49 protein-coding genes and 2 tRNA genes (1 of these 51 running past the window's edge) are annotated in these 57,671 nt (G+C 32.8%); 28 read left to right on the forward strand and 23 right to left on the reverse strand.

The window, feature by feature from the left end; all coding sequences use genetic code 11:
- Nucleotides 1-241: 241 nt before the first annotated feature.
- The 8 genes from V8G56_RS13425 to V8G56_RS13460 all read left to right on the forward strand — a co-directional run bounded on the left by V8G56_RS13425 (nt 242) and on the right by V8G56_RS13460 (nt 7,226).
- A complete protein-coding gene (locus V8G56_RS13425) occupies nt 242-1,000 on the forward strand; it encodes a DUF6090 family protein (protein ID WP_395438977.1) in 759 nt (252 codons plus the stop codon).
- The gene (locus tag V8G56_RS13430) at nt 997-2,277 is read left to right on the forward strand and encodes a DUF6090 family protein (RefSeq protein ID WP_395438978.1); all 1,281 of its coding nucleotides are present in this window, start codon (nt 997-999) and stop codon (nt 2,275-2,277) included. Before V8G56_RS13425 ends, V8G56_RS13430 begins: the two co-directional genes overlap by 4 nt.
- Before the next feature lie 123 nt (nt 2,278-2,400).
- Complete coding sequence (locus V8G56_RS13435; RefSeq protein WP_395438979.1) at nt 2,401-3,213, forward strand: DUF6090 family protein; 813 nt, start codon at nt 2,401-2,403, stop codon at nt 3,211-3,213.
- 43 nt (nt 3,214-3,256) lie between these two features.
- Nucleotides 3,257-3,715, forward strand: coding sequence for a DUF4440 domain-containing protein (locus V8G56_RS13440; protein ID WP_395438980.1), 459 nt, complete (start codon nt 3,257-3,259; stop codon nt 3,713-3,715).
- Nucleotides 3,716-3,877: 162 nt separating this feature from the next.
- Nucleotides 3,878-4,684: a DUF6090 family protein gene (locus V8G56_RS13445; RefSeq protein ID WP_395438981.1), complete on the forward strand. Its 807-nt coding sequence runs from the start codon at nt 3,878-3,880 to the stop codon at nt 4,682-4,684.
- On the forward strand, nt 4,677-5,405 hold the full coding sequence (locus V8G56_RS13450) for a DUF6090 family protein (protein WP_395438982.1): 729 nt from the start codon (nt 4,677-4,679) through the stop codon (nt 5,403-5,405). The genes V8G56_RS13445 and V8G56_RS13450 overlap by 8 nt, the downstream gene beginning before the upstream one ends.
- A gap of 217 nt (nt 5,406-5,622) precedes the next feature.
- The gene (locus tag V8G56_RS13455) at nt 5,623-6,120 is read left to right on the forward strand and encodes a hypothetical protein (RefSeq protein ID WP_395438983.1); all 498 of its coding nucleotides are present in this window, start codon (nt 5,623-5,625) and stop codon (nt 6,118-6,120) included.
- 326 nt (nt 6,121-6,446) lie between these two features.
- Nucleotides 6,447-7,226 (forward strand): hypothetical protein, encoded by a 780-nt coding sequence (locus tag V8G56_RS13460; protein ID WP_395438984.1) that lies wholly within the window; start codon nt 6,447-6,449, stop codon nt 7,224-7,226.
- Nucleotides 7,227-8,080: 854 nt separating this feature from the next.
- On the opposite strand, the gene V8G56_RS13465 is transcribed toward V8G56_RS13460, so the two are convergent.
- The 9 genes from V8G56_RS13465 to V8G56_RS13505 all read right to left on the reverse strand — a co-directional run bounded on the left by V8G56_RS13465 (nt 8,081) and on the right by V8G56_RS13505 (nt 25,660).
- Nucleotides 8,081-9,838 carry a discoidin domain-containing protein gene (locus V8G56_RS13465; RefSeq protein ID WP_395438985.1) on the reverse strand — a complete coding sequence of 586 codons (1,758 nt, stop codon included), beginning with the start codon at nt 9,836-9,838 and terminating at the stop codon, nt 8,081-8,083.
- A 22-nt stretch (nt 9,839-9,860) separates the two neighbouring features.
- Nucleotides 9,861-12,179 (reverse strand): beta-glucosidase BglX, encoded by a 2,319-nt coding sequence (bglX, locus tag V8G56_RS13470; RefSeq protein WP_395438986.1) that lies wholly within the window; start codon nt 12,177-12,179, stop codon nt 9,861-9,863.
- Between the two features lie 38 nt (nt 12,180-12,217).
- Nucleotides 12,218-13,591 carry a glucoamylase family protein gene (locus V8G56_RS13475; RefSeq protein ID WP_395438987.1) on the reverse strand — a complete coding sequence of 458 codons (1,374 nt, stop codon included), beginning with the start codon at nt 13,589-13,591 and terminating at the stop codon, nt 12,218-12,220.
- A 2-nt stretch (nt 13,592-13,593) separates the two neighbouring features.
- Complete coding sequence (locus V8G56_RS13480; RefSeq protein WP_395438988.1) at nt 13,594-14,958, reverse strand: glucoamylase family protein; 1,365 nt, start codon at nt 14,956-14,958, stop codon at nt 13,594-13,596.
- A gap of 129 nt (nt 14,959-15,087) precedes the next feature.
- The gene (locus V8G56_RS13485) at nt 15,088-17,475 is read right to left on the reverse strand and encodes a LamG domain-containing protein (protein ID WP_395438989.1); all 2,388 of its coding nucleotides are present in this window, start codon (nt 17,473-17,475) and stop codon (nt 15,088-15,090) included.
- 24 nt (nt 17,476-17,499) lie between these two features.
- Nucleotides 17,500-19,005 carry a RagB/SusD family nutrient uptake outer membrane protein gene (locus tag V8G56_RS13490; RefSeq protein ID WP_395438990.1) on the reverse strand — a complete coding sequence of 502 codons (1,506 nt, stop codon included), beginning with the start codon at nt 19,003-19,005 and terminating at the stop codon, nt 17,500-17,502.
- Between the two features lie 22 nt (nt 19,006-19,027).
- The gene (locus V8G56_RS13495) at nt 19,028-22,030 is read right to left on the reverse strand and encodes a SusC/RagA family TonB-linked outer membrane protein (RefSeq protein ID WP_395438991.1); all 3,003 of its coding nucleotides are present in this window, start codon (nt 22,028-22,030) and stop codon (nt 19,028-19,030) included.
- A gap of 229 nt (nt 22,031-22,259) precedes the next feature.
- Nucleotides 22,260-25,046, reverse strand: coding sequence for a helix-turn-helix and ligand-binding sensor domain-containing protein (locus V8G56_RS13500; protein WP_395438992.1), 2,787 nt, complete (start codon nt 25,044-25,046; stop codon nt 22,260-22,262).
- 540 nt (nt 25,047-25,586) lie between these two features.
- Nucleotides 25,587-25,660, reverse strand: a tRNA-Arg gene (locus V8G56_RS13505).
- Between the two features lie 84 nt (nt 25,661-25,744).
- On the opposite strand from V8G56_RS13505, the gene V8G56_RS13510 reads away from it, so the two are divergent.
- The 6 genes from V8G56_RS13510 (at nt 25,745) to V8G56_RS13535 (ending at nt 29,909) form a co-directional block, all read left to right on the forward strand.
- Nucleotides 25,745-26,380, forward strand: a complete 636-nt coding sequence (locus tag V8G56_RS13510; protein ID WP_395438993.1) for a Crp/Fnr family transcriptional regulator — start codon at nt 25,745-25,747, stop codon at nt 26,378-26,380.
- A gap of 57 nt (nt 26,381-26,437) precedes the next feature.
- Nucleotides 26,438-26,995 (forward strand): YeeE/YedE family protein, encoded by a 558-nt coding sequence (locus tag V8G56_RS13515; protein WP_395438994.1) that lies wholly within the window; start codon nt 26,438-26,440, stop codon nt 26,993-26,995.
- Between the two features lie 3 nt (nt 26,996-26,998).
- Nucleotides 26,999-27,412: a DUF6691 family protein gene (locus V8G56_RS13520; protein ID WP_395438995.1), complete on the forward strand. Its 414-nt coding sequence runs from the start codon at nt 26,999-27,001 to the stop codon at nt 27,410-27,412.
- A 1-nt stretch (nt 27,413) separates the two neighbouring features.
- Nucleotides 27,414-28,211 (forward strand): sulfite exporter TauE/SafE family protein, encoded by a 798-nt coding sequence (locus V8G56_RS13525; protein WP_395438996.1) that lies wholly within the window; start codon nt 27,414-27,416, stop codon nt 28,209-28,211.
- A gap of 63 nt (nt 28,212-28,274) precedes the next feature.
- Nucleotides 28,275-29,690: an MBL fold metallo-hydrolase gene (locus tag V8G56_RS13530; RefSeq protein ID WP_395438997.1), complete on the forward strand. Its 1,416-nt coding sequence runs from the start codon at nt 28,275-28,277 to the stop codon at nt 29,688-29,690.
- A 15-nt stretch (nt 29,691-29,705) separates the two neighbouring features.
- Nucleotides 29,706-29,909 carry a YgaP family membrane protein gene (locus V8G56_RS13535; RefSeq protein WP_395438998.1) on the forward strand — a complete coding sequence of 68 codons (204 nt, stop codon included), beginning with the start codon at nt 29,706-29,708 and terminating at the stop codon, nt 29,907-29,909.
- A 19-nt stretch (nt 29,910-29,928) separates the two neighbouring features.
- Here the strand turns inward: V8G56_RS13535 and V8G56_RS13540 are convergent, their stop codons facing one another.
- The 7 genes from V8G56_RS13540 to V8G56_RS13570 all read right to left on the reverse strand — a co-directional run bounded on the left by V8G56_RS13540 (nt 29,929) and on the right by V8G56_RS13570 (nt 35,245).
- Nucleotides 29,929-30,204 carry an ATP-dependent Clp protease adaptor ClpS gene (locus V8G56_RS13540; RefSeq protein ID WP_395438999.1) on the reverse strand — a complete coding sequence of 92 codons (276 nt, stop codon included), beginning with the start codon at nt 30,202-30,204 and terminating at the stop codon, nt 29,929-29,931.
- Between the two features lie 16 nt (nt 30,205-30,220).
- The gene (gene prmA / locus V8G56_RS13545; RefSeq protein WP_395439273.1) at nt 30,221-31,057 is read right to left on the reverse strand and encodes a 50S ribosomal protein L11 methyltransferase; all 837 of its coding nucleotides are present in this window, start codon (nt 31,055-31,057) and stop codon (nt 30,221-30,223) included.
- A 151-nt stretch (nt 31,058-31,208) separates the two neighbouring features.
- A complete protein-coding gene (gene tpiA / locus V8G56_RS13550) occupies nt 31,209-31,958 on the reverse strand; it encodes a triose-phosphate isomerase (RefSeq protein ID WP_395439000.1) in 750 nt (249 codons plus the stop codon).
- Nucleotides 31,955-32,443 (reverse strand): TlpA family protein disulfide reductase, encoded by a 489-nt coding sequence (locus V8G56_RS13555; RefSeq protein ID WP_395439001.1) that lies wholly within the window; start codon nt 32,441-32,443, stop codon nt 31,955-31,957. Before V8G56_RS13555 ends, tpiA begins: the two co-directional genes overlap by 4 nt.
- A gap of 31 nt (nt 32,444-32,474) precedes the next feature.
- Nucleotides 32,475-33,551 carry an ABC transporter permease gene (locus V8G56_RS13560; protein ID WP_395439274.1) on the reverse strand — a complete coding sequence of 359 codons (1,077 nt, stop codon included), beginning with the start codon at nt 33,549-33,551 and terminating at the stop codon, nt 32,475-32,477.
- A 23-nt stretch (nt 33,552-33,574) separates the two neighbouring features.
- A complete protein-coding gene (locus tag V8G56_RS13565; RefSeq protein WP_395439002.1) occupies nt 33,575-34,669 on the reverse strand; it encodes a BT_3928 family protein in 1,095 nt (364 codons plus the stop codon).
- Between the two features lie 30 nt (nt 34,670-34,699).
- Complete coding sequence (locus V8G56_RS13570) at nt 34,700-35,245, reverse strand: DUF1599 domain-containing protein (RefSeq protein WP_395439003.1); 546 nt, start codon at nt 35,243-35,245, stop codon at nt 34,700-34,702.
- Between the two features lie 164 nt (nt 35,246-35,409).
- Here V8G56_RS13570 and folP point away from each other — a divergent pair, with 164 nt between their 5' ends.
- Genes folP through V8G56_RS13585 form a run of 3 tightly spaced genes read left to right on the forward strand, consistent with a single transcriptional unit; the run spans nt 35,410 to nt 37,753 of the window.
- Nucleotides 35,410-36,243 (forward strand): dihydropteroate synthase, encoded by an 834-nt coding sequence (gene folP / locus V8G56_RS13575; protein ID WP_395439004.1) that lies wholly within the window; start codon nt 35,410-35,412, stop codon nt 36,241-36,243.
- Nucleotides 36,243-36,932: a hypothetical protein gene (locus tag V8G56_RS13580; RefSeq protein ID WP_395439005.1), complete on the forward strand. Its 690-nt coding sequence runs from the start codon at nt 36,243-36,245 to the stop codon at nt 36,930-36,932. The genes folP and V8G56_RS13580 overlap by 1 nt, the downstream gene beginning before the upstream one ends.
- Before the next feature lie 35 nt (nt 36,933-36,967).
- Nucleotides 36,968-37,753, forward strand: a complete 786-nt coding sequence (locus V8G56_RS13585) for a diadenylate cyclase (RefSeq protein WP_395439006.1) — start codon at nt 36,968-36,970, stop codon at nt 37,751-37,753.
- Between the two features lie 25 nt (nt 37,754-37,778).
- On the opposite strand, the gene V8G56_RS13590 is transcribed toward V8G56_RS13585, so the two are convergent.
- A complete protein-coding gene (locus tag V8G56_RS13590) occupies nt 37,779-39,545 on the reverse strand; it encodes an ABC transporter ATP-binding protein (protein WP_395439007.1) in 1,767 nt (588 codons plus the stop codon).
- On the reverse strand, nt 39,546-40,289 hold the full coding sequence (gene truA, locus V8G56_RS13595; protein WP_395439008.1) for a tRNA pseudouridine(38-40) synthase TruA: 744 nt from the start codon (nt 40,287-40,289) through the stop codon (nt 39,546-39,548).
- Nucleotides 40,290-40,363: 74 nt separating this feature from the next.
- Between truA and V8G56_RS13600 the strand changes: the two genes are divergently transcribed.
- Nucleotides 40,364-40,861 carry a metallophosphoesterase family protein gene (locus V8G56_RS13600; RefSeq protein WP_395439009.1) on the forward strand — a complete coding sequence of 166 codons (498 nt, stop codon included), beginning with the start codon at nt 40,364-40,366 and terminating at the stop codon, nt 40,859-40,861.
- Nucleotides 40,862-40,918: 57 nt separating this feature from the next.
- Here the strand turns inward: V8G56_RS13600 and V8G56_RS13605 are convergent, their stop codons facing one another.
- Entirely contained in the window at nt 40,919-41,329 is a 411-nt protein-coding gene (locus V8G56_RS13605; protein ID WP_395439010.1) for a DUF4293 domain-containing protein, read from the reverse strand.
- Between the two features lie 197 nt (nt 41,330-41,526).
- Here V8G56_RS13605 and rho point away from each other — a divergent pair, with 197 nt between their 5' ends.
- A complete protein-coding gene (gene rho, locus V8G56_RS13610) occupies nt 41,527-43,179 on the forward strand; it encodes a transcription termination factor Rho (RefSeq protein WP_395439011.1) in 1,653 nt (550 codons plus the stop codon).
- 131 nt (nt 43,180-43,310) lie between these two features.
- Here the strand turns inward: rho and rpsT are convergent, their stop codons facing one another.
- From rpsT to proS, 3 genes are all read right to left on the reverse strand, one after another.
- Entirely contained in the window at nt 43,311-43,562 is a 252-nt protein-coding gene (gene rpsT, locus V8G56_RS13615; protein WP_395439012.1) for a 30S ribosomal protein S20, read from the reverse strand.
- A gap of 23 nt (nt 43,563-43,585) precedes the next feature.
- A tRNA-Glu gene (locus V8G56_RS13620) sits at nt 43,586-43,657 on the reverse strand.
- Between the two features lie 141 nt (nt 43,658-43,798).
- Nucleotides 43,799-45,277, reverse strand: a complete 1,479-nt coding sequence (gene proS / locus V8G56_RS13625; protein ID WP_395439013.1) for a proline--tRNA ligase — start codon at nt 45,275-45,277, stop codon at nt 43,799-43,801.
- Between the two features lie 99 nt (nt 45,278-45,376).
- Here proS and V8G56_RS13630 point away from each other — a divergent pair, with 99 nt between their 5' ends.
- The 6 genes from V8G56_RS13630 (at nt 45,377) to V8G56_RS13655 (ending at nt 51,892) form a co-directional block, all read left to right on the forward strand.
- On the forward strand, nt 45,377-46,513 hold the full coding sequence (locus tag V8G56_RS13630) for a hypothetical protein (protein ID WP_395439014.1): 1,137 nt from the start codon (nt 45,377-45,379) through the stop codon (nt 46,511-46,513).
- Between the two features lie 32 nt (nt 46,514-46,545).
- Nucleotides 46,546-48,060, forward strand: coding sequence for an OmpP1/FadL family transporter (locus tag V8G56_RS13635; RefSeq protein WP_395439015.1), 1,515 nt, complete (start codon nt 46,546-46,548; stop codon nt 48,058-48,060).
- Between the two features lie 172 nt (nt 48,061-48,232).
- On the forward strand, nt 48,233-48,910 hold the full coding sequence (gene folE, locus V8G56_RS13640) for a GTP cyclohydrolase I FolE (RefSeq protein WP_395439016.1): 678 nt from the start codon (nt 48,233-48,235) through the stop codon (nt 48,908-48,910).
- 20 nt (nt 48,911-48,930) lie between these two features.
- Nucleotides 48,931-50,412 (forward strand): cysteine--tRNA ligase, encoded by a 1,482-nt coding sequence (cysS, locus tag V8G56_RS13645; protein WP_395439017.1) that lies wholly within the window; start codon nt 48,931-48,933, stop codon nt 50,410-50,412.
- A gap of 56 nt (nt 50,413-50,468) precedes the next feature.
- Entirely contained in the window at nt 50,469-50,693 is a 225-nt protein-coding gene (gene yidD / locus V8G56_RS13650) for a membrane protein insertion efficiency factor YidD (RefSeq protein WP_395439275.1), read from the forward strand.
- Between the two features lie 119 nt (nt 50,694-50,812).
- Nucleotides 50,813-51,892, forward strand: a complete 1,080-nt coding sequence (locus V8G56_RS13655; RefSeq protein ID WP_395439018.1) for a serine hydrolase domain-containing protein — start codon at nt 50,813-50,815, stop codon at nt 51,890-51,892.
- Between the two features lie 52 nt (nt 51,893-51,944).
- Here the strand turns inward: V8G56_RS13655 and V8G56_RS13660 are convergent, their stop codons facing one another.
- Nucleotides 51,945-53,405 (reverse strand): aminoacyl-histidine dipeptidase, encoded by a 1,461-nt coding sequence (locus V8G56_RS13660; protein ID WP_395439019.1) that lies wholly within the window; start codon nt 53,403-53,405, stop codon nt 51,945-51,947.
- Nucleotides 53,406-53,477: 72 nt separating this feature from the next.
- Between V8G56_RS13660 and V8G56_RS13665 the strand changes: the two genes are divergently transcribed.
- The 3 genes from V8G56_RS13665 to V8G56_RS13675 all read left to right on the forward strand — a co-directional run.
- Nucleotides 53,478-54,545: a DUF3810 domain-containing protein gene (locus tag V8G56_RS13665; protein ID WP_395439020.1), complete on the forward strand. Its 1,068-nt coding sequence runs from the start codon at nt 53,478-53,480 to the stop codon at nt 54,543-54,545.
- Between the two features lie 77 nt (nt 54,546-54,622).
- A complete protein-coding gene (locus V8G56_RS13670; RefSeq protein WP_395439021.1) occupies nt 54,623-57,607 on the forward strand; it encodes an amidohydrolase family protein in 2,985 nt (994 codons plus the stop codon).
- 11 nt (nt 57,608-57,618) lie between these two features.
- Nucleotides 57,619-57,671, forward strand: partial view of an amidohydrolase family protein gene (locus V8G56_RS13675; RefSeq protein WP_395439022.1) — the beginning only. Its footprint extends 1,249 nt past the window's final position; 53 of the gene's 1,302 nt are visible here — the first part of the coding sequence; the start codon lies at nt 57,619-57,621; the stop codon falls past the right edge of the window.

Raw genomic sequence — 57,671 nt, forward strand, 5'->3', positions numbered from 1 at the left:
ACGGAATCTAAAGTTCCTACGGCTATAATAACCTTACTCTGCTCTTTTGTTCTTTCTGATTAATAGGTCTAATTTAACAAAAGACAAACTTAAGCCGTGTATAATTAATGGCTGGTTCTCGCCTACTTACGAAAATCCTCGCGGATTTTCTATCTGGTGTTTATTTGCTAAATTAGGTGATTAAACACGCCACTAATCATGCACAAACACGTTGTGCTTCATTATCAGAAACCGCTAACCAATGATAAAATTCTTTAGAAAAATTAGACAAAACTTACTTTCGGAAGGAAAGACAAGCAAGTATTTCAAATATGCAATAGGAGAAATTATTCTTGTTGTTATAGGAATTCTGATTGCCTTACAAATCAATAACTGGAATCAAGTCCGTAGAGAATATAAAGAAACAAATATCTTGTTGAATAATCTTAAGTTAGATGTTGAAGAAAACATCAAAAATCTGAAAGAGTTGCAAAAATCATTAGAGATTCGAAAAGATTATGCAGATTTTATTCTAAAATCACTTGATGACCAAAAAGTAACCGATTCCTCAATGTTTATTTCGTCAATGATAAGGGTAGGTTGGATTATAGATTATTCTCAAACACTGCCCACCTATGCTGAAATAATAAATTCAGGTAAGTTAATGTATATTAATTCAGAAAATCTAAAAAATGAATTAGCTAGCTTCCAATCTCAATTTGAAGAAAAACAGCAAATTGCAACACCCGCTAATCTTGTGCTAAAAGAAACCGATAGATTGGCTATAGGCCACCTTGATGGAATACCTGAATCTTCAAGTTTAATTAAACCTATTTCATCCTATCAAGGAGTAAGTTTTGATTTAAAGTCAATTGCCTCGGACACTGAATTTTATAAAAGTGTAAAGTATATTTCTTATCAATCAGCTGGCGCAAAAAGCTATTTAAATGATAACTTTACAACAAGGTTAGAAAGAATAAAAAGTTTGATAGACAATGAACTTAAAGGAAATGACCAATGATAAAATTATTTCGAAAAATTAGGCATCGTCTTTTAACTGAAAATAAGTTTAGTAAATATCTGTTGTATGCTATTGGAGAGATAGTATTAGTTGTTATAGGTATACTTATTGCGCTGCAAATCAATAACTGGAATCAAAATAAACTTGAACAAGATGCATTAACAGGATATCTCAATAGCATCTCTAAAAATATTAAAGAAGATATTAAAAAAGCTGAATTTCTAAAAACGAATAGAATTAATGTGATTTCAAGAATACCACATCTAACTTCGACTCTTTTTATTTCAGAATATTTAGAAAGAACTGATATCAAATTTGCATCTGAAACATTATCTGCCATTTCGAATCTTGACTATTTTACATCAGATTTGAGCGGATTTGAGTCTATTAAAAATTCAGGATACCTGCGGAAGTTACAGGGTCTGGATTTAGAAAATCTATTATATAAATATTATAATCTTGTACAAGAAATTGGATTAAAAGAAAAAGACTATAATGAGATTCTACGCAATGCCTATAGCAATTTTTCAAGTCAAGGTTTTGAAAAAAACATTTACATATCCTTTCCTGATTATATTGGCGATACCCAAGAATTAACAAACTTACAACCATACTTAAAAGAAATATTGAATCATCCTACTGCTTATGTAATGTATGACCAAACAAATTTTAAAGGGCCTGCGTTAATAGTACAATTAGAAAATCTCAATATAATTGGTAACGAAATTGTTCGAATGATTGATAATAACATCAAAACATTTGATGAAGCTTCCGCTAAAAATCTAGAGAACTATTTTGAGATTAGTGGCACAGAAGGTTATTCCAAAGTGCTAACAAAGGGTGTTGATAATACTATGTTTTTTAATAGTGGATATGCATCTGCGGGCAATAAACCTTTTGAAATAATTTATGGAATATATGAGTACACTATAAATGTTCCAAAAAATGATTGGACTGTTGTATACTTTAGAAATCCATCCAACGCAATGGTTGAAAGACCTACAAAAGATTTTTCAAGTTATAAGACTCTCAAATTAGAATTAAAAGGTGATAAAGGTGGAGAAACTGTTTCAGTCGCATTAAAAGACGCTGATGCTCCAGATGATGGTTCAGAAACTAAAGTTCCTTTAATCTTATCAAACAAATGGGAAACTTATGAAATTCCACTTTCAAAATTTAAACCCACAAATCTAAAAGAATTATTTATCGTTGCCAGTTTTATCTTTAATAACGATGCAAATAAAATTAGTGTTAGAAACATTGAATATGTAAAATAAGAACTAAGGCTAACACCGTATAAAAAAAATTGCTAGTTTTAGCTAAACCAAAGTTAGTTGCTTGCAAACGCAACTATCATTACACAAACACGTTAGCCTTAATTATGACCAACCAATAAACCAATGATAAAATTCTTCCGAAAAATTAGACAAAAAATGCTGATTGAAAACAAATTCAGTAAATATCTGATTTATGCAATCGGAGAAATCATACTAGTTGTTATTGGGATTTTAATTGCATTAGCGATAAACAATTGGAAAGAAAACCAAAAATTACGTAATCAAGAAATTACATATCTGAACAATTTAAGAGATGATTTAGAAACTCAAATAAATATGTTAGATATATACATCGATTATGAAAATATTATTATCGACCATTCAAATGACATTATAGAGCATTACGAATTGAATGAAGGCTTTAAGAATATGGATAGTATTTTCCCAAAATTAAATGATTTAACAACTCGTTGGACATTTTCTAATGCAAATACGACTCTATTACAAATGCTAAATTCTAACCAAATTAACATCATTCAAAACACAAAACTAAAGGAGGAACTGATAGGCTTCAATCAACAAATTGATTTATTTACAAGAAACACAAATATTAACAATACCAATCTTGTAGACAATTTAACAACTGGAACTTTCATCTCGTCAGGCGGATTTGCATCTTATGGAAATTCGAAAAGAATGGTTCAAAAGTTTAATGACTTTTATCCTTTTCAAAACAAAATAATTAATGATGATGACCTAAAAAAAATATTGATTCAAGTAATTAATGAACCCAAAAACAAACTTGAGATAGCTAACAAAATTACTTACAGGAATACTATATCAAGTTTGCAAAAATCTGGAAACGAAGCAATAAAAGATAAAGCAGTACAACTCTTACAATTACTTAATGAAGAGATTGAATTGCATAAAAAATAACGAAAGCACAGAAACAAGTTAAAATCAATTTAAATCACAACATATGAAAAGATTTAATGCTATAATTTTAATGATATTTTTAACATCTATATCATATGGGCAAAGTTCAATAGAAACTGACAAATCTTACATTAAAAATTTGATTATTGAATCTTTTGACAAAATATGGTCTGAAATGAACTCTAAAAGCATTGATAATTACTACACAAAGGATTTTCTGCTTTTGGAAAATGGTGAAGTGTGGAATAATGACTCTATTTCAACTTATCTAGACAATGCTGTACTTAAAAAACCGATTCCTAAACGCGTGAACGAAATAGAGTTTATTAAAGTTAAAGTTTTAAATGGTATGGCTTGGGTTACATACAAGAACCAAGCTTCATTTTCATTTGATAATAAAATCTTTAGGAAGGCTCATTGGCTTGAAAGTGCGACCATTATTTTGACAGAAAAAGGATGGAAATTAGAAATGCTTCATTCCACCCCAGCAAAAAATGAATAAATACTGCTGGCAACATCGTGTAAAAATAATTGCTCGGTTCTTGCCTACTTCTGAAAATTAAATGACCTTATACGAGTTTAACAACTTATAAAATATTTAATATATTAGTGTTATAGTGTGGATACAACCAATTGTTTTCCTCACTAAAAACCAACCAAGCTTATGATACCATTCTTCAGAAAAATCCGTAAAACATTAGCAGATGATAACAAGCCATTGAAATATTTCAGGTATGCTATTGGTGAGATTGTACTGGTCATGGTTGGTATTTTACTTGCATTGCAAGTGAGCAATTGGAACAGTGACAGAAAACGTAACCAACTAGAAAAAGTATTGCTTGCTCAAGTAAAGGACGAACTCTCAAGTACTTATAGTGATATTGAAAGTGACATTAATCTTCTGGAACTTGGTATACGTAGTAATTTTAGAATATCAGATTACATTCAACAAAATGTAAGTTATAACGACACTATGTGTTTTGATTTTTACTGGCTCACTAAAGACGAGTATATTTATCCGACAGCATCTGCTTATAGCAGAATAAAAGAAGAAGGTTTAGACATTATAAGGAATGACAGTATTAGACGAAGATTACAAGGTCTGTACGAAAGAGGTTTTCCAAGAATTAGTAAAGACAATCCATTTCATCCTGACATATCAGCTTATTTTTCAGACTATTACCAAAATCATTTTGAACCCAATTCAAATTATTCTCTGAAATTTAAAGCTATTTTTCCGTCTGATACATTAAAATATCCAAGAGAATATAAAGTAGATGGTCATACACATTATGCCACAATTGGTTTTGTACCACTAGATTTTGAAACCTTAAAAAAAGATCCCAAATTCAAAATGTTAATGAAACAAACAGAAGTCTTCAGAACTTATAAGTTGGGCATATATAGCTTTACTAAAAATAGAATTGAACAAATCTTTAATTTAATTGATAAAGAACTGGTTGATGATTAAACTCTTCCGAAACATCCGCCAAAACTTAATTATGGAAAATAAAACCACCAACTATCTCAAATATGCCATTGGCGAAATTATACTTGTCATTATTGGAATTCTTATTGCCCTTTCTATCAATAATTGGAATGAGCACAGAAAACTAAAAATTGAGGAACATAATTCACTTATAGACCTCCGCTCTGAGATTGTCTCCAACATTGAAGCACTAACTAAGACCATCGTCAGCCACCAGAAATCCTATGATGTGGCAAAAAAGCTCAAGGATTTGTTTAATGACAGAGAAGCTTTTGATAATATGCCTGACAGCATTTTTCTTACAAATTACTTACAAATGGTAAATAATGCTACTTTTGATCCAAAACTTGGGATATTGAAATCTTTGATATCGTCAGGAAAAATAAACACTTTATCCAATAAGGAACTCCTTTATTCAATATCATCCCTGGAGGATGAAATAACTGATGCATTGGAGGATCAAGTGAAGATCGATGAACAGATGCCAGACTATGTAAGAAGTATATACGTCAACTCTGGAGTGATTATTGATGGTAAATTTCAAGGACTGGATATAAAATCACGCTATGAAAAACCCGAATTTAGAATTATGGTTTTAATGTTATACAATACATGGCGACCGAATGGATTATTGGAAGAACAAGAATTGCTTGAATCATTTAAGCACATACTTGCGCTCATAGATCAAGAGATTAAAAAATAACGAAAGCCCAACAACTGTAAGAATTCATTGTCGATATTGTATATTACAAAAGTAAGGAGTTTTAAATATGGTCATAGTCTTGATAAGTATGCTCCAAGACTTGATTGATCAAAAACCGATTTAAGTAATGAGCCTTACAGAACTGTGAGGTTTTTTGATTGAATAATTGCTTTTTATTTTAAATTTTAATATTTTGAAATCTTAAAACCAACCAATTATGAAAAATTTAATTCTCTATTCTACCATTATACTTATTGCGTTTAGTGCTTATGGGCAAAGATTCAGTATTGGATCTAACTTGGGAGCACCTGTATCTGATGCACACGATTTTTACAGTTTCATTATCGGTATTGATGCCAACTATTGGTTTGTATCAGATAAATTTTCAGCCGGAATAGCGACAGGTTTTAATTTTTTCCTTTCTAATGAATTAAAAGGTAATAATAGCGGTTTTTATCTTGAAAATGCATCCTTTGTTCCAATCGCTTTTGCAAGCAGGTTTGATTTATCAGATAAATTCATACTTGGGGCAGATGTAGGATACGCAATTGGAGTAGGAAACGATGGTGGATTTTATTACCGCCCTATTTTTGGGTATAATATTTCAGACTCTGTTCAACTAACTTTATCGTATCGAGGAATATCTACAGATGGATTATCTGTAGATGCTGTAACTGTCGGTGTTAATTATTCATTTTCTAATCGCAAAGATTAGAAGTGAAAAGTGATTAAATTTAAAATTCCAAGTTTTATTTGTCCTCTTGTATTTTTCATTAGTGTTTTAATTTCAATGGAATTTTAAAAAAGAAAGATAAAAGAGTAAATCTCGTGCAATACTTTGTTGAGGTAGTTTATGATGTGGAGCCTAATATTATTACATAAGTAAGAAGTTTTAAATATGGGCATAGTCTTGATAAGTATGATCCTAAATTTGATGAAATCAAGTTTTTTTCCAAAGGGTATAGAATAGAAAAATGTTTTTAATCACATTTATTTAAAAAATTATATAAATTAGCGAACTAACCAATTAATTAAATAATTATGAAAAAACTATTGCTCACTTTTGTTACCCTATTTCTATTTGTCTTTACCTCTCATTCACAGATGATTATGGTTGTTTCCGAAATTGAAACCACAGATGTCTCTGCTTATGAGGATATCCTTAACCGATGGATGAGTTCGCTCAAGAAAGTGACCGAGACAGAAAGTGCCCAAATGCGTGTACATCAAGTTGATGGCTCACGAGAATTAATTGCAACCAGATTTTATGGTTCCTTGCAGGAAATGGCTGATACCAGGAAAAATGAGAAAGAAAAAGAAGAACAGATTGCTGAGGAATTTAGGTCAATGCCTGGTCAATTAGAGGGAAGTTGGGATCAATTTTTGTCCAGTACCGATTTTAAAAACAGTTCGGTTTGGGAGTTTGTTTCTGAGGGCAGTACTCTTCCTAGATCTTGGGAATCCATGACTCAGGAAGAACGTGACCAACTACTATACCGAAGAGTACAGTATTTTAGCGTAGACCTTATGCAAGGTGATGCTTTTGAAGCTTGGTGGAAAAAAGCTAGTGAAGCAGATGCTAAATTAGGAATCAACTATCATGTGGCTATGTTTAAATCTGTCTTCGGAGGGAATGATGCAGATTATATGATCATACTAATTGATAAAACAAGATTTGATTATTACAATCATTGGGAAGATAGAATGAAAACCAGAATGGCAAGTGAAGAGTTTAAAACTTTGATGTCTGGATCGGATAACAGTAAATGGTCAGTGATCAAAGAATCTAATTGGATAAGATTACCTAAAATGACTCACTAATTATAGATACTTTTAAAAAAAATTTTAATAAACCACTTAAGTAATTAGGTGGTTTTTTTTTACAATAAATTTTAATGTTTATAGTATGCTTGTCTGCAATTTGTATTAATTTAAATGGGGCTATCCTAGTTCTTTGTTGAGGTTGTCTATGATACTGAACATAACACCATAACAGAAGTAAAAAGTTTTAAATATGGGCATAGTCTTGATAAGTATTCAATATTAAATTGGCTTAATTTTGAAATAATGGGCAAATTTTGGGCAAATGATAAAATAAAAAAGGCTTCAATCACTTGAAACCTTTAAAAACATTAGTGAACCAGATAGATCTGACTTCAAACCAAACTCTCGAGTTTTTTGAAAAATTAAACTTGAAAATATGAAGCTAAAAAATAAAACCCCCAACTTTTTAGGTTGAAGGTTCTAGTGAACCAGATAGACCTGACTTCAAATCAAACTCTTGAGTTTTTTGAAAAATTAAACTTGAAAATATGAAGCTAAAAAATAAAACCCTCAACTTTTTAGGTTGAAGGTTCTAGTGACCTCGACTTGATTCGAACTTTTTGTCCTAACCCTTATGTTTATTGCTTACCAGCTTCTATTTATAGAATGGTGAAACAATAGTGAAATGTCAATTTTTCATTACCAATTCAAATATAGTATTTTTCAAATATAATTTGCAATCATAAGAGCCAAAAATATAAGATGGTTAAATCCACTTTAATATAGTAACTCCTATAGGTAAAAGTTCAAACTTATTTTTTTTCATAAGTTGAATAAGTTTGTAAATTGGAAATAAAAGTTAAAAAATTTCAATAGATAGTAGAACGACCAAGTGTTTTATTCTAATGAATTTATTCTACAAACACAACTTTGCTTCTTGGAGAAATACCATTATTATTAAAAGCCTCTATTTGAAAATAGTAGGCATCAGCTCTATCTGCTCCAGTAAAAAAATATTCATTTTTACCATATACCATAATGCTTCCGTAAAGTTTATTAGGAGATTTTCCCCAATAAATAACATAACCATCTGCTAAAACATTTTGTTGCCATTTAAACCAAATACTTCTTCTTTCTCCATATTTTTTTGGGCTAGACCGTAATACAGTGAAATTCTCAACCATATTTGGTTTAATTCCATTTCCCTTTCCAAAAACTCGAAAACCACTTAACGCAAACTTACCTGTAGGCATTTTGATGTTTTGCATCTTAAGAAATCGGGCTTGCTTAGGTGTCTTTAGTTCAATATAATCATGAGGCACATCCACATCATTATTGCTTTTATCAACAATTACGTGCCAATTAGTACCATTATTTGATCCATAAATGATGTATTGATGAAATTTTCCTAAAGTTTTACCTAAAAATTCAACATCTTGATCTGCATAATTTATTTGAATAGCATTTATTGTAGACACTTCTCCTAAATCAGTCTGAAACCATTCTCCTTTATCGCCTGTCTTAGCGCTCCAGTAGGTCTTTATATCTTCATCAACTGCAAAATTAGCATTAAAGCCTCCTAAAGTAGAAGAAACTCGAACAGGTTTTTGATAATTTAAAAGCATCCAACCATTAAATAATCCTCCAGAAAAATCCTTTGCTTTAGCAAATTCAGGAAGTAATGTAGGATAATCTCCATAAGCAGTATTGCAATACATAACATCATCCTTATCAAAACCAGCAGGCCAAATACCTAATCGTCTTTCAAAATTATTTTTTGTGGATATAAAAATTGTAGATACATGCCACCAGTTTCCAAAATTGTCCTGATAGGTTGATCCGTGTCCAGCACCTCTGGCAAAACCACCTGGTTTATATGAAAAAGGGTTATGTGATTGGTATTCAAAACCATCTAAGGGATTATTACTAACGTATACACCATCTGCATAACCACTAAATTCAGTAGCTGGGGCACCATATTGCATATAATATTTCCCGTTGTGTTTTGTCATCCACGCACCTTCAATAAAAGGTTGTAAAAACACATTATCATTGTATTCACCAAAACGTTCCCAACCATGGTCTTCAGGAAATAATTTTACAATTGGTACAGTATAACCTTCAGATTGCATGGTTTTAATATTAATTTCTGTTCCTAAAAGTGGCCACATGTTACTCGAGCCCCAATATAAATAGAGTTTATCCTTAGATTCATCATAATGAAAAGCAGGGTCCCATGCACCTACTTTAAGCGTGTCAACAGCTATTTGCCAATCATCAACCGTTGGATTGGTACTTTTATAAATAGGGAAATCTGATTTCCAAGTAGATCCGTACACATAAAGCGTGTTTTTCATTGCCCATACAGCCGGCGCATTTAAATCGTGCGTATAGGTATCATCACGAAGAAACTTCCTGTAAACAAACTTCCAATGGAGCATATCATCACTCCACCAATAGCCCTCTTGATTTGTAGAAAACAGGAAGTATTTATTTCTAAAATTTACAATGACAGGATCAGCAGTTGCTCTATGTTTTCCTTGACTTGAAAACGATTCAAATGGTGTATAACCGTAGTCTATATTAATGGGATTACAATACGTTTTTTGCTGAGCACTAACTAATTGCAACTGTAAAAAAATAATTAGTACTGTTATCAATCTTTTCATATCGTATTATCTAGAAGATAGGTCAATCAATGAGCTCAAATTCAGATTTCAAATTAGTATCTGAATTTGAACCGACAAACACTTCAAACTCTCCTGATTCAGCAACAAAATCCAAATTATAATTGTAAAACTTTAAATCCTCAACTGAAAGTTTAAAGGTTACCGTTTTTGTTTCGTTTTTCTTTAAATAAATTTTTTGAAAGCCCTTTAGTTCTTTTACAGGTCTAGTAATAGAACCTACCAAATCACGTATATATAATTGAACGACTTCCTTACCATCATAATCTCCAGAATTAGTAACTTCAACTGAAACTTCAAGCGATTCGTTCATTTTAATCTTGCCAGAATTTAATTTTAAATTTTTATATTCAAATGTAGTATAGCTCAAACCAAACCCAAAAGGATATAAAGGTTCATTACGAACATCAATGTAGTTTGATTTAAATTTTTCAAAAACACCATCTTTATTTCCTAATGGACGGCCTGTATTTTTATGACTGTAATAAATAGGAATCTGCCCTACATTTCTTGGAAATGTAGCTGACAATTTTCCCGAAGGATTTACATCGCCAAAAAGTACATCTGAAATAGCCAAACCAGCTTCACTACCTGGGAACCAAACATTTAAAATGGCTGGCACTTTTTCATTTTCCTCAACAATTGCTAAAGGTCTTCCAGTAAATAAAACTAATACAACAGGCTTCCCTGTTTTTAATAGTGCATTTAACAAATCCTTCTGAACCTGTGGAATTTGTAAATTCGTAACACTACTGCACTCCCCGCTCATTTCACTACTTTCTCCAATGGCTGCAACAATAACATCAGCCTGTGCAGCGATGGATAGAGCCTCGTTTAATAATTGTTTATCTGATTTTTCATCTCTTGGAATTTCTTTTCCAAACATAGTAACCCGTTTTTCATATTCCAAATTGTAATCAACATTACTACCTTTTGCGTAAATTACCTTTACGTTATTTCCAGCTACTTTTTTTAAACCTTCTAATAAGGGAATAGAAGCTTCTTGATTTGTAGCCACACTCCAAGTGCCTGCCATATTAACTGCTGTATTAGCTAATGGGCCAACTAATGCTATTATTCCCTGTTTTTTTAAAGGTAAAACCTGATCTGCATTTTTAAGTAGCACCATAGATTCGGCACTAACTTTTCTTGCAAAAGCTCTGTTTTCCTTTGTATATATTTCGGTTTTTGCCCTGTTATCATCACAATATTTAAAAGGGTCGTCAAACAAACCCAACTTATATTTTGCCAATAAAATACGCTTTACCGCTGTATTTAAAACATCTATTGAAATTTTCCCTTCTTCCAAAGATTTTTTTAATGTGGTTAAAAACCCTTCAGAAACCATATCCATATCTAACCCTGCATTCAAGGATAGCGCAGAAACTTGTTGTAAATCTCCTACCCCATGATATATCATTTCTTCAACTCCTGTATAGTCCGAAACAGTAAATCCATTAAAACCCCACTCATCTCTTAACAAATCCGTAAGTAACCATTTATTACCTGTTGCCGGAACACCATCAATCTCATTAAAAGAAGCCATCACAGATCCTACACCAGCGTCTACTGCAGCTTTATATGGTGGAAAATACTCATTATACATTCTTAACCTACTCATGTCCACAGTATTATAATCTCTCCCCGCATCTGGCGCGCCATATAAGGCAAAATGCTTAACGCAAGACAATAAAGTATTTTTTTGCGTTAAATCATTTCCTTGATAACCTTGTACCATCGCTTTGGCGATTTCGCTTCCTAAATATGGGTCTTCTCCAGAGCCTTCTGATACACGACCCCAACGTGGGTCACGAGAAACATCAACCATGGGGGAAAAAGTCCAGTTTATACCATCTGCAGTTGCTTCCTGGGCAGCCATTTGAGCCGTTTTTTTGATAAGTTCCATATCCCAAGAACATGATAATCCTAATGGAATTGGAAAAGTAGTTTCATATCCATGAATAACATCCAGTCCAAAAATTAAAGGTATTTTTAAGCGGCTTTTTTCGGTGGCTATTTTTTGAATATCTCTGATATTTGAAACAGATTTAATATTAAAAAGACCACCTACTAACCCCTTTTCAATTTTGGCAGCTATATCCGAATTTTTAGCCTGACCCGTAGTAAATTGTCCTGCACTTGGCAAATTTAATTGACCTATTTTTTCTTCAACTGTCATTAAATTCAATATAGAATCTACTTTTTCTTCAAAAGGATTATCATTAGAAATAGAATTAATTTTCTTTTGGTTTGAATTGCATGCTACAATTGCGGTAACAATTATGCTAAATACAGCCTTTCTAATTATGTTTGAGTTACTCATTTTCATCATTCTTATTTTGATTTTACACTCTCAATGGTTTAATAATTAAATCCAAGTTTGATTAGCCCATTTTGAACGTCTTGATTTTGCATAAATAAGTTCCAAAGTAACCCTGTCCTGTAATTTTCTATCATAATAATTTGAGGTCCTTGATCTATAGCCAAATAAGCCTCAGCAACCCAATAATTATTTTGAGGGCTAAACGCATCATAAAACCCTGCTGGACCAAGCAGTTTGTCCTTTTTACTGTAAAAAAAATGCATTGCTGCTAAGGATTCGGTTGTGGTATAAGGAATTGAACTAATCGCCGCTGTTGGGGAAATAATCCCTAAATCATTCGATGGACTATGTGCAGAATACCCCATTGAACCATCTGAATTTCTTGAATAACTTGCGGTTAAACCCCAGCAATTTAAACCATAATCAACATAATTTTTAGGATTTGAAATACAATACTGACGATTTATTTTGGTGTGATTTACAACAAGACTCCAATAATTAGCATACTGATCGGTTAAATTTTTAGGATTTAAACCTAAAAAGGAATAGTGACTAAAAAACAATGGCCCTCCAAAATCTGAACCTTCTGCATGTGTTAATATCAATGGATAACCATATTGAGTTACTGACGAGACTATACTTCCAGAACTAGCCCACCCTTTTTCATAAGCTACTTTAGTAATATTATAATCAGGTGAAGCAGCAGCCAGAACATAGCTGATTAACGTCTCGTTATATCCTACTAATTTAAAATTAATATCGAAACCATAGTTGGGGCTCCAGTGCCAATATAAGACATCTTGATTTTGGGTATACCAATTCCATTCTACACCTTTCCAAAGATTATCTGCAAGAGCTGACAGCGCTTTTTCTTCCGTTGAACCATTTTTAAAATATTCTTTAACACAAATTAAACCTTGAACTAAAAATGCGGTTTCAACTAAATCGCCTCCATTATCTTTTGTGCCAAATGGAATAACATGACCCGTATCACCATCAATCCAATGTGGCCAAGCACCATGAAAACGACCTGCATTTTCAAAAAATGTTAGAATTTTATTTAATCTAGCGGTACCTTCAGCTCTTGTTACAAATCCTCTTTCAATTCCGACTAAAATAGCCATTAATCCGAAACCTGTTCCTCCAGTAGTTACAACATTTTGATTTAATGTTGGATCGTTTGGATGATAACGTTCTTTAGCAGCTCCTGAACTTGAATTTGCAAAATCCCAAAAATATTTGAATGTTTCCTTCTGGGTAAGGTCCATCAGTTCTTCATCTGTCAAAGAATTTTCAACAATAGGGTCATTCCCATTTGGATTATTAGTCTCTCCATAATCAAGAATAGAATCTCTTGAACAAGAAATAAAAATTTGGGTAAAACATAGTACTAAAATAATTCTTGTATTCATTTTCATTTTAACTTTCTATTAATTGTAAACCCCAACTTTTGCAATCCATTTTTAACATCTTCATTTTTCATAAATAAATTCCATATTAACCCGGAACGATAATTCTCAATCATTACCGGAATTGGACCTTGATCAATAGCCAAATATCTTGGTAAAAACCAATTATCTTGTAAACTAAATGCATCATAAGGTCCATATTTACCAATTAAGGTATCGTGATTTTTATACAAGTTTTTTAGCATTTTCATGCTTTCTTTTGGAGTGTATGGAAACGATGCTAATGCTGCTGTTGGAGAAATAACACCAAGGTCATTACCTGGTCTATGACCCGCATAGCTATTAATAGAATAACTGGAAGTTAATCCCCAAAGACTATCTCCATAACCTTTAAAATAATTAGGGTTATCTAGGGCATATTTATAATGAATTTTTGCTTGATTTTGAGTGAGTTTCCAATAGTCAGCATATTGATCAGACAAACCATTTGGATTTAATCCTAAGTAAGAATAATGCGCCCAAAATAATGGTCCAACAGGTGCGTCATCATTCTCATAATAATTTAAAACTAAAGCCTCTCCATACAGAGAATCATTTGAAACAATAGATCCGCTTTTTGCCCAGCCTTTTTCATAAACATCTTTAGTTATTGAATGCGTTGGTGATGAAGCAGCAAGAACATACATGATTAAACATTCGTTATACCCGCCTACAGGAAAATTCATATCCCAAGCATATTCAGGAGACCAGTGCCAATAAAGAACATCTTCACCTTTAGTATACCAATCCCATTCTATATCCTTCCAAAGAGTATCAATTTTAGAAACAAGTTCTTGCTCTTTCTTATTCCCATCTTTAAAATATTCAGAAACTGTTAAAAGACCTTGAACTAAAAATGCCGTTTCTACTAAATCACCTCCATTATCCTTTTTACTAAACTGAACCACCTTTCCTGTTTCGCCATTTATCCAATGTGGCCAAGCACCGTGAAATCTGTCCGCTTTTTCAAGGAAATCAACAATTTTAAAATATCTACTTAAGGCATCTTCTCTAGAAATAAATCCTCTTTCAACACCTACTAAAATAGCCATGAGCCCAAACCCACTTCCACCAGTTGTTACTGTATTTTTTGGAGACGTTGGATATACATTATCCATATGCAAACGCTCTCTAGCTAAACCTGAATTAGGTTCCGCACCATCCCAAAAATAATTTATAGTTTGTTTTTGAATAGTATCTAATAATTCACTTTCTGAAAGAATATCTAAATTATTTTCAACTTTTGAAATAAGTTCCTTTTTTTTATTACAATTAAATAGCAGTAAAATAATGCTAAAAAAAGAAATTATTTTTAGGTTATTATAAATCATTTTGGCTTAGGTTAAAGAAATTTAGCTGCATTTAAAAATGCAGCCAAATTCAAATAAAAACAAACAATTCTTATTAAACTGATCAACTAAAACTTTAAACCCAAAACAGGATTTAAAGTTTTAATTTATTTATTGATTTTGCATAATTGCTTGAATTTCATCTACAGTTAAAACTTTATCAAAAAGCATCAAGTCATCTATATAACTTAAATCTGATAAATGCCCCCATCCAATAAATCCTGGGGCTCCAGATCCAATTGAAAGATTGGTGCAATTTGCCCAACTAATAGTTTTATCAGTCATATTTCCAGTATTTGCTACTGCAACACCATTAAAATATATTTGAGTGGCAGTTGCCGAAACTGTAAATGCGATATGCACCCATTGTCCTGCAGTAACATCTATAACATCGCCATCATTCCAAACATCACCACCATCAGTTCCAAGATGAAGTTTTATTCTTTGCTCTATACCACTACCTTCTCTAAATACTCTAAAACCAGAGGACAAATCATTATCAACTCCAATCATGGGAGGAGCAACTGTTAAAATACCTGCTCGGTCAGGTGCTGAATTTACTTTATACCAAAATGCACCACTAAATTCATTAGCAAATAAATTTGTAATTGGGAATGACAAGTATGAATCTGCTGCACCAGCATAAGCATTCGTTCCAACTGTGCTTTCTCCAGCAAAACTTGGAGTTCCTACCACAATAGCATTTGTATTTGACACTTTGTCAAGATTTGTTCCATCAAATGGCATATACAAGGTTGATCCAAAATAGGGTGGTGCATATGCTCCACCTACAATTTGTACAACTTCTTCTGCTGATAGTGCTTTATTATAAAAACGTAATTCATCTATGATACTTGTGTCAGACTTATGATCCCAGTAAGAAAATGTTGGAACACCAGATGCTATGGTAAAACTTTCGCAACCTGTCCAATCTATTGGAGCAGTCAAATCTGCTGAATTGACTTCAACGCCATTAAAATAAATTTTAGTTTGTGTATCTGAAACAGTTACTGCAACCTGAACCCATTCACTAGCCGTAACATCAATAATACCGCCATCATTCCAACTTTCACCGCCGCCAGTTCCAATATTTAATTTAATACGTTGCTCAGTAGGGCTACCTTCTCTAAACAATCTAAATCCTTGGTTTCTATTTTCAGGGATATCATTTCCAACAACCAATAACCCTGCTCTATCAGGGCTAGAATTCACTTTATACCAGAATGTAGTACTGAATTGGTTACTTAATAACCCTTCAGCTGGATACGTTAAATAGGCATCAGTTGCCCCTAAGTATGCGCCAATACCTTCATAAGATTGATCAGTGATCTCCGGCAATCCAACAACTCCGGCAGCTCTACCTGCAATTAAATCTATATATCCATTATCAAAAGGCATATAGAAAGATTCTCCAGCGTATTTAGGGGTATACGGATTAAAAGAATTTAGCATAATTTGAATATCACTTGACGTCAAGGCTTTATTGAATAACCTTAACTCATCGATACCACTATAGTCTGATTTATGATCCCAGTAACTAAAAGTAGGAGCTCCTGAACCAATTGATATTTTATCACAACCAGCCCAATCAATTGGAGCTGCCAAATCTGCTGAATTAACTTCTACTCCATTAAAATAAATTTTAGTTTGTGTGGCTGAAACAGTTACCACAATATTAACCCATTCTCCAGCAGCTACATCAATAACTCCACCATCATTCCAGCTTTCTGCAGCACCAGTTCCAATATTCAATTTAATGCGTTGCTCTGTAGCACTACCTTCTCTAAATAATCTAAATCCTTGATTTCTATTTTCAGGAGTGTCATTTCCAATAACCAAAATACCTGCTCTATCTGGATTTGAATTCACTTTATACCAAAAAGTAGCACTGAATTCACTACTTAATAAGCCATCAGCTGGAAATTCCAAATAAGAATCTGGAGCCCCTTTATAGGCATTTGCACTAGCAAAACCAGTACCAAGAAAACCTGGAGTTCCTACTTGATCTGCTATTTTAAATCCTATTAAATCTCTGTAGTCTCCATCAAATGGCATATATAAGGACTCTCCATCAAATAATGATGTATAGGGTGCTTGTTTACTAAAATTTGCTTCAGCCATAGTAGATTTTCCATTAACATCTGTAGATATTACTACTACTCTATGGTCTCCAATAACTAAACCTTCGTAAGTGTATGTTTCAGAAATATGTCTTGGATTACTAAAATTGCTATAATCAGCTATCTCAGTGCCATCCAAAGCTATTGATATGGTACTCACCAAATTATCATCATTGACTTCAAATTCTATTTCTAATGAAGAGGGTTCTTCAAAAACTTTAATAGTGGCTCCTTCTGTTGGAGAAATAATCTTGACCACAGAAGGATCTATTTCATACTCTGAAAAAGCTGGTGTGTCTAAATTTTGACAACTCGCTATGATTAATGCAGTCATAACTACATAAACCATTTTTATATTTAACTTAATTCGTTTTCTCATAACTAAATATTTTCAAAATAATAATTAATAATTTGGATTTTGTATCAGCACACCCTGTGATTGATCTATAGCTGCTTGTGGTATTGGATAATACTCATGTTTTGGTAGAAAACCTAAACTTCCTAGAACAGCAGTTCCATCACCCCAACGAACGACATCGTAAAAACGCTCGCCTTCCAAAGCCAATTCAATCCTTCTTTCATGTTTGATAGCTGCTAGAGTTGCCGTTACATCTGGTAGTACAGCTGCCCCGCCTCTTGCTCTTGCTCTTACCTGATTTAAATAGTCTGAAGCAAGTGCTGCATTTCCTGTTTGAAATGCTGCTTCTGCTGCCATTAAAAGAATATCAGCATATCTAATAATCTTTATATTTTCCCAATTATTCTGTCTTTGACTTAATTTAGTTCTAGTTGCCGCTTCTGTATAAGCTTTTTTGTTCCAATATAATTGATCTAACGGAGGCGTTCCAGGTAATATTCCACTACCATAACCCCCATCATCTTCACCTGATACTAAAATGGTATGGTCTTTTCTAGGATCTCCTGTTTCATAAGCATCCACTAAATTTTGTGTAGGCACATTAAAACCCCAACCTAAGTCCCAAGCACCTGTTCCTCTTACGCCTTGAGATACATAATAATTATTACTGAACGTTTGCCCAGATTCTGTAACCAGTTGCTGCACTTCAAAGATAGATTCAGCAGAATTGTTGCCTTCAAGACTGAATAAAGTTTTGTATGAAGGCACTAATGTATAAACTCCAGAATTGATAACTTCTTCACTTTTAGCCAAAGAAGCTGTGTATTTTTCTTGTGAACTGGTTGTCGAAGCTTGATATAAATATAATTTAGCCAGTAAGGCATTTGCAAAACCTTTGGTAGCCCTACCTTCAAAATTAGACACCCAAGTTAATGGCAAATGTTCACTTGCATATAATAAATCAGCCTCAATAAAAGCATCAACTTCTGCTACTGTAGATTTAGCCTTATTACCATCTGTTACTTCTACTATTTTTTTATCAATTATAGGGATTTCACCATAATCTCTTCGTAAATCAAAATAAAGAAAGGCTCTTATCATTCTAGCTTCTGCCATATTTATCATCGTCCCAGTATCAGTTAACCCTGAAACTTCAATGGCATCTATTAAATCATTACATGCATTAATTACTTTGTAATGGTCATTCCAATTGCCATCATTAAGAAAAATATCTTTGGAATACCCAAAATCATTAAAATCAGCTCCTGCTTGTGCTGCATCACCTGCCGAACTTCCTTTTGCGGCATCATCAGAACGAATACTTTGGAACCAATATCTCGTCCAATCTGAAACAGCTGAATTTCTTAGTTGCCCATAAAGTCCAAAAGCATCTGCTTCAAAACCACCGGTGGTTAGATCTCCTACTGTGGCAATTCCTAAGGGTTTGGTGTCTAATAAATCACCATTACACGAAGCAATAAATAATAATATAAGTAGCGCACCTAATGTATACTTTATATTAAAGAATGTTTCTTTTATTATATTATTCATAATTATTAGTTTTTATATTTTATTAAAATGACACACTAAAACCTAAGCTAGTAACCATTGGTAAAGGATATCCACCATTATCAATACTAAACTCAATCGGAGATCCTCCTGCTTCAGGGGTAAACCCAGAATTATGTTTCCAAGTATATAAATTTTGTGCGTTGATGTACAATCTCATATTAGTAAAATCAATACTTTTTATACTCATTCGTTTAAAATTATAAGCCAATTGGATATTCCTTATTCTTACATAACTACCATCTTCGATATTATAAGTAGAATTTAGTTTGTTATAGCCTGAAGCTTCCGTTAACCTTGGCTCCCAGTTGGAGGTCCCTGCACCAATCCATCTATTTTCCCTAACTGCTCTGTAATTAAATTGGGCAAAAGTACTTCCATTACCCCAGTTTCTCCAGATTTCATTTCCATAAACACCTTGTACATCTATGTCTAATGAAAAGTTTTTATAAGAAAGATTTGTACTTATACCATAAGTAAAATCAGGGGTTGGATTTCCTATTACTGTTCTATCATCTGGTGTTATTTCACCATCACCATTAACATCTCTATATTTAAAATCTCCAGGGGTGTAAGCTCCTAGCGCACTTGGTGGAGAAGCGGCAATATCTAAATTCGATTGATAAAGACCATCAACTATATAACCGTAAAACGAACCAATAGGATCGCCTGCTCGGGTACGAGTTGGTCCAGAAAAAACCTCAAAACCTGGCTCAAATACTGAGTTTACGGTATTTTTAATAGTTGCTAAATTTCCACTTATTGAATATTTAAAATCTGGACCGATGTTATCATTCCAAGAAGATGTAAATTCAAATCCCCTATTTTCGATTTCTCCGGCATTTGTATAAAATTGATCACTTCCACTTGAAACAAATACCAATAAATCTTTTGTTAATTTATTATAATAGGTAGCTTCAAATTCTAATCTGTTGTCAAAAGTAGCCATCTCAATACCAGCTTCATAAGAAGTAATCGTTTCCCATTTTAAATTATCTGTATTTCTGTATGCCAATACATATGCAGGAATAACACTTTGCGGATTGCCTAATACAGCAGAAGCGCCTAGTTGATAATTAGGTAAATAAGGGTAGTGCACCGCATTATATTGATTTCCCAATTCTCCATAAGAACCCTTAATTTTCAAATAATTTATAGAACTATTTTCCATGAATTTTTCTTTACTTACTTCCCAAGCTGCACCTAATGACCAAAAATTTTGACCTCTAGTTTCTTTTGGCAATTCGGAAGAAGCATCTCTTCTAAATGAACCGTTTAAGATATATTTCCTCTTATAGTTATATAAAACACGAAATAAACCAGATGTAGTCGCTCTATCCCATTGTTCTGAGTTTGAAATCCTTGTATCTGGATCACCAAACGGGAACACATTTAAATACCAAAATCTTGGATCGTTTGGAATTGGATCGCCTCCTGCTAATTGTTTTACTGAGCCATTAATGTTTTCAAAATATTCTTGAAATGTAGTATAACCTAATAAAGCCGTAATACCATGGTCTCCAAATTCTTTTGTATAAGTTAACAGATAATCTTGTTGAAAATCTTGTTTGATATTATTGTATTGATAAACACTCGATAATATTTGCCCGGAATAATTGGCAATTTCATCACTCTCTGCTACATATACTGGTGTGAGTGGCGAATAACCCCTTCCTTTTGTATTATCATAATTTCCAGAATATGCAGTTCTAAAGGTGAAATCCTTTAAAAATTTGAATTCTGCAAAAATGTTACCTACAAATCGATATGAATTATTAATATTTTTAGGTAATCTTTCGTTTACAACGAGAAGAGGATTGCCTATTTGAGCTCCACCAATTGCAATGGGTAATTGGTTATAAATACCTTCTGAATTAAAAGGGCTGACTATAGGAGTGGCATTTAAAGAGGATACATAATTCCCTAGATTTGGTAAATCTGATTTTACTCCACTAATACCTATCCCTACTTTAATATTATCTGAAATTTTAACTTCATCATTGATATTAAAGGTTACCTTTTGTAATTTTTCATTTTTTATAATGCCTTCTTCCTCTAAATATCCCAAACCAACACTCATTTTATTTGATTCGTTACCACTTTGAATACTTAAATTGGCATTTCGAACTGTTGCACCATTATTTGTAATTTCATCAACCCAATTAGTATTGCCGTTAAACAAATTATAAAAACCATAAGGAGCAGATCCATCATTATCCAATCGTTCATCATATAATGTTTTAAATAAATTAGCATCTGCCATGTCTGGTTCTCCAGTAATATTTTTAAAACCAGTAGATGCTGAAAAGGTAATATTTAATTTTCCTTCTTTTGCCTTCTTAGTTGTAACAAGAATGACTCCATTAGCTCCTCTTACTCCAAATATGGCTAAAGACGATGGGTCCTTTAATAACTCAATAGAATCGATGTCATTTGGATTGATATAGCTAATGTCTTCACTAAAAATTCCATCAACCACATACAAAGGCTTCGTTTGATTTCTACTCACAGTTCCCCTGATACGTATATCAGGTTCCTGTCCAGGTTGTCCAGAATTAACTACCGATAAACCTGCAACTCTACCTTGCAAAGAAGCAACTGGGTTTGCATTGGGTTTGTCTGCAACAATATCACCCTCAACCCTAACAATTGAACCGGCAAGATCTCTTTTTTTGGCAGTACCATAACCGACTACAACAACTTCACCCAAAGACTCAATATCTGTGTCAAGAGCTATGTTAATTATAGTTTGGTTACTAATAGTAATTAATTTTGTTTTTAGTCCAAGAGAGCTAAATTCAAGAATTTCTCCTTCGCTAACTTGTATAGAATAATTACCATCAAAATCAGTACTTACTCCTCGACTTGTTCCCTTTACTATAACATTAACACCTGGTATTGGCATATTATCTTCTGAACCCGTTACCGTTCCAGAAACTATCATATTTTGGGCAAAGCTACTCACAGAGACCAGAAAAAGTAATAATAAAATAATTTTTGTTTTCATATACACAATTGAATTAATTAGTCAACTACAAGATAGAGCCTATTTTTAGTTTGAGGTAAAAAGCCATTACACTTTAAATACGCCATTAATCAGTAATAAAGTCAAATTAACTATATATGACGTATACTAAAACAATATTTAAGTGAGTGAAAAGGGCTAATAAAACGTTATATGACGTAGTAATGAAGTATGTTACAACAAGGGATAACGTAATTTTAAATACACTTTATTACAAATTTATCAAATATGATGTTAAAGAAATGTCATTTTCTACATCTAATTTCTTTTTTAGTCTGTATCTATGTGTTTCTAAACCTCTTAAAGAAACATTCATCAAAGGTGCAATTTCCTTATTTGATAGATTCATTTTGATGTATGCACAAATCTTTAAATCTTTCGGAGTTAAATTTAAATGTTTAGACTTAAGACTATTAAAAAACTCTTCATGAACTTGATTAAAATTATATTCAAAAATTTTCCATTCATCTTTATGTTCAATGGATTTATCTACTTTAGTTAAAATCTTTTTATATGCATATTGATTTTTAAAGCTATCCTTATTATCAGTTAATTCGTTTTTAATATCCTGTAATGTTTCATTCTTCTTAACTAAAGCCATAGCTGTATTTGCCAACTGTTTACTCTTCAATTTTACTTCATTTCTAAGTGATTCATTCTTTAATTGAACTATTCGCTTTTCATTATCCAAAGTTTTTTCTCTTAATATCTCTTGCTGCTCTTTTGCGAATTGAATTTTTAATAATCTCTGTTCTATAATAACTTTCCTCTTATTAACTAAATATAGAATAAACCCTGCAATCGCTATTAAAACAAAGTATATAATAAAACCTAAAGTGTCTTTGTACCAAGGTGGCAATACTTTTATTGTTAATTTATTTGGCAAAGATGATTTTTCAAAATTATCACTTGTTCTAAACAAAATAGTATAAGTACCATCCTTTAAATTTGATAGTTCTAGCTTATCTTTATCTAACCTATTCCACTTCTTAGAATCTAATTCTAATATTGAATACTCAAAGAAATGATTACCTGATTTTGGAGATGAAACCGATATAACAAGACTACTGTTTAATTTAAATTCGATAACTCTTTTAGGCTCTAGTTCAATTAACTCTTTATTAATTTTTATACTTTCAATTTGGGGTTTTAAAAGTGACTTTTTTGAATCAAATCTATTATTAATAAGCATAAAACCATTGTTCAAATTAAGCGTAAAAGTAGAATCAGTAATCTTAGAAACCTTTTCGTTACCAATGATTAAGCGGTTTTCGAAATATTTATTTGATAACGAAATATCCTTTTCTTTATTTAAAATTGATTTAAAGCTAATAACATCATTTGGCATTTTAAGCACTAATTGATCTACGTCATCTTCAGATATTATATAAGAATTCTTCCCAAAATTTTCATTTAATAAATCAAAGGGAACTATGCTATCAAGTATGGGTTCATATTTTAACCATCCATCATTAGTTTTAATACAAATGATGTTTTTTATATTGTAAACTCTAATATTAAAATCAGAAAAAACACCTCTTTTATTATAATTTTCTATACTAATTATTGAATCGTAATTTTTTTCAAACTTGATTTTATAAAGACCTTTATAAGCGTGAGCTGCCCATGCAATATTTTGATCTTCAAAAACTAAAAACCGAATTGGCATCGTGGTTTTACCTAAATGCTTAATTTCCCATTTGTCCTTAGTCTTTTTGAACCGAACAAGTCCGGCATAAGTGCCTTCTATGAAAATATTTTTATGTTCCGGTACATTTTTAATTATCCAACCACCCGTATAAGTTGAAATAGGAAATAGCTTTTTATCTTTGACCAAAAAAGTTCCATCATTGTGCCCACAAAATAGTTCACCATTAATTTCCTTTAAGTACCATACTTGACCATGCGAACCTTTTACAAATTCCAGTCTATTATTTTTGTCCAAATAAAAGAGCCCTGTATTACTACCTATATAAATGACATCGTTAAATTTTACAACATCATAAACAGCTCCTAATTTTCCGGAAATATCATTAAAAAAATAATTAGGACTGCTCAAGTCAATAGACGCAATTCCATTATCTAAACCAAGCCACAAAGTATTGTTCTCATCTAAATATTGGCCTAAAATGGTATTATTAACCAATCCATTTTCCTTATTTATATGAAAAATAATTTCACCCTCATTATTTGTAAGATAAATACCGTCTTTGATTGTTCCAAAAACCATGTTTCCATTTTTCAGGACTGAAAAGGCATTTAATTGTTGCTGTTTAATGAAACTATTAACCTCAAAATTTACAGGTAACATTTTATTATTATCATAAATAAAACAACCTTTAAGAGAGGTTGTAATAAGCAGCTTAGAATAATAATTTACTATAGAAACAATCTTGGTGTCATATAAAACTTTATCATTTATTTTAGATATTAGAGCATTATTTTCAAGCTGGTATATTCCATTTTGAAGAGTAGATACATATAATGAATTGTGCACAACATCACATGAAATAATTGTAGAATCAATATTTATTTTTTTTATTGCGCCATTAACATTATACAAGTAAATATTTGAAAATGACCTAAAAACAATTGTTTCATTAAAAGACACGATTTGCCATATTTCTTCATTTACAGAAATATCATTTCGAATTGAATCACTTAATGAAGTATATATTAATGCTCCAGTTGAATTATTTTTCCAATAACCAAACTCTTCATACGAACCAGTATAAATCCTTTCATTCACAGCCAATACGGAACGTATGGTAGTTTTATTTGGTAGTTCCTTAAAATCCCATTTTAGCCCATCATATTCTAACAAACCATTATTATTTGCTACATAAACTTTTCCATTTTCTGCTTTTGAAACGTCCCAGTTCTGATTACCAGCATTATATTCAGATAATGAATAATTTTGAAAATATGGCGTATACTGTGCAACTAACTTATTATAGAAAAAAACAATAATTAAAAAAAAAGAGAGTCTTAGTTTCATAATTATACAAATATATTCAATTTAAACACACTTTATTATGAATTAATCTTTACGCGAAAAGAGAAACAATCAAATTTAGATTCCCCTCATATTCAAGGTCTTTACTGTTTATTTTTGTGGCACTAATTTTACCTTCAGATTTTTTGAGATTGTGGATAATTCGGAGGTACATCGGATAACTCTTGATATCCTCAATCTTTTTTGGCGTTTTAATGTAAAATTTGAGTGTTGTTGCCATAATTTTTAAATTTTGTTAAAGATTTAAATTTTTATAAAATATTTGTGGAACAAAAAAGTGACATGAACTGAATTGTTATAAACACAATTGAAAACAAAGGCCTAAATTAACTACGCTTTTAGATATAGAGATTTTATACCTTTTCCGCGTTTTAACATTTTAGTGAAATATTATTTCGTTTGGTGAAATAATAGTGAAATAAAAAAACGGGTTTAAACGAAATTTAAAGAACCCAACTGAAAACAAAAACCCCACAGTTCCTAGGAACTGTGGGGTAATGAATTTTATTGATTTCTATTTTGTGACCTCGACTGGATTCAAACCAGTAACCTCTTGAGCCGTAATCAAGTGCGCTATTCAGTTGCGCCACGAGGCCGTTTTTGTGGCTGCAAATATAGTATTTTTATTAAATTACAGCCAAACTATTTATTTCAATTTTGAAAAATGATTACTTTTGGGCATGACAAATAAATTACTACAACAAAAATTTAATCAAATTCTAGATGAAAAACTGTTAAATGAAATATTTGAAACAGGTATTTATAAGGAATTTAAAAAGGATGATATTATTATAGATATCAATCAGCCACTTAATTATATTCCTTTATTATTATCTGGAAATATAAAAATTTTACGAGAAGACGATCATGGTAATGAACTGTTACTGTACTTCCTTGAAGCTGGTGATACTTGTGCCATGTCACTAACCTGTTGCTTAAAAACTTCTAAAAGTAATATTAGAGCCGTCGCTGAAAGTGACTCTAGTTTAGTTTTAATACCTGTAAAAAAAATTCATGATTGGTTTCACACTAATGCGAGTTGGCGAAATTTTATTTTAGATGCTTATCAAATACGCTTTAATGAAATGCTTGAAACGATTGATACCCTAGCATTCTTAAAAATGGATGAGCGCGTATTTAAATATTTAATTGACAAAGTTAAAATAAGCGCATCAACCAGTTTAGAAATTAAACACAATGACATTGCTGATGATTTACACACTTCAAGGGTTGTGATTTCTAGAATTTTGAAACAATTGGAAAATGAAAATAAAATTAAATTAAGTCGCAACAAAATTGAAGTATTACAATTTTAAATTATTTTAATTGAAAAAAATCTTCGCCTTAATTTATAATAATAACAAATTTAATTCATGGAATATATTTTAAACCCATGGCCATGGTATATATCGGGGCCTTTAATTGCTTTGGTTATGGCAATGCTACTCTATTTTGGAAAAACGTTTGCAATGTCCTCAAACCTAGCAACCATGTGCTCTATGGCAGGTGCTGGAAAATTTATAGACTTTTTCAGATCTGATTGGAAAGAAAAAAAATGGAATTTAATTGTCATTCTTGGTGCACTAATTGGTGGTTTTATTTCTAAAAATTACCTGTCAGTTGAAACAAATACAAATCTTAATTTAAAAACTATTAATGAATTAAATAATCTTGGTTTTAATAACTCTGGAAAAAGCATTGTTCCAGATGAACTCTTTGGATTTGAAGCCATTACTTCTGCACACGGATTACTTATTTTAATTATAGGAGGTATTTTAATTGGATTTGGAACACGCTACGCTGGTGGATGTACCTCAGGTCATGCCATCACAGGATTGAGCAGCTTACAAAAACCTTCTTTAATAGCTGTGGTTGGTTTTTTTATAGGAGGCTTAATAATGACAAATTTTATTTTACCCTACATATTATAAGTTATGAAATATTTTAAATTTTTATTTATAGGAATATTTTTTGGAATTGTACTGTTCAAATCTGAAGCCGTTTCCTGGTACCGCATTTATGAAATGTTCCGTTTTCAGTCATTCCATATGTATGGTATTATAGGCACGGCCATCGCTACAGGGCTTATCTTTTTACAAATTTCAAAAAAACAACATTTTAAAAACCTTCTAGGTCTTGAAATTAATGTTCCAGAAAAAGAGCGTGGTTTTATCAGATATATAGTTGGAGGTATTATCTTTGGATTAGGCTGGGCACTTGTTGGTGCTTGTCCAGGACCTATGTATATTTTAGTAGGCGCTGGAGTTTACAGCATGATTATTGTAATTTTAGCGGCATTACTGGGCACTTTAATTTATGGAGCCGTAAAAGATAAACTACCGCATTAAAATGGATTCATTACAAATTTTTGGATATTTAGGCGCTTTACTTGTAGGACTGGTTTTAGGTCTGGTAGGTGGAGGAGGTTCTATTTTAACGGTCCCATTACTGGTTTATGTTTTGGGTTATAATCCTGTAATAGCAACCGCATACTCGCTATTTGTAGTTGGCTCTTCCTCAATGGTAGGGGCTGTCCAAAAAATAAGAAAAGGATTGGCAGATATTAAAATTGGATTAGCCTTTTCATTTCCTTCTTTCATGGCGGTGTATTTGTCAAGAAGATATTTAGTTCCTAACCTGCCGGAAGTGTTATTTAATATAGGTGCTTTTCCCATTTCTAAAGACATGGCCATCATGACTTTTTTCTCAATAGTGATGCTTTTGGCCTCCATTTCAATGATTAGAACTAAAAATGAAGAGAAAGAATTATTGAATTTTAAGCAACCCTATTACATGACTTTCATTCAAGGAATTGTTATTGGAACTGTAACGGGCATTATAGGTGCAGGTGGTGGTTTTTTATATGTTCCTGCCTTGGTTCTTTGGGCAAATCTCCCAATGAAAAAAGCAGTTGGAACCTCCTTAATAATAGTAACCATAAACTCTTTAATAGGTTTTACTGGTGATTTACAAACAATCGAAATAGAATGGTTATTTTTATTAACGTTTTCTTCCTTTACTATTATAGGGATTTTAATTGGGGTATTTATTTCAAAATATATCAGTGGTAAGAAATTAAAAAAAGGCTTTGGATGGTTAACTTTAGCCATGGCTTTTTATATTCTATATAAGGAAATAAATAACTAAACGTCACAAATATTACATAAGAACTAAGACTATTTTTTATTTTTACATTTTAAAATTTACTGAATGAAGATTGAACAAATATATACTGGATGTTTAGCACAAGGAGCCTATTATATTGAATCAAATGGCGAAGTTGCTATTATTGATCCTTTAAGAGAAACACAACAATATGTTGATAAAGCAAATAAAGAAAATGCAAAAATTAAATATATTTTTGAAACCCATTTTCATGCAGATTTTGTTTCTGGTCATGTAGATTTGGCCAAAAAAACTGGGGCAACTATTGTATTTGGTCCAGGTGCTGAAACAGATTATAGCGCATACATTGCTAAGGACAATGAATCATTTAAACTTGGTAATATTACCATAAAGGTATTGCATACGCCAGGCCATACACTAGAATCTTCAACCTTTTTATTGATTGATGAGAAAGGCAAAAATCATGCTATTTTTTCTGGTGACACCTTATTTTTAGGTGATGTTGGGAGACCTGATTTAGCGATAAAATCTGATTTAACCAAAGAAGATTTAGCTGGCATGTTATATCACTCATTACGCGATAAAATAATGCCTTTGGCTGATGATGTGATTGTCTATCCCGCTCATGGAGCCGGTTCTGCCTGTGGCAAGAATTTAAGTAAAGAAACTGTAGGAGTTCTTGGTGAGCAAAAACAAACCAATTACGCGCTTAGAGCTGATATGACTAAAGAAGAGTTTGTTAAAGAAGTATTGGATGGTATTCCTCCTCCTCCACAATATTTTGCAAAAAATGCCATGATGAATAAATCTGGTTATGACCCCTTTGAAATGGTGTTGAAAAAAGGGAATATCCCATTAGAAATTGATGAATTTGAAGCCATAGCTAATCATGAGAGTGCACTGGTACTGGACGTAAGACCAGAACATGAATTTATTACAGGACATATACCTAATTCTATATTTATTGGTATACATGGTGCCTTTGCACCTTGGGTTGGTGCATTAATACCAGATCTAAAACAACCCATCCTATTAGTGACTCCAAAAGGAAAAGAAAAAGAAACAGTAACACGATTATCACGTGTTGGATACGATAATACCTTAGGATATTTAAAGGGAGGATTTGAAAGTTGGAAGGCTTCTGGTAAAGATGTAGATGTTTTAGATTCTATTACAGCAGAAGAATTTACGCATAAAGCTAAGGTTCAGAACCTGAATATTTTGGATGTTAGAAAATCTGGCGAACATCAATCTATGTATTTAAATTTAAAAGGTGTTGAAAATTTTCCTTTAGATTTTATAAATGATAACCTACACACTATTGATAAAACTAAAACCTATCATATTCATTGCGCTGGTGGTTACCGTTCTGTTATTGCCGCCTCTATCTTAAAAGCACGCGGTTTCTTTAATTTAGTCAATATTGAAGGAGGTTTTGAAGAACTTAAAAAAACAGGCGTACAAATGTCAGATTTTGTATGTCCTTCAACTATAAAATAAATTAAACTATATATTATGAAAAAAAACATGGGAAGTACAGACAAAGGTATTAGAATAGTTATGGCGCTGGTAATAGCTGCTTTATACTATTTTAAAGTTGTAGAAGGCACTTTAGCATATGTACTAATGGCATTTGCCCTTGTATTCTTATTGACAAGTTTCATTAGTTTTTGCCCACTTTATTTACCTTTTGGACTTAATACTTGTAAGAAGAAGTAATTTACTTTACAAGATTTTTTTAAATAATTTCAGCGTTTAACCCGGCTTTCAACAACATAGAGCATCGTGGTTTTAAATCGTTGTATGGACCTGTTTTTACCGTACATTTCCCGTTATAATGCACTATCAAAGCACATTGCTCTGCTTGTTCAGGCGTATGCTCACAAGTTTTCATGAGTGTTTCAATAACATGATCAAAGGTATTGACATCATCATTGTATAAAACAATTTCTTTTTGAGACACCAATTTTTCGTTAAGTAAAAGGTCTTCTGAAGTTTTTTCTTTAGTACTCATAGCAAGAATTTTTTGACTAATTTAAAAATTTTAAAGAGACCCAATTATTTCTTTCTAACTTTTCTTGAAATTTTAACATATGTTTTTCACATGCTTGCTGAATCATGGGAATATCTTCCTTGTAAAATCCACTTAAAAATAACAGACCTTTTTTATTTAAACAGGCGGCGTAAACTGCCATGTCCTTAAGTAAAATATTACGGTTAATATTAGCAATAATAACATCATACTTTTTGTTGCTTAACACGCTTGCATCTCCTTCTATTACCGTAATATGCTCACAGTTATTACGCTCCACATTTTCAATACTGTTAACGTAACACCAATTATCAAAATCAACTGCATCAATGGGTCTGGCGCCTTTCATTTCTGCTAAAATGGCTAAAACTCCCGTGCCGCAACCCATGTCTAAAACCGATTTATCTTTAAAATCATTGTTTAAAATATGTTGTATCATCATATGCGTGGTTTCATGATGACCCGTACCAAAACTCATTTTTGGTTCTATAACAATATCGTATGTAGTCTCTGGTTTTTCATGAAATGGCGCACGCACAGAGCATGCATCATCAACAACTATTGGGCTAAAATTTTTCTCCCATTCTTCATTCCAGTTAACCTGCTCTATATCATCAAAGGTGTAAGAAATTTCAAATTCATCAGAATTCAGAATTTGAATATCATTTAAAATGTCACCGTTCCACTCTTCTTTTTGAATGTAGGCTGTAACTCCTTCTTCGGTTTCTACAAAACTTTCAAATCCGGCATAACCCAGTTCTGCAATAAGAATTTCAACTCCTGGTTGTAATGGTGTTACTTTAAACTGGTAACCTATATAAATGATGTTATACATGTTATTTACCATCTGTTATTTTTGATTTAGGAATATCTTCGTTTATTGAAGTTTGCGTTAGCGATAGAAACGGCATCCTTTTTGGCGCTAAAAGCGCCAAAAAGATACAGTGGATAGCGCGACCCTTGGGTAACGCCCAAAAGATTATTTTTTAAAATGCGTTTACAATAGCAAAAAAGTCAGTTGCATTAAGCGCTGCTCCACCTATTAAGCCACCATCTACATCTGGTTTAGAGAAAATTTCCTGGGCATTATTTGGCTTGACACTACCACCATAAAGGATAGAAACAGCATCTGCAACTACTTTACCATACTTATTACTTAATGTCTTTCTTATAAAAGCATGCATATCCTGAGCTTGTTCAGGGCTTGCTGTTTCGCCGGTTCCAATGGCCCAAACAGGCTCATAAGCCAACACAATATTTTTAAATGCTGATGCTTCTAAATGAAATAAGGCGTTTTTTATTTGGCTCTCAACAATATTTTCGTGATTGCCAGATTTTCTGTCTGCCAATTCTTCACCAAAACAAAATATAACACGCATGTTATTAGCTAAAGCAGCATCAACCTTTTTGGCTAACATCTCATCTGTTTCATTAAAATAGGCTCTGCGCTCACTATGACCCAAAATTACTGTATTAACGCCAACACTTTTTAACATGCTTGCGCTAATCTCTCCAGTGTAAGCTCCATTTTCTGCGAAATGCATGTTTTGCGCAATGACTTCAATATCATTGTTACGTAATGCATCAAATGCTCTAAATAGGTTTGTAAATGTTGGTGCCACCATCACCTCAGCATTTGAAGTTTTTTTGATTTTTTTTAATTCAGTAATTAATGATTCTGTTTGTGCTAAATCATTATTCATTTTCCAGTTTCCTGCTACTATTTGTTGTCTCATTTTAATTCGTCTTTTATTTTTTTATCGTCTGCTTCAACAGCTTTAAATACTTTTATGTTTCCTTCTTTATCAATGACCATATATCTTGGTATCCAATCCAGATTGACAAAGGAACCAAAATCTCCCTTCCAACCAGATTGCATGAAATAATGATTTCCATTGACATCATATTTTTCAATCCCTCTTTTCCAGGCTTCCTGGCTTTTATCCAATGACAAAAAGATATACACTACTTCTTGATGTGTTTGCTGTAAAACTTTAACTTTTGGCATGCCACCAATACAATCCTTACACCAAGAGGCCCAGATATCAATGACTATAGTTTGGCCTTTATGGGCTTCTAAAATGTCCTTAAAAGTCACTTCTTCTCCTTGTAAATTTAAAAAGCTGTCATTTAATGCAGCTTCTGAAAATGAAGTTGGTTCCTGACCTTTACAACTCAAGAAAGCCAAGCAAACTAAAAGTAAGTATTTAATTTTATTCATCTTCAATAGTATCTTTTTTGAAAGTGCAAATTTAGTCTAATTTTATTTTAGGGTCTAACCAAGCATAAATTATATCCACAAAAATATTGATAATTATAAAGAGTATGGCTATAATGAGTACTGAACCCATAATTACAGGTAGGTCCAAGGTATTTAATGCATTGACTATTTCTTTCCCCAATCCATTCCATCCAAAAATATACTCCACAAAAACGGCTCCTGCTAACATGGAGGCGAACCAACCCGAAATAGCTGTCACCACAGGATTCATAGCATTTTTAATGGCATGTTTTCTAATTATTTGAAATTCACTAAGTCCTTTTGATCGCGCCGTACGGATATAATCCTGATTAAAAACTTCCAGTAATGAATTTCGCATGAGCTGTATGACCACCGCCAAAGGACGAATCCCTAAAACAACAGCTGGAAGTAATAGATTTTTCCACTTAATATGCATCCCCTCGCCGAAATCATCTAATTCATATAAGCTTCCTGTCATCTGTAAATGGGTGTATTCATGCAGCACATAACCAAAAAACCAGGCAAATAAAATGGCACTGAAAAAGGAAGGAATACTCATTCCAAACGTACTTAATATTTGAATCATCTTATCTATCCATTGGTCTTTGTACAGCGCTGAAAGAATCCCTAAACAAATCCCCAAAATCAATGCAATAACAATAGCTGAAACCGCAAGTACAAAGGTATTTGGAAGGGTTTCGGCTAAAACATCACTGACACTTTTACCTTGTTTGGTAAAAGATTCTCTTAAATAGGGCCATTTAAAAACGGTAGTGGTATTTCCTATTGTAAACAAGTTTAAAGAATGGTATTTATCCTTACGTAAAAAAGTATAATCTTCTTGAGATGTGGAATGAAATGACACTGGTGATAAATCATTTAAATAATATAAATACTGCGTACTTATAGGTTTATCAAACCCGTATTTCTGTTTCACAATGGCTAATTGATTGCTATCTTCATTCTGCCCTAACATCATCTGGGCAGGATCACCAGGTAATACATTAAACAAAAAGAAAATCACCGTGACTACTCCAAATAGAGTAAGAAAAGCATAACCGATTTTATTTAATAGATAGTTTAACAGGTGTGTATATTATTATTTTAAAACTATAATTTCAAATCTTCCAGATCATTCCAATGCACTTTTTGCATGATGGTTCCCTTGTTTAACTCTAAGATCCCGGGATTTGATCGAACCACCGTTTTTAGGGCCTTTTCGTCACATAAATAAAAATCGAAATTAAGTTTATATTTTTCCTTTATTTTTTGTTTAGCTTCTTCTCCTGAAGCAGTCAGACCAATAACGGTATATCCTTTTTTAATAGCTTCATCTGAAAACGATTTTAATTTTTCAGCGCCTGCCTTTTCTATATTTTCTAAACTATAAGATACAATCATGATCAATTTATCTTCTGCCAGAAAATGTTCTGTTAAATCTTCATCGTTAGATTCTATTGAAAAATCAACAACCGGTGGTTGATAACCATCTTTAATAACTTTAGTATCCACAGAAATAAAATCACCTTCCACACTTGGGTAAGTTCCATTAGTAGTAATGACTTTTTCTTCACCATTTACCTTAAATTTCCAATAATATTCAATCAAAGGCTTTGCGGCATCCTCCGGAATACGCATACCTTCCTGAATGTTGGCACCAATATGATAGGCTCTAAAATCTTTAGAAGGTAAATGCATTAATACGTGATACCCAAACCAAAAGCTCAAGATAAAACTGAGTAAGGCTAAAATTGTGGTATTTAATTTATTGAAAAGAGGATTGATATGCTTAACTCCAATAAATAAAATGAGTATAAAAACTAAAAGAACAATATCTTTAGTAAAACTTTCCCATGGCGTTAATTTTAAAGCATCACCAAAACAACCGCAGTCTTTAACTTTATCAAAATAAGCGGAATAAAATGTTAAAAACGAAAAGAAAACAATCATTGATAACAGACTCCAAACAGTAAATTTTGGTTTATACCCAATAATTAAAAAAACACCTAAAACCACTTCAAAAACAACGACCAAAACAGAAATCATTAGGGCATAAGGTTCTAAAAACGGCATATTTAAAACTTCTACACTAAAGTATTCTTGTAGTTTATAAGAAAACCCTAGTGGATCATTAAGCTTAATTAATCCGGAAATAATAAATAAAATGCCTACAAAGAGTCTTGAAATGCTTACTAAATATTTCATAAGAATATTTTATGTTTTAATCAATTAAAATTAATTTCTACCAGCTTCAATATGTATTAATGCAAAAACAGCGTAATTAATCATGTCCTGATAATTCGCGTCAATGCCTTCACTAACTATTGTCTTACCGGCATTATCCTCTATTTGTTTAACTCGCAATAATTTTTGAAGAATTAAATCTGTTAAGGAACTCACTCTCATATCACGCCATGCCTCACCATAATCATGGTTTTTATCTTCCATAAGTTGCTTGGTAATCGCTACTTTCTCGTCATATAAAGCAGTTGCTTCTTCGGTTGATAAATCAGGTTGCTCAACAATACCCTTGTCTAATTGGATTAAGGCCATAATACAATAATTGATAATCCCAATAAACTCGCTAACTTCGCCTTCATCAACTTTTCTGACAGCGTTTTGTTGCAGGCTTCTTATGCGTTGTGCTTTTATAAAAATTTGATCGGTTAATGAGGGCAAACGCAATATTCTCCAGGCGCTTCCATAATCTTTCATTTTTTTTATAAATAAGCTTTTGCAAGTATTTATAACTGCATCATATTGTTTAGAGGTATCCTGCATTGATTACTTGTATTTTGTGTAAATTTCGCTTAAATAGTTTAAAGTTCAAAGTTGAATGTTCAAAGTTTTAAAATGAATTGAGAAACTTTAAGTTTATATAGCTAATTTTGAATTTATCCTAATCAGAATCTTTATTTTTATACTCTCAATACGGCATCAGATACATGACTATTAATTGCAAAGGACACCTTATAGATTTATCATCGCCAAAAGTGATGGGGATTTTAAATGTCACACCAGACTCCTTTTATGACGGAGGCAAACACAGCTCAGAAAAGACTATGTTAAAGCATGTGGAACATATGCTATTTGAAGGAGCTACTTTTATTGATATAGGCGCTTATAGTTCTAAACCAGGCGCTGATTTTGTGAGTGAAGATGAAGAACTTACCCGTATTTTGCCAATAATTACTCAGGTTTTAAAAGAATTCCCGGAGGCTTTGCTGTCTGTTGATACCTTTAGAAGTCAAGTTGCAAAGGAATGCATTCAAATGGGAGCCGCATTAATAAACGATATTTCTGCCGGAAAACTGGATGGTGCCATGTTGGAAACCGTGGCTCATTTGCATGTCCCTTATATTATGATGCATATGAGAGGCACCCCGCAAACCATGCAAAAACAAACTGTTTATAATAATCTTGTAAAAGATATTTTGTTTTACTTTTCTGAACGCATTGCGGCAGCGAGACAATTGGGAATTGTTGACCTGATAGCCGATCCTGGTTTTGGTTTTGCAAAAACCTTAGAACAGAATTTTGAATTATTAAACCAATTAGAGCTTTTTAATATCCTGGAATTACCCTTACTTGTTGGTATTTCAAGAAAATCAATGATTTACAAAACATTACAAAGTTCTGCGAGTGAAGCACTCAACGGCACTACGGTTTTAAACACCATTGCCCTACAAAAAGGCGCTAATATCTTACGTGTTCATGATGTAAAAGAAGCTATAGAGACCATCCAATTAGTGCAAGCCTTAAACCCAAACATTACTTAATGAAGCCCCTTTTTTATTATTTACTCTTTTTTTCTATAATAGTTTCATGTGGACAAGACAGAACAGTCCAACTGCCTGAAATAAAACATGCGAACATTTCAAAAATTAATGATGTATCGGCTGCCTATTTATTTTATGACGAAACGAAGGCTGATAGCGTTGAACTTAACAGGAAAAATTTAATTAGTACAACCAACTGGCTAGTTAATGTTGATAAACGACTAACTCTCAAACAAATTCTTCCTCATATTAAGTTTTTACAAGATAAAAAAGGAACATCAAGTCATAAGAATGAAAATGCCAAAAACTATTTTACCTGTAATGATAGCAAGATAAAGAACTTAGGATTTATTGAATTTACAGATGTGGTTTATCATCAAGAAGATTCAGATATATATCTTAATAAAAATAAGGCACTTGTTAATCAAATTATAAACATAAAGGTTAAATCATTAGATTCAACTTATGTGTCATTTATTCGGAATGATACGGTGTTCATTCACACCTCAAATCAAAAGGAATTATTAAGTCATTTAGAAAGTAATTTAACGGGGCAAGGTAATGCCCTTATTATCTCTGAATTTAATGAAAATTTATCCTTTCAAGATTATATAACCTACAAATCTTTATTGTCTCAAATTAATTTAAAGAATGTTAGGATAGCTAATGATGAATTTATCTTTAATTAGCTTTAATTTATTAAATTTACCAAAACCCATATGCTTTGGATATTTTTAAAGACATTTTAAAATTTACCGTTGTTGATGTCATCGATGTCATTTTAGTGGCACTGCTACTCTACTACATATACAAGCTAGTAAAAGGTACCGTTGCGATCAATATTTTCATAGGTATCATTATGATTTATTTAGCGTGGCGCCTTACAGACTTTCTTAATATGGAATTGCTGACCGGTATTTTTGGAGGGTTTATGAAAGTGGGTATCATAGCATTAATAGTAGTCTTTCAGCCTGAGATTCGGAAATTTTTATTAATGGTTGGTTCCACTAATTTTAGCCGAAGACGAAACATTTTAAAACATCTCAATTTTTTAAAATCTGAAACTGGAGATGAAACAAATGTAGACACTATTGTCTCAGCCTGTAATAAAATGGCCCTATCTAAAACAGGTGCTTTAATCGTATTAGAACGTAATAATAATTTAGATTTTCTTATTTCAACAGGCGATGAAATGAATATTAGAGTAACGCAACCCATCATAGAAAGTATCTTTTTTAAAAACAGTCCTTTACACGATGGTGCTATTATTGTTAAAAATAATATTGTGAAAGCAACTCGTGTGATTCTTCCTGTTAATAATGAAAAAGTTATTCCACAACGCTTCGGACTGAGACATAGAGCCGCGATTGGGGTCACTGAAAAAACAGATGCCTTAGCACTGGTAGTAAGTGAAGAAACCGGACATATCTCTTACTTTGTTGATGGTGAATTCGTTATTTTTAAAGACACTGCTGAACTCACTGAACGGATTAAAAAGGATTTAATGTAAATGTATTGAGCAAGAATATTAAAAACTATACCTCTTCCTCTTTTAAAAACTGAACTTCGTATAGGTTTTTATAATAGCCATCTTGTTTTTGCAGCAATTCATCATGTGTACCTTGCTCAACAATAAGACCAGAATCCATCACAATAATTTTATCAGCTTTCTTGACTGTGGCTAATCGGTGCGCAATAATAATGGACGTTCTTCCTTTAGTTATCTTATCCGTTGCTATTTGAATGAGATGCTCAGAATAAGAATCAACTGAAGAAGTTGCTTCATCTAATACTAAAATACTCGGATTAGTTACATAAGCCCTTAAAAATGCAATTAATTGGCGCTGCCCAGAAGACAACATAACCCCTCGTTCCTTTACATTATAATGATACCCTCCTGGCAAACTTGAAATAAAATCATGTATCCCAATATTTTTTGCTGCTTCAATGACGTGTGCTTCAGTAATCTCAGGATTATTAAGCGTAATATTACTTACAATAGTATCAGCAAATAAGAAAACATCCTGTAAAACCACAGCTATCTGAGTTCGTAACGAGGCCAGTGTAAAGTCTTTTATATTAATGCCATCAATCTCAATCACACCATCTTTAATTTCATAAAACCGATTCAATAGATTTATAATGGTTGATTTTCCTGCACCCGTAGCCCCAACAATAGCAACAGTTTCTCCAGATTTTACCTCAAAAGAAATCCCTTTTAATACACTTTCATCTTCAACATAATTAAAATACACCTTTTTAAAACTAATGTTTCCTTTGAAGGATGAAGCCTTTAAAGTGCCACTATCATCAATTTGCGATGTGGTTTCCAATACTTTAAATACCCTATTGGCAGCCACCATACCCATTTGTAAGGTATTAAAGTTATCAGCTATCTGTCTTAATGGTCTAAACAGCATAGGAATGAACATGATAAATGATACTAAATCACCTTCTGAAGCCGTTTCACTAAGCACTACATTTAATCCGCCATACCAAGCCACCAAACCAATAGTTATAGAAGTTGCTAATTCTGCAATTGGAAAGAAAATAGAGTTGTACCAAACGGTTTTAAGCCAGCCCTTTTTATGACGCTCATTGATCTCTTTAAATTTTTCATATTCTGTGTCTTCACGCGTAAATAGTTGCAGGATTTTCATTCCTGTGATGCGCTCCTGCACAAAAGAATTTAGATTTGAAACTTCAGTCCTCACTTCTTCAAAAGCCTTTTTCATATACTTTTGAAAAATTCTTGTTGCATATAAAACAACTGGAAGCATAATGAACACAATGAAGCTTAACTTCCAATTCATAAACAACATAAATATAGACACCACAATCATGGTGAGTAAATCTCTGAAAATAGTAAAGAGTCCTTGCCCAAAAATATCAGCAATGCGTTCCATATCAGTAACAGCCCTTGTAATAAGCACTCCTACTGAAGAATTATCATAATACTGCATTTTAAAACGCAGCAGATGATTAAATAACTTGACCCTCACATCTTTGACGACATTTTGACCTAACCAGCCCGAATAAAAAATAAATAATAACTGGAATATCACTTCTAAAAAGAGCATGACAGCCATAATCACTATATAAGGAAAAAAGCCTTCTATCGTTTTTGTTGCAATGTTATTATCAATGGCTAATTGTAGTATTTTAGGTCTAACAGCTCCAGACACTGCAATAAGGATAACCGCCACGATAACTCCTACAAAAACCTTACTATAAGGTTTTATATAAAGTAAAAGACGTTTAAATAAATTGATGTCAAAAACTTGTTCTTTTGTTTCGCTCATTTATATTTTTATATCTTCCGGATATTCAACTTCTATCAAATAAAGCGCATGTGCTGGCACTGAATAGCCTGCTTCACTCCTACTTTTAGAATTTATTATATTATGTAATTCTTCAACCTCCATTTTGCCCATACCAATGTTTATCATGGTTCCAACAATAGCTCTTACCATATTTCTTAAAAACCTATCTGCTTTAATTATAAAATGAAGTTCATCATTTTCTAGGTACCAATGTGCTTTCTTAATAGTGCAATTATAAGTTTTTACATCGGTATTACTTTTTGTAAAGCATTGAAAATCTTTATGCTGAAATAAGATTTTTGTAGCAGTATTCATTTTATCAACATCTAACCCATTTGATAAGAAATAAGCATTTTCAAAATTAAATGGATTTTTCCTCAAAGCTATTCTATATCTGTAGGTTCTGCTAATGGCATCAAACCGAGCATGCGCTTCCGTTTTAACTTTGAAAATGTTATAAATCGCCACATCTTTCGGCAAAAATGAGTTTAGTTTAAATACTAATTCTTCTTCACTAAAATCAATATCAGTATCAAAATGAGCAAACATTTGTAAGGCATGGACACCGGTATCGGTGCGTCCGGCACCAACAATGGCTATTTTTTCTTTTAAAATTAGAGATAAGGCGTTTTCTATAACTTCTTGTACCGAAATATCATTAGGCTGATTTTGCCAACCATGATAATCTTTACCATTATAAGAAAGTTCAATAAAATACCTCAATCTAATTTGATACTTTTGTTAGAGCACAAAGATAATTAGATTTACGGGTTTAGTTTTACCATTAACAATTTATAATGATAAAAATATTATTGCTGTCTGACACGCACAGCTATATAGATGAGGATATTTTGAAATATGTAAAAGAAGCCGATGAAGTTTGGCATGCTGGTGATATTGGAGACATAGTAGTTACGGATGCCATTAAAAAAATTAAACCCATTAAAGCGGTTTATGGTAATATTGATAACAGCATTATTCGCTCAGAATTTCCTGAACATAACAGATTTATGTGTGAAGATGTTGATGTATGGATCACACATATAGGTGGATATCCTAAAGCTTATGATGTGAGAGTTAGAGAAGCAATACAGAAAAGTCCACCAAAGTTATTTATATGTGGCCACTCCCATATTTTAAAAGTGATGCCTGATAAAAGTTTAAATCTACTGCACATGAATCCAGGAGCTGCTGGTAAACATGGATTTCATAAAATACGAACCATGCTTCGCTTTACCATTGATGGCAGCAAAATTGACAATTTGGAAGTTATAGAGTTTAATAAAAGGCACTAAAAAACCCAAAGTTTTCACTTTGGGTTTTAACGCACTAATACTACTAAGATGTTAGGTTTATCGCAATCGATCTACAGATTTTACAAGATCTTCATCCTTCTTAATGGCCTTATTGGCTAAAGCCAAAAACACGATAGAAATAATAGGAAGAAACATCCCAATACCTTTCTCAGAAACCATAGTTTCTCCAGATACCTTTAGAGATTGATACACAAAAAATCCTAGTAAAAAAAAGTTTAATATGATATTAAGTCGCCCCAGAACAAACTGAAGCTTCCTGTTTTTAAATATAAAAATAGAGCCTATTGACAGTAATCCCGAACCTAAGAACAAGATCAAATACAAAAGTTCATTATAAGCGTAAACCACAGTTCCTTCTTGTGTTTCCCAAATAGGAAACAAAAAAATCAGCCCTGCTGAAATACCAGCAGCCATAAGAAGATATAAAGTTTGGATACGTTGCAACATTTTGTTTGTAAAAACTAGACCGCAAAAATAATAGTTTCTTTTATAAAATTCACTTAAAATATTAAAATAAAGTTGTATTATTGCAGTAATAATTCACAACAACCACTGAAGTAGGTGGTTAATTCTTCAGATTAAAAATCATTTTTTCAGAATAAATCAAATTTATATTCAATTTATAATTTCCAAGTAAACATCAAATGTTTGAAATTTCACAATTAAACGAAAAAAAACTCTCTGATTTACAAGAGATAGCACAAAAATTAAACGTTCCAAAATTTCGTTCTTTAAAAAAATCGGATCTAGTTTATCAAATTTTAGATTTGCAGGCAGCAAATCCGCAAACTGTAGCAGAAGTCATTAAACCTGCTGCAAAAGTTTCAGAAAACAAAACTGCCGAACTAAAGGATAAAAAACCGAGAGCGCGTATTCAAAAACCAGCTAAGAATCTTCCAAATAAAAAAGCAGAAATGCCTGCAGAAGTTAAAGTAGTTGAAAACAAAGAGACTTCAGCAGCTGCTGTTGAAAATAAAGTAGTAGAAAAACCTGCTATAGACTCAACAAATAAACCTGCTAAGGAACATAAACCTAGAGAGAATGCAAAAAATCATCCAAAAAGGGAACACAATCCGCAACAAAAAAATCCAAATAAAAATCCAAATAGCATTAATAGTAATCCTAATGCCAGTAATGGAAATAAGGATAGTAGAAATCGCTATCGTGAACCAGATTTTGAATTTGACGCCATAATTGAAAGTGAAGGCGTATTGGATATCATGCAAGATGGTTATGGTTTTTTACGCTCGTCTGATTACAATTATTTATCATCACCTGATGATATCTATGTATCACAATCACAAATCAGATTATTTGGTTTAAAGAAAGGAGATACCGTTTTAGGACATGTAAGACCCCCAAAAGAAGGTGAAAAATATTTCCCCTTAATAAAGGTTATTAAAATTAACGGACAAAATCCCGATGTAGTTAGAGATCGCGTGTCATTTGAGCATTTAACCCCATTATTCCCACAAGAGAAATTTAATATTGCTGAAAAACAAAGCACTATTTCTACTAGAATTATGGACTTGTTCTCTCCTATTGGAAAAGGACAAAGAGGGATGATAGTCTCTCAGCCCAAAACAGGTAAAACCATGTTACTTAAGGATGTTGCCAATGCCATAGCAGCGAATCATCCTGAAGTATATTTAATGATATTATTAATTGATGAACGTCCTGAAGAGGTTACTGATATGCAACGTAATGTGCGTGGTGAGGTCATTTCATCTACTTTTGACAAAGAAGCTCATGAGCACGTTAAAATTGCTGATATCGTTTTAGAGAAGGCAAAGCGTTTAGTAGAATGCGGACATGATGTAGTGATCTTATTAGATTCTATAACACGATTGGCAAGAGCTTACAATACGGTACAACCAGCCTCTGGTAAAATTTTAAGTGGTGGTGTTGATGCCAACGCACTTCATAAACCAAAGCGTTTCTTTGGAGCGGCTAGAAATATTGAAAATGGTGGATCTTTAACTATTATTGCAACAGCATTAACGGAGACTGGATCTAAAATGGATGAAGTTATTTTTGAAGAATTCAAAGGAACCGGAAATATGGAATTACAATTAGATAGAAAAATATCTAATCGCAGAATATTCCCTGCAATTGATCTTACGTCTTCTAGTACTCGTAGAGATGATCTATTATTGGATGAGAAAACCATTCAAAGAATGTGGGTAATGCGTAAATATTTAGCTGATATGAACCCGGTTGAAGCGATGGAATTTATTAATGACCGCTTCAAACAAACAAGAAATAATGATGAGTTTTTAATTTCCATGAACGGATAAATAAAACTTAGTTTCATAAAAAAAGTGCTTTGAATTATCAAGGCACTTTTTTTTTAACTTAACTTGATTAAAAAAAACAAAAAGCCTCTCAAATTGAGAGGCTTTTAAATTATATAACTTAAAATCAATTCTTATAAAGCAGCAATATGCTTAGCCAAACCAGATTTAAGGTTTGCAGCTTTATTATTATGAATAATATTTTTCTTTGCTAATTTATCTAGCATTGAAACAACAGAAGGATATAAAGTCTCAGCTTCTTTTTTATCAGTTAACTCACGTAATTTTTTAATTGCATTACGAGTCGTTTTATGCTGATATTTATTAACAACACGTCTAGCTTCGTTACTTCTAATTCTTTTTAATGCTGACTTATGATTTGCCATTAGTTTTTTTATTTTTAAAATTGTAGCCCGTAGGGGAGTCGAACCCCTCTTACCAGGATGAAAACCTGGCGTCCTAGCCGATAGACGAACGGGCCATTTGTTTATAATTAAGTAAATTTAATTTTTAAACTTACTATGCTTTTCAAATAACACTCAATGTTTCCATTGCGGATGCAAAAATACAACTATTTTTAAATGTCGCAATAGCTAGATAATATTTTTTTAAAAAAATTTATCTAATATGCTTTTGCGAACAAAACTCGATGTTTTGAAGGCTTTCCTGTAAACACACAAACACCCTCTTCTTGATTGATTTCCAGAGGAATACATCTAATAGTTGCTTTAGTGAGCTCTTTTATTTTATCTTCAGTTTCCTTAGTACCATCCCAATGCGCTGAAATAAATCCTCCTTTATTTTCTATAACCGATTTAAATTCCTCAAATGAGTTAACTTCAGTAATATGATCATCTCTAAAGGTTAAGGCTTTATCAAATAAGCCTTTCTGCATTTCTATTAATAAATTCTCTACTGTAGCCGTTAAGTTATCCAAAGAAACAATCTCCTTTGTTAAAATATCACGTCTCGCAATTTCAACAGTCCCGTTTTCTAGATCCTTTGGACCAATAGCTATTCGTAATGGTACACCTTGTAGTTCATGCTGCGCAAATTTAGCGCCTGGCCTTTGTGTATCTCTACTATCGTATTTTACAGAAATACCTTTAACCTTTAATTCAGAAGCTATTTTATTCGCAATTTCTGAAATCGCTTCAAAATCCTCTTCATTTTTATAAATAGGAACAATAACCACCTGATTAGGAGCTAAACTTGGCGGTAAAACTAAACCAAAATCATCACTATGGGTCATTATTAAGGCTCCCATCAATCTGGTGGAAACGCCCCAAGAAGTTGCCCAAACATAATCCTGTTTTCCTTCTTTATTAGCAAATTTTACATCAAAGGCCTTAGCGAAATTCTGACCTAGAAAATGTGAGGTCCCTGCTTGCAAGGCTTTACCGTCTTGCATTAAAGCTTCAATACAAAAAGTCTCTTCAGCCCCGGCGAAACGTTCGCTTTCTGTTTTCACGCCTTGTATTACAGGCATTGCCATAAAATTTTCAGCAAAAGTAGCATACACATTATTCATGAGTTTAGCTTCAGCCATGGCTTCTGCTTTTGTTTCATGTGCCGTATGACCTTCTTGCCATAAAAACTCTGCTGTACGCAAAAATAATCGCGTCCGCATTTCCCATCTAACCACATTGGCCCATTGATTTATTAAAATAGGTAAATCTCTATATGATTGGATCCAATTCCTATACGTATTCCAAATAATAGCTTCACTGGTAGGTCTAACAATCAGTTCTTCTTCCAATTTAGCCTCTGGGTCAACCCTTAATTTACCTGGTTTATCGGGATCTGCCTGCAATCTGTAATGTGTCACGATTGCACATTCTTTGGCAAAACCTTCGGCGTTTTTTTCTTCTGCTTCAAATAGACTTTTTGGCACAAACAATGGAAAATAGGCATTTTGGTGTCCGGTTTCTTTGAACATTCTGTCCAATTCTGCCTGCATTTTCTCCCAGATCGCATAACCGTATGGCTTAATGACCATACAGCCTCTTACCGCAGAATTCTCAGCTAAGTCCGCTTTAACCACCAGTTCATTATACCATTTTGAATAATCTTCTGTCCTAGATGTTAGTTTTTTACTCATATTTATGTTTTGGCACAAAAATTGTGACTATGTTAAATAAAAAAATAGTTCAGCAAAACTAACTATTTTTGTGATGTTCAACAATAAAATAAGAGAGATATGCAAATTAATAACTACTTAATAAAGAAAATGCCTTACGTAGCAATTTTAATGCTTCTAGTTGGCTTATCATCATGTGGTTCTTATCAATATGTAGGTGTTGAAAATGATGGTATTTATGGTTCTTCAAACCCTCAAACCGTTGTTGAAGTTCAAAATGCAAATGCTGGTAATAACTATTATAAAAATTACTTCAGAGAAAAATCATTAGAATATGATTACATGGTTAATGATGGTTCTGTTTTTACTGATATTGATAGTTATCAAAGTGGATATGTTGAAAATGACAGCATTATGGATAACAATTATCAAGGTTATGGTGGCTGGGGTCAGAGCAATAATAGTGTAACCATAAATTATATAGATAACGGCTGGAATAATTGGGGCTGGAATAATTGGGGTTGGAATAATTGGGGTTGGAATAATTGGGGCTGGAATAATTGGGGCTGGAATAATTGGGGTTATTACAATCCTTGGCATTCACCTTATTATTATGGCGGATTTTATGCTGGTTTTTATGGCAGTTGGTACTATCCTAATTATAGGTATCCTTATTTTAATAATGGGTATTATGGAAGTTTATCATACGGAAGAAGAGGTGCTACTTACAATTCTGGAAGAAGAGGTATCTATGCTTCAAACTATAATTCAAGTAGTAGTCGTAGTAATTCTCTTAGTACAACTTCAAGAAATAATACAACTTCAAGGTATAATAACACATCAAGATATAATAACACTTCAAGGTATAATAACACATCAAGGTATAATAACACCAATACACTCAGAAGAAGCAACGGTACCGCGTATTCTAATTCAAACACTACGAATCGAGTAAATAGTTCTGGAAATACTTATAATGCGAGAAGAACATCAAGTGTCTCTGCACCTGCGATGAATTCTTCAACACGCTCTTCTTCAACAATTAGAAGAAATTCGTCTCCAAATTACTATAACAATAATTCCACTTTAAGAAATAATTCTTCTTCAAGTTCAACTCCTTCAAGAAGTTATAATTCAGGAAGTAGTAGTAGAAGTTCAAATTCAGGTGTTTCAAGGTCTTCAAGCAGCAGTGGTAGAAGCAGTTCAGGATCTTCAAGTAGAAGTAGATCTGGATCATCAGGAAGAAGAGGCGGATAATTTTATAAAAAACATTAATAAACATATTTAATATGAAAAAGTTAAACCTACTATTCATAGGTATACTTTCTATGTCCTTTACGTACGGACAAGATATTACCGATGCCCTTAGATACTCTCAAGATGATATACAGGGTACAGCAAGATTTAGAGCTTTAAGCGGTGCATTTGGCGCTCTGGGAGGTGATATGAGCGCTGTTAGTTTAAATCCAGCGGGATCAGCAGTATTTACTAGAAGCCACGCCTCGTTTTCTCTTTCTAATTTAGACACAAAAAACGATTCACAATATTTTAACGGTTTTACAAGTGCCTCAGATTCTAAATTCGATTTTAATCAAGGCGGAGCCGTTTTTGTTTTTTCTAATAATGATTCCAATTCTGCATGGAAAAAATTTGCTCTGAGTATTGGATATGATAAAATGGCGAATTATGATAATATTTGGGTTGCTAAAGGCACTAACACCAATAATAATTCAATTGACTTATACTTTTTAGGGTATGCAGATGGGTTAAGACTGGATGAAATTTCAGCCTTACCAGGTGAATCGATATCAGAGGCTTATTCTGAGATTGGTAGTTACTACGGATTTGGCCATCAACAAGCCTTTTTAGGTTATGAATCTTATATCCTAGAGCCGGACACTAATGATGATGCCAATACTACTTATTTTTCAAATATTGCAAACGGTACTTTTGATCAGGAATATATTTATGCAACAAGAGGCTATAATGGTAAAATAACTTTTAATGCGGCCGTTCAGTATGAAGATAATTTATTTTTAGGATTAAACTTAAATTCACATCTTCTTCATTATGATCGTTCAACACAATTATTTGAAGACAACTCTAATTTAGGTTCTATCATTAATAATATAGATTTTGAAAATACCTTATCAACTATAGGTACTGGTTTTTCTTTTCAGTTAGGAGGTATTTTGAAAGTGACCAACGAATTTAGACTTGGTTTAACTTATGACTCTCCAACCTGGTATACCATGGAAGAAGAAACAACCCAATATCTGTTTACAAATTCTGATATTGATGGTCCCGCCAGAGTAAATCCGCAAATTGTGAATATTTACCCAAGTTATAGGTTACAAACACCTGGAAAAATCACTGGTAGTTTGGCATATGTATTCGGAGACCAAGGTTTGCTGAGCTTTGATTATGCACTTAAAGATTACGGTTCTGCTAAATTCAAACCAACTTCTGATTCTTTCTTTGCAGATCAAAACAGAGTTATTGGTAATGATTTAGTAGCTGCTTCTACTTACAGATTTGGCGGTGAATACAGAGTAAAACAATTTAGTTTTAGAGGCGGCTATCGCTTTGAAGAAAGCCCTTATAAAAATGGCTTAACCGTTGGAGATTTAACTGGTTATTCATTAGGAATTGGTTTTAATTTTGGCAATACGAAGTTAGACCTTACTTATGATCAGGCTAAAAGAAATTCACAAACTCAATTATATAATGTGGGATTAACTGATGCCGCATTGATTGATGCTAAAAATTCTAACATTACTTTTTCTATAGGTTTTAATATATAATATTTTTATAATCCATTTTTTTTAAAGCTTGGACTTTTCAGTTCAGGCTTTTAAGTTTTATCTCCGTAAGTAATTGGTGAAAAGAGAATACCTATTAATTATTGGTTAATTCAAAACATAACAAAAGTGAATTACTTATCTTTGCAGACTAAAAACTTGATTTTTATAATAAATGAAAATTAACAACGACATAGACGAATTTGAAGCTTTGGGAAACGACCACATTGGAACCTCTTCTAATACACCCATGAGAAATGATGCTTTCAAACTTTCAAATGAGGAGAAAATTGACATTATAAAAGATGATGTGCGTCATATTATGGAAACCTTAGGACTTGATCTAACTGATGATAGTCTAAATGGTACACCAAATAGGGTAGCCAAAATGTTTGTTAAAGAAATATTTGGCGGCTTAAATCCAGAAAGAAAACCAAGTGCTTCTACTTTTGAAAACAAATACAAATATGGAGAAATGTTGGTTGAAAAAAACATTACTGTGTATTCAACCTGCGAGCATCATTTACTACCCATAGTAGGCAAAGCACATGTCGCTTATATTTCAAATGGAACCGTAGTTGGCCTATCAAAAATGAATAGAATTGTTGATTATTATGCTAAACGGCCTCAGGTTCAAGAACGATTAACCATTCAAATAGTTAAAGAACTTCAGGAAGTTTTGAATACACAAGACGTTGCTTGTGTTATTGATGCGAAGCATTTATGTGTGAATTCAAGAGGTATCAGGGATGTTGAAAGCAGTACTGTCACCTCAGAATTTGGAGGAAAATTCAAAGAAAAAGCAACACGCCGAGAGTTTTTAGATTACATTAAATTAGACACTAAGTTTTAGTTAAAATACCTACTCAAACCATGCAACTTTACAAGCAGCATCAAATAAAGATATATAATTCACTTACTGGACAAAAAGAAACATTTAAACCTATTAATGAGGGCTACGTGGGCATGTATGTCTGTGGCCCAACTGTTTATAGCAATGTACATTTAGGAAATGTACGAACCTTTATGTCTTTTGATGTTATTTTTAGATATCTAAAACATTTAGATTATAAAGTAAGATATGTAAGAAATATTACAGATGCTGGCCATTTAGAAAATGATGCGGATGCTGGTGAAGACCGTATTGCTAAAAAAGCCCGTTTAGAGCAAATTGAACCTATGGAAGTTGTTCAGCGATATACGGTGGATTTCCATAATATATTAAACATTTTTAATTTTTTACCTCCAAGTATAGAGCCTACTGCAACGGGACACATCATTGAACAGATTGAATTGATTAAGACCATTTTAGAAAATGGCTTTGCTTATGAGATAAATGGTTCTGTTTATTTTGATGTACATAAATTCAATGAAACGCACGATTATGGTAAATTAAGCAAGCGCAAACTTGAAGATTTAATTCACAATACCCGCGAATTAGACGGACAATCAGACAAAAAAAATCCTCAGGATTTTGCCCTTTGGAAAAAAGCCGAACCTCAGCATATTATGCGCTGGCCTTCCCCTTGGAGTGATGGATTCCCTGGCTGGCACCTAGAATGCACCGCTATGAGTACTAAATACCTTGGTGAACATTTTGACATTCATGGTGGTGGTATGGATTTAAAATTTCCACATCACGAATGTGAAATTGCACAAAATGAAGCGGCTAAAGGGCAAACACCCGTAAATTACTGGATGCATGCCAATATGCTGATCATGAATGGCAAGAAAATGGCCAAATCAACAGGAAATTATATTTTACCTGGAGAAATCTTTACTGGCGAAAACAGCAATATTACCAAAGCCTTCTCTCCTAGTGTGGCGCGTTTCTTTATGTTGCAAGCTCATTACAGAAGCATCTTAGACTTTACCAATGAAGGCTTACTGGCCAGTGAAAAAGGTTTTTACAGATTGATGGACGCTGTGAACTTATTAGAAAGTATAAAAGCATCTGCAACCTCATCTCTGGATATTGCCTCATGGAAACAAAGTTGTTATGATGCCATGAATGATGACTTTAACACACCAATCTTAATAGCCAATTTATTTGAAGGCGTGAAGTATATCAATCAAATAAAAGATGGTTCAGCAACTGTTTCAGATGCAGACTTAATCACTTTAAAAGAAATCATAAAGGCTTTTGCATTTGATATTCTGGGATTAGAAAATACATCAAAAAATGAGGCTGGAACTGATAAATTATCTGGAGCCGTTGAAGTCTTGATTAAATTAAGACAGGAAGCCAGAGCCAATAAAGATTTTGCCTTATCAGATAAGATTCGTGATGAACTGGCAACCGTTGGTATTGAGCTTAAAGATGGCAAGGAAGGAACTACCTTCTCTGTTAATTAGCAAAACAAGTAAAGTTCTAAACTTTATAACGACTTAAAAAGTATATACAAATATTTATTTTGAAAAAAATTCTTATTGCCCCGTTTTTGTTTTTAATAAAAGTCTATCAACTTTTAATATCACCATTAACACCTGCAACTTGTAGATATCACCCAACCTGTTCTCATTATGCTAAAGAAGCTTTAGAAAAACACGGTTTTTTTAAAGGTGGTTGGTTGGCTATAAAACGTATTTTTAGCTGTCATCCCTGGGGCGGTTCTGGTTATGATCCTGTACCTTAATATGATTTGACCCGGTTGATTAAATAACTACCACCTGTACTTTACCAATTTTAATTTTTTGTAACCCAAACGTTTGATTCGTCGTCCAACGAGCTAATGACCTCTGCAAATAACGAAAAATGAAAAAAGGAATTTACTTAAAATATCTATTAATAGTAATTATTGTTATATCCATTAGTTCCCAATCTATAAGCTACGCACAAAATTTAGAATCCAATATTGATAGTTTATTACAGGAAAAATATCCGTCAAATGCTCCTGGCGCCACTTTTTTGATTTCCAAAAAAGGTAACATTATTTATAAAAAAGCATTTGGTCTCTCAAATCTTGAGTTGAATGTTCCAATGCAAACGGAAAATGTCTTCGAGATAGGTTCTATGACAAAACAGTTTACAGCAATATCCATTTTAATGCTTGTAGAAAAAAGAAAACTGAATTTAGATGACGACATCACCAAGTATATTCCTGACTACCCTACAAAAGGACATAAAATAACGGTACATCACTTATTAACTCATACTTCAGGAATAAAAGACTTTACAAGAATAAAAGGACTCAATGATATCTCAAAAAAGGACCTAACTCCTATAGAATTAATTAATTTTTTCAAAAATGAATCTATGGACTTTGTTCCCGGGGAAAAGTTCAAATATAATAATTCAGGATATATTATTTTAGGATATATTATTGAAACAATAACCGGACAGAGTTATGCTGAATTTGTAGAGGAACAGATTTTTAAAAAATTAGGGATGACAACTTCGCAATATGCAAGCCATAACAATGTAATTCAAAATAGAGCATCAGGATATCAAAATAAAGAAGGCTATGTGAATAGCAGAAAAATCAGTTTCACATTACCTTATGCTTCGGGTTCATTAATGTCTACGGTTGATGATATGTTTAAGTGGCAAGAAGCCATAAAAAACAACCTTTTAATTAGTAAAGAAATGACTCAAAAGGCATTTACAAATTATACATTAAATAATGGAGAAAACATGAATTATGGATATGGTTGGCATCTTAAAACAATAAATGGTCTTTCTAGTAGAGAACATGGTGGTTCCATTTTTGGGTTTAAATCAATGGGAGTATATATACCTGAATCAGATATTTATGTTATTGGACTTAATAATTGCGATTGTAATTCACCAACCAAGATTACAAGAGAAATAGCGGAATTGGCCGCGAAATATTAAAATAAACGCTGTACAAAATCGCATATAAACCCATTAAACGTAATAAGCAATTTTACTTATTAGGTATCTGCTTCAAAATCTCTAAAACAAACTTCCAGTATTTTTGAACTGATGAAATTTGAGCACGTTCATCTGGTGAATGAGCACCCTTAATATTTGGACCAAAACTAATCATATCCATCGTTGGGTAATTAGTACCCAAAATACCACATTCCAGTCCTGCATGGCAAGCTGCAACATGGGGCTTTTTACCATTTAAAGCTTCATAGAGTTTAGACATTACTTTTAATATAGCAGAGTCCATGTTTGGTGCCCAACCAGGATAATCTCCTGAAAACTCCACTTCACAACCAGTCAATTCAAAAGTAGCACGTAACGTATTGGCTAAATCCATTTTAGAACTTTCTACTGAAGAACGTGTTAAACAGGCAATCATAACCTCACCATCTTTCACCACTACTCTAGCGATATTATTTGACGTTTCTACCAAATCAGGAATATCCGCACTCATTCTGTAAACCCCATTTTGCGCAGCATATATAGCTCTGGTTAATCCTTCTTGAACACCTAAATCCATGATTTTTTTAGGAGTTTCACATTTAGAAAATATGATGGTTAAATCAGGCTCCTTGGTTTTTAACTCTGTTTTTATACTCTCTGCCTGCTCTTTCATTTCCAACAAAAAAGCCTCTTCATTCATAGCATCAATGACAACCAAAGCATTGCTTTCTCTGGGAATGGCATTACGCAAACTTCCGCCATCAATTTCTGAAATACGCAATCCAAAATTCTCAAAACCATCAAATAGCAGACGGTTCATGATTTTATTTGCATTCCCAAGTCCTTCATGAATTTGCATCCCAGAATGACCCCCTTGTAATCCTTTTACAGTTATTTTATAACCTATCTTAAATTCTGGGGTTTCCTCTTCTTTGTAAGTTCTTTTTGCAGTCACATCAATACCGCCAGCGCATCCCACGCCTATTTCATCATCTTCTTCAGTGTCTAAATTCAATAATATACCGCCTGACAATAAACCACCCTTTAAACCCATAGCGCCTGTCATACCCGTTTCTTCATCTATGGTGAACAGGGCTTCAATTGCAGGATGCGGAATATCTGTACTTTCTAAAATAGCCATAATAGTGGCCACTCCTAAACCATTATCTGCTCCAAGTGTGGTTCCTCTGGCTTTTACCCAATCACCATCAACATACATGTCTATACCCTGAGTATCAAAATCAAAGACAGTATCACCATTTTTTTGATGGACCATATCTAAATGTGATTGTAATACCACCGTGATTTTTGATTCCATGCCTTTAGTTGCAGGCTTCTTAATAATAACATTACCTACATCATCAACTAGGGTTTCAAGACCCAGACTTTTGCCAAAATCTTTCATAAAAGCAATGACGCGTTCTTCTTTTTTTGAGGCTCTTGGCACTGCATTTAAATCGGCAAATTTATTCCAAAGTTGCTTTGGCTGTAGTTGTCTTATTTCAGAATTCATAATGTTTAGTTTAAGTTTAACAAAGATAACATAACTAACTAGGATTAATAAACATTTCCTTATTTTTGAAACATGTTGAAACATAAAAAAGCTATTATAGCACTATCAATTATTCCTCAATATCTATTGATAAAATGGCTGTCTCATTATCCGGAGTTTGTTGAAACTTATTATAGTAATGGCATGTACCCATATATATCTAAAGTATTCCGGTATATGTTGGGCTGGGTTCCATTCTCTTTTGGTGATTTAGTGTATGCGTTTGCAATTATTTATATCATAAGATGGCTTATAAAAAATTTTAAACGGATAAAAACAGACAGCAAAAATTGGTTGATAGATGTTTTTTCTGCGGTATCTATTCTATATTTTACTTTTCATTTGCTTTGGGGAATCAATTATTACCGCTTACCCCTCTATAAAAGCTTGGGCTTAAAATCTGATTACACTACAGAGCAACTTGTTGATGTTACCAAAAAGCTAATTGTTATATCGAATCAAGTGCATTCTGAAATCATTAAAAATGATACCTTGCCAATTGCAATTCCTTACAGTAAAAGCGAGATTTTAAAATTAGTCCCTTTAGGTTATAATAATTTAAAAAAGCACTATCCCCATCTTGAATACCACCCAAAAAGCATCAAAAAATCATTGTTTAGCTTACCATTAACATATATGGGTTTTAGTGGTTATTTAAACCCATTGACTCTTGAATCTCAGGTAGATGCTTTAATTCCTGTTTATATTTTTCCAACAACAGCCTCACATGAAATTGCACACCAATTGGGCTACGCAGCAGAAAATGAAGCTAATTTTATAGGTTGTTTAGCCGCTATTAATCATGATGATATTTACTTTAAATATTCTGGATATACCTTTGCGCTTCGCTTTTGTTTGAATGAAATTTATAAACGTGATGAAACCTTATTTGACTCCATTTCAGAAACGGTAAATAAAGGCATCTTAAAAAATTTTAAAGAAATGCGTGTATTTTGGGAAGCCTATGAAAATCCGGCCGAACCTCTTTTTAAAATCACCTATAGTTCTTATCTAAAAGCCAATAAACAAGATAAAGGCATGAAAAGTTATAGTTATGTAGTGGCGTTAATGGTTAATTATTTTGAAAATAATTCTCTATAATAAGTTAAAATTGAATCAATAAGTCAATAGCTATAGCTTAAAGGTCTATATTTAAAACTAATTTCAACTATTTTAAGATGATAAAAAAATATGCGGTGTTAATAGCGGTTTTATGCACTTTGACATTGAGTGCACAAGAATATTTTCCAAAAAATGATGGAGTAATGGCTACTAATACAAATTATACAGCTATTACAAATGCAAAGATTTTTATAACACCTGTTCAGGTAATTGAAAGCGGAACGCTTCTTATTAAAGATAGTAAAATAATAGCTTCAGGAACGTCTGTTATCATTCCAAAAAACTCAGTCATTATTGATGTTAAAGGAAAAAGTATTTATCCTTCTTTTATTGATTTATACTCAGATTTTGGGGTTAAAAAACCAAAACGCCCCGCTTCAAAAGGCGGAACAGTTCAGTATGATGCGTCCAGAACAGGGTTTTACTGGAATGACCATGTCATGCCTGAAAACAAAGCGATCGACAAATTTAAATATGATTCAAAAGCAGCTACAGAATTGCTAAAAGCAGGTTTTGGTGTTGTTAATACGCATATTCAAGATGGCGTGGTTAGAGGGACTGGAACTCTTATTGCCTTAAATAATGCCAATGGCAATGAATATCGAGTCATTGATGATGCCTCGGGGCAATATTTTTCTTTTAATAAAAGTGTCACATCTTCGCAATCTTATCCTTCTTCTATCATGGGAAGCATTGCCTTATTAAAACAACTTTATATTGATGCAGACTGGTACATTAAAGGTAATATTAAAACCAAAGATTTATCACTGGAAGCATTAAATAATAACAAAGCGCTCGTGCAGTTTTTTGAAGCCGGTAGTAGAGCAAACATTCTAAGAGCGGATAAAGTAGGAGATCCTTATGGCATCCAATATGTGATGCTTGGAGGCGGTGATGAATATGAACGTGTTAATGACATAAAAGCTACTAATGCAAAACTTATCTTACCATTAAATTTTCCGGATGCCTATGATGTTGAAAACACCTTCTTAGCCTCCCTTCTTTCTTTGAGTGATATGCGTGCATGGAACCAAAGGCCATCAAACCCAAAAATTTTAGCCGACAACAATGTTACATTTGCATTTACTACGCATGATTTAAAATCACCGAAAGATTTTAAATCTAACCTTCTAAAAGCTATTGAGGCAGGACTATCAACAGAAAAAGCCTTAGAAGCTTTAACTACTATTCCTGCACAAATTATAGGAAAACAAGACCTGATTGGTTCACTTAAAAATGGCAGTCTGGCCAATTTTCTAATTACATCTGGTGATATTTTTGATGAAAAAACTGTTCTTTACGAAAACTGGGTACAAGGAAGCAAAACCATTATTGAAGATATGAATACAGTTGACATTAGAGGTGATTATAAGTTTGGTTTGGCTGGGGAAGATTTTAAAATGTCAATTAAAGGAGAATTAAGTAAGCCAAAGTTAGAAATAACCAGTAATGAAAAAACTTTAAGTTCTAAAATAACTTATGACAATAATTGGGTTAATATTTCTATGAGAACCATTGATTCTACCAAACAAGAATTTATAAGAATTAATGCTCATGTAGATACAGATAAAACCCTCCAGGGCAAATCTATTATGCCTAACGGAAATGAGTTCCCTTTTTATGCTTCCCTTTCCGAAGAAGATCAAGATGAAAAATCAAAATCAATGGACGAAAAAGATGAAAAAGAAAATAACCAACTTTTTCCTCTTACCTATCCTAATAAAGCCTTTGGATTTAGTGAATTACCAAAAGCTGAAACTATTTTATTTAAAAACGCCACTGTTTGGACTAACGAAAAAGATGGCATTATAGAAAATACAGATGTATTAATTAAAAACGGTAAAATAGCAAAAATTGGTAAAGATCTTTCTGATTCAAGCGCGACTGTTGTGGATGCTTCGGGCAAACATTTAACTGCAGGTATTATTGATGAGCATTCGCATATTGCATCCGCATCAGTTAATGAAGGCGGGCAAAACTCCTCAGCCGAGGTGAGTATTGAAGATGTAATTGATGAAACAGATACCAATATTTACAGAAACCTTGCTGGCGGCGTTACTTCTATACAAATATTGCATGGATCAGCAAACCCTATTGGAGGCCGCTCAGCAATCATCAAACTAAAATGGGGTGAATCTGCCGATAATCTAATTTATACAGAAACTCCAAAGTTTATCAAATTTGCTTTAGGGGAAAACGTCAAACAATCTAATTGGGGAGAATCTGAAATTGTAAGATTTCCACAGTCTAGAATGGGTGTTGAGCAAGTGTATATAGATTATTTTACCAGAGCAAAAGAATATGATGTTTTAAAGAAAAGTGGCAAACCTTTCAGAAAAGATATAGAATTAGAGGTTCTGGCAGAAATTATAAATAAAGAACGTTTCATTTCTTGTCATTCTTATGTACAAAGTGAAATTAATATGTTGATGAAGGTTGCTAAAAAATTCAACTTTAACATTAACACTTTTACCCATATTCTAGAAGGGTATAAAGTTGCAGATAAAATGGCTGAGCATGGTGTTGGCGGCTCTACGTTTAGCGATTGGTGGGCCTATAAATTCGAAGTTAACGATGCTATTCCTTATAACGCTGCCATTATGCATAATGCTGGTGTTACAGTGGCTATTAATAGTGATGATGCAGAAATGGCTAGAAGACTGAATCAAGAAGCAGCGAAATCTATTAAATACGGCGGCATGAGTGAAGAAGAGGCCTGGAAGTTTGTAACCTTAAATCCAGCGAAACTTTTACATATTGATAATCGTGTAGGAAGTATTAAAGTTGGTAAAGATGCCGATGTGGTTTTGTGGTCTGATAATCCCCTATCAATTTATGCTAAAGCTGAAAAAACGATGATTGAAGGCATTACTTATTTTGATTTAAAACATGATGAAAGGATGCGTTCTGACATTCGAAAAGAAAAAAATGAGCTCATAAATATGATGTTACAGGCTAAAAATAAAGGTTCAAAAACCCAACCTGCAAAAAAGAAAGAAAAAGAACTATTACATTGTGATTCAATGGATAATGAAATATAAAACTGGTTAAGATGAAAAAAATAATATCATATATCGTAATGTTGTGTTCTTTAATAATGATAGC

This window comes from Gaetbulibacter aquiaggeris, assembly GCF_044003965.1.
GTDB lineage: Bacteria > Bacteroidota > Bacteroidia > Flavobacteriales > Flavobacteriaceae > Yeosuana > Yeosuana aquiaggeris.

Excerpts from the sequence above, each read along its gene's own strand:
- V8G56_RS13655 (WP_395439018.1), top strand. The coding sequence starts at position 50,813 with ATGAAAAAAGGAATTTACTTAAAATATCTATTAATAGTAATTATTGTT.
- V8G56_RS13630 (WP_395439014.1), top strand. The coding sequence starts at position 45,377 with ATGCAAATTAATAACTACTTAATAAAGAAAATGCCTTACGTAGCAATT.
- V8G56_RS13600 (WP_395439009.1), top strand. The coding sequence starts at position 40,364 with ATGATAAAAATATTATTGCTGTCTGACACGCACAGCTATATAGATGAG.
- V8G56_RS13465 (WP_395438985.1), bottom strand. The coding sequence starts at position 9,838 with ATGAAAAGATTGATAACAGTACTAATTATTTTTTTACAGTTGCAATTA.
- V8G56_RS13515 (WP_395438994.1), top strand. The coding sequence starts at position 26,438 with ATGGAATATATTTTAAACCCATGGCCATGGTATATATCGGGGCCTTTA.
- V8G56_RS13665 (WP_395439020.1), top strand. The coding sequence starts at position 53,478 with ATGTTGAAACATAAAAAAGCTATTATAGCACTATCAATTATTCCTCAA.
- prmA (WP_395439273.1), bottom strand. The coding sequence starts at position 31,057 with ATGTATAACATCATTTATATAGGTTACCAGTTTAAAGTAACACCATTA.
- V8G56_RS13510 (WP_395438993.1), top strand. The coding sequence starts at position 25,745 with ATGACAAATAAATTACTACAACAAAAATTTAATCAAATTCTAGATGAA.
- V8G56_RS13490 (WP_395438990.1), bottom strand. The coding sequence starts at position 19,005 with ATGAATAATATAATAAAAGAAACATTCTTTAATATAAAGTATACATTA.
- tpiA (WP_395439000.1), bottom strand. The coding sequence starts at position 31,958 with ATGAGACAACAAATAGTAGCAGGAAACTGGAAAATGAATAATGATTTA.
- V8G56_RS13605 (WP_395439010.1), bottom strand. The coding sequence starts at position 41,329 with ATGTTGCAACGTATCCAAACTTTATATCTTCTTATGGCTGCTGGTATT.
- V8G56_RS13430 (WP_395438978.1), top strand. The coding sequence starts at position 997 with ATGATAAAATTATTTCGAAAAATTAGGCATCGTCTTTTAACTGAAAAT.
- cysS (WP_395439017.1), top strand. The coding sequence starts at position 48,931 with ATGCAACTTTACAAGCAGCATCAAATAAAGATATATAATTCACTTACT.
- V8G56_RS13590 (WP_395439007.1), bottom strand. The coding sequence starts at position 39,545 with ATGAGCGAAACAAAAGAACAAGTTTTTGACATCAATTTATTTAAACGT.
- V8G56_RS13535 (WP_395438998.1), top strand. The coding sequence starts at position 29,706 with ATGAAAAAAAACATGGGAAGTACAGACAAAGGTATTAGAATAGTTATG.
- V8G56_RS13485 (WP_395438989.1), bottom strand. The coding sequence starts at position 17,475 with ATGAGAAAACGAATTAAGTTAAATATAAAAATGGTTTATGTAGTTATG.
- V8G56_RS13555 (WP_395439001.1), bottom strand. The coding sequence starts at position 32,443 with ATGAATAAAATTAAATACTTACTTTTAGTTTGCTTGGCTTTCTTGAGT.
- V8G56_RS13635 (WP_395439015.1), top strand. The coding sequence starts at position 46,546 with ATGAAAAAGTTAAACCTACTATTCATAGGTATACTTTCTATGTCCTTT.
- V8G56_RS13520 (WP_395438995.1), top strand. The coding sequence starts at position 26,999 with ATGAAATATTTTAAATTTTTATTTATAGGAATATTTTTTGGAATTGTA.
- proS (WP_395439013.1), bottom strand. The coding sequence starts at position 45,277 with ATGAGTAAAAAACTAACATCTAGGACAGAAGATTATTCAAAATGGTAT.
- V8G56_RS13540 (WP_395438999.1), bottom strand. The coding sequence starts at position 30,204 with ATGAGTACTAAAGAAAAAACTTCAGAAGACCTTTTACTTAACGAAAAA.
- V8G56_RS13580 (WP_395439005.1), top strand. The coding sequence starts at position 36,243 with ATGAAGCCCCTTTTTTATTATTTACTCTTTTTTTCTATAATAGTTTCA.
- V8G56_RS13480 (WP_395438988.1), bottom strand. The coding sequence starts at position 14,958 with ATGATTTATAATAACCTAAAAATAATTTCTTTTTTTAGCATTATTTTA.
- rho (WP_395439011.1), top strand. The coding sequence starts at position 41,527 with ATGTTTGAAATTTCACAATTAAACGAAAAAAAACTCTCTGATTTACAA.
- folE (WP_395439016.1), top strand. The coding sequence starts at position 48,233 with ATGAAAATTAACAACGACATAGACGAATTTGAAGCTTTGGGAAACGAC.
- V8G56_RS13455 (WP_395438983.1), top strand. The coding sequence starts at position 5,623 with ATGAAAAATTTAATTCTCTATTCTACCATTATACTTATTGCGTTTAGT.
- bglX (WP_395438986.1), bottom strand. The coding sequence starts at position 12,179 with ATGAGTAACTCAAACATAATTAGAAAGGCTGTATTTAGCATAATTGTT.
- V8G56_RS13475 (WP_395438987.1), bottom strand. The coding sequence starts at position 13,591 with ATGAATACAAGAATTATTTTAGTACTATGTTTTACCCAAATTTTTATT.
- V8G56_RS13670 (WP_395439021.1), top strand. The coding sequence starts at position 54,623 with ATGATAAAAAAATATGCGGTGTTAATAGCGGTTTTATGCACTTTGACA.
- V8G56_RS13440 (WP_395438980.1), top strand. The coding sequence starts at position 3,257 with ATGAAAAGATTTAATGCTATAATTTTAATGATATTTTTAACATCTATA.
- V8G56_RS13425 (WP_395438977.1), top strand. The coding sequence starts at position 242 with ATGATAAAATTCTTTAGAAAAATTAGACAAAACTTACTTTCGGAAGGA.
- rpsT (WP_395439012.1), bottom strand. The coding sequence starts at position 43,562 with ATGGCAAATCATAAGTCAGCATTAAAAAGAATTAGAAGTAACGAAGCT.
- V8G56_RS13495 (WP_395438991.1), bottom strand. The coding sequence starts at position 22,030 with ATGAAAACAAAAATTATTTTATTATTACTTTTTCTGGTCTCTGTGAGT.
- V8G56_RS13660 (WP_395439019.1), bottom strand. The coding sequence starts at position 53,405 with ATGAATTCTGAAATAAGACAACTACAGCCAAAGCAACTTTGGAATAAA.
- V8G56_RS13500 (WP_395438992.1), bottom strand. The coding sequence starts at position 25,046 with ATGAAACTAAGACTCTCTTTTTTTTTAATTATTGTTTTTTTCTATAAT.
- V8G56_RS13525 (WP_395438996.1), top strand. The coding sequence starts at position 27,414 with ATGGATTCATTACAAATTTTTGGATATTTAGGCGCTTTACTTGTAGGA.
- V8G56_RS13570 (WP_395439003.1), bottom strand. The coding sequence starts at position 35,245 with ATGCAGGATACCTCTAAACAATATGATGCAGTTATAAATACTTGCAAA.
- V8G56_RS13445 (WP_395438981.1), top strand. The coding sequence starts at position 3,878 with ATGATACCATTCTTCAGAAAAATCCGTAAAACATTAGCAGATGATAAC.
- folP (WP_395439004.1), top strand. The coding sequence starts at position 35,410 with ATGACTATTAATTGCAAAGGACACCTTATAGATTTATCATCGCCAAAA.
- V8G56_RS13460 (WP_395438984.1), top strand. The coding sequence starts at position 6,447 with ATGAAAAAACTATTGCTCACTTTTGTTACCCTATTTCTATTTGTCTTT.
- V8G56_RS13450 (WP_395438982.1), top strand. The coding sequence starts at position 4,677 with ATGATTAAACTCTTCCGAAACATCCGCCAAAACTTAATTATGGAAAAT.
- V8G56_RS13565 (WP_395439002.1), bottom strand. The coding sequence starts at position 34,669 with ATGAAATATTTAGTAAGCATTTCAAGACTCTTTGTAGGCATTTTATTT.
- V8G56_RS13530 (WP_395438997.1), top strand. The coding sequence starts at position 28,275 with ATGAAGATTGAACAAATATATACTGGATGTTTAGCACAAGGAGCCTAT.
- V8G56_RS13435 (WP_395438979.1), top strand. The coding sequence starts at position 2,401 with ATGATAAAATTCTTCCGAAAAATTAGACAAAAAATGCTGATTGAAAAC.